Annotated in this window: 54 protein-coding genes (2 of these 54 only partly in view); 31 read left to right on the forward strand and 23 right to left on the reverse strand. The window is 59.1% G+C overall.

Annotated elements, in window-relative coordinates; genetic code table 11:
* Positions 1-290 carry the 3' portion of an Rrf2 family transcriptional regulator gene (locus GWQ29_RS16850; RefSeq protein WP_005319948.1) on the forward strand. 163 nt of this gene lie to the left of the window's left edge, so the window shows 290 of its 453 coding nt (coding positions 164-453); the start codon falls outside the window, past its left edge; its stop codon occupies positions 288-290.
* 103 nt (positions 291-393) lie between these two features.
* On the opposite strand, the gene GWQ29_RS16855 is transcribed toward GWQ29_RS16850, so the two are convergent.
* Positions 394-906 carry a ferredoxin-type protein NapF gene (locus GWQ29_RS16855; RefSeq protein WP_212539962.1) on the reverse strand — a complete coding sequence of 171 codons (513 nt, stop codon included), beginning with the start codon at positions 904-906 and terminating at the stop codon, positions 394-396.
* Between the two features lie 138 nt (positions 907-1,044).
* On the opposite strand from GWQ29_RS16855, the gene GWQ29_RS16860 reads away from it, so the two are divergent.
* On the forward strand, positions 1,045-1,260 hold the full coding sequence (locus tag GWQ29_RS16860; protein WP_005319942.1) for a hypothetical protein: 216 nt from the start codon (positions 1,045-1,047) through the stop codon (positions 1,258-1,260).
* Complete coding sequence (gene rmuC, locus GWQ29_RS16865; RefSeq protein WP_275919898.1) at positions 1,257-2,597, forward strand: DNA recombination protein RmuC; 1,341 nt, start codon at positions 1,257-1,259, stop codon at positions 2,595-2,597. The genes GWQ29_RS16860 and rmuC overlap by 4 nt, the downstream gene beginning before the upstream one ends.
* Before the next feature lie 88 nt (positions 2,598-2,685).
* On the opposite strand, the gene GWQ29_RS16870 is transcribed toward rmuC, so the two are convergent.
* From GWQ29_RS16870 to def, 5 genes are all read right to left on the reverse strand, one after another.
* Positions 2,686-4,128: a TrkH family potassium uptake protein gene (locus tag GWQ29_RS16870; RefSeq protein ID WP_265461559.1), complete on the reverse strand. Its 1,443-nt coding sequence runs from the start codon at positions 4,126-4,128 to the stop codon at positions 2,686-2,688.
* A 96-nt stretch (positions 4,129-4,224) separates the two neighbouring features.
* Positions 4,225-5,601, reverse strand: coding sequence for a Trk system potassium transporter TrkA (gene trkA / locus GWQ29_RS16875; protein ID WP_005319933.1), 1,377 nt, complete (start codon positions 5,599-5,601; stop codon positions 4,225-4,227).
* 157 nt (positions 5,602-5,758) lie between these two features.
* Positions 5,759-7,051 (reverse strand): 16S rRNA (cytosine(967)-C(5))-methyltransferase RsmB, encoded by a 1,293-nt coding sequence (gene rsmB / locus GWQ29_RS16880; protein ID WP_058395604.1) that lies wholly within the window; start codon positions 7,049-7,051, stop codon positions 5,759-5,761.
* A 45-nt stretch (positions 7,052-7,096) separates the two neighbouring features.
* Entirely contained in the window at positions 7,097-8,041 is a 945-nt protein-coding gene (gene fmt, locus GWQ29_RS16885; RefSeq protein WP_275919899.1) for a methionyl-tRNA formyltransferase, read from the reverse strand.
* Between the two features lie 12 nt (positions 8,042-8,053).
* Positions 8,054-8,566 (reverse strand): peptide deformylase, encoded by a 513-nt coding sequence (gene def, locus GWQ29_RS16890; RefSeq protein WP_005319924.1) that lies wholly within the window; start codon positions 8,564-8,566, stop codon positions 8,054-8,056.
* Between the two features lie 108 nt (positions 8,567-8,674).
* On the opposite strand from def, the gene GWQ29_RS16895 reads away from it, so the two are divergent.
* The 9 genes from GWQ29_RS16895 (at position 8,675) to GWQ29_RS16935 (ending at position 15,394) form a co-directional block, all read left to right on the forward strand.
* Complete coding sequence (locus tag GWQ29_RS16895) at positions 8,675-9,763, forward strand: LysM peptidoglycan-binding domain-containing protein (RefSeq protein ID WP_265422401.1); 1,089 nt, start codon at positions 8,675-8,677, stop codon at positions 9,761-9,763.
* 1 nt (position 9,764) lies between these two features.
* The gene (gene dprA, locus GWQ29_RS16900; RefSeq protein WP_275919900.1) at positions 9,765-10,880 is read left to right on the forward strand and encodes a DNA-processing protein DprA; all 1,116 of its coding nucleotides are present in this window, start codon (positions 9,765-9,767) and stop codon (positions 10,878-10,880) included.
* Complete coding sequence (locus GWQ29_RS16905) at positions 10,873-11,346, forward strand: DUF494 family protein (protein WP_005319913.1); 474 nt, start codon at positions 10,873-10,875, stop codon at positions 11,344-11,346. Before dprA ends, GWQ29_RS16905 begins: the two co-directional genes overlap by 8 nt.
* A gap of 55 nt (positions 11,347-11,401) precedes the next feature.
* Positions 11,402-11,959, forward strand: coding sequence for a topoisomerase DNA-binding C4 zinc finger domain-containing protein (locus GWQ29_RS16910; RefSeq protein WP_275909674.1), 558 nt, complete (start codon positions 11,402-11,404; stop codon positions 11,957-11,959).
* 74 nt (positions 11,960-12,033) lie between these two features.
* Entirely contained in the window at positions 12,034-12,537 is a 504-nt protein-coding gene (gene purE / locus GWQ29_RS16915; RefSeq protein WP_265422403.1) for a 5-(carboxyamino)imidazole ribonucleotide mutase, read from the forward strand.
* 99 nt (positions 12,538-12,636) lie between these two features.
* Positions 12,637-13,197: a Sua5/YciO/YrdC/YwlC family protein gene (locus tag GWQ29_RS16920; protein ID WP_275919901.1), complete on the forward strand. Its 561-nt coding sequence runs from the start codon at positions 12,637-12,639 to the stop codon at positions 13,195-13,197.
* 106 nt (positions 13,198-13,303) lie between these two features.
* Positions 13,304-14,212: an oxygen-dependent coproporphyrinogen oxidase gene (gene hemF, locus GWQ29_RS16925; RefSeq protein WP_265422405.1), complete on the forward strand. Its 909-nt coding sequence runs from the start codon at positions 13,304-13,306 to the stop codon at positions 14,210-14,212.
* A gap of 103 nt (positions 14,213-14,315) precedes the next feature.
* Positions 14,316-15,137, forward strand: a complete 822-nt coding sequence (gene aroE, locus GWQ29_RS16930) for a shikimate dehydrogenase (protein WP_275919902.1) — start codon at positions 14,316-14,318, stop codon at positions 15,135-15,137.
* Entirely contained in the window at positions 15,134-15,394 is a 261-nt protein-coding gene (locus GWQ29_RS16935; protein WP_275919903.1) for a DUF1488 domain-containing protein, read from the forward strand. The genes aroE and GWQ29_RS16935 overlap by 4 nt, the downstream gene beginning before the upstream one ends.
* A gap of 813 nt (positions 15,395-16,207) precedes the next feature.
* On the opposite strand, the gene yihA is transcribed toward GWQ29_RS16935, so the two are convergent.
* Positions 16,208-16,861, reverse strand: a complete 654-nt coding sequence (gene yihA, locus GWQ29_RS16940) for a ribosome biogenesis GTP-binding protein YihA/YsxC (RefSeq protein WP_005319896.1) — start codon at positions 16,859-16,861, stop codon at positions 16,208-16,210.
* Positions 16,862-17,003: 142 nt separating this feature from the next.
* On the opposite strand from yihA, the gene GWQ29_RS16945 reads away from it, so the two are divergent.
* The 4 genes from GWQ29_RS16945 (at position 17,004) to hemN (ending at position 20,889) form a co-directional block, all read left to right on the forward strand.
* Complete coding sequence (locus GWQ29_RS16945; RefSeq protein ID WP_021138654.1) at positions 17,004-17,621, forward strand: c-type cytochrome; 618 nt, start codon at positions 17,004-17,006, stop codon at positions 17,619-17,621.
* Positions 17,622-18,451: 830 nt separating this feature from the next.
* A complete protein-coding gene (gene yihI / locus GWQ29_RS16950; protein ID WP_005319890.1) occupies positions 18,452-19,033 on the forward strand; it encodes a Der GTPase-activating protein YihI in 582 nt (193 codons plus the stop codon).
* Positions 19,034-19,044: 11 nt separating this feature from the next.
* On the forward strand, positions 19,045-19,485 hold the full coding sequence (locus GWQ29_RS16955) for a DUF2489 domain-containing protein (RefSeq protein WP_034523570.1): 441 nt from the start codon (positions 19,045-19,047) through the stop codon (positions 19,483-19,485).
* 30 nt (positions 19,486-19,515) lie between these two features.
* Positions 19,516-20,889, forward strand: coding sequence for an oxygen-independent coproporphyrinogen III oxidase (hemN, locus tag GWQ29_RS16960; RefSeq protein WP_275919904.1), 1,374 nt, complete (start codon positions 19,516-19,518; stop codon positions 20,887-20,889).
* Positions 20,890-20,963: 74 nt separating this feature from the next.
* Here hemN and add read toward each other — a convergent pair whose 3' ends face one another.
* From add to glnA, 5 genes are all read right to left on the reverse strand, one after another.
* Entirely contained in the window at positions 20,964-21,965 is a 1,002-nt protein-coding gene (gene add / locus GWQ29_RS16965) for an adenosine deaminase (protein WP_275919905.1), read from the reverse strand.
* A gap of 141 nt (positions 21,966-22,106) precedes the next feature.
* Entirely contained in the window at positions 22,107-23,525 is a 1,419-nt protein-coding gene (gene glnG / locus GWQ29_RS16970; protein WP_005319876.1) for a nitrogen regulation protein NR(I), read from the reverse strand.
* A gap of 9 nt (positions 23,526-23,534) precedes the next feature.
* A complete protein-coding gene (gene glnL / locus GWQ29_RS16975) occupies positions 23,535-24,590 on the reverse strand; it encodes a nitrogen regulation protein NR(II) (RefSeq protein WP_275919906.1) in 1,056 nt (351 codons plus the stop codon).
* A gap of 80 nt (positions 24,591-24,670) precedes the next feature.
* Positions 24,671-25,252, reverse strand: a complete 582-nt coding sequence (locus GWQ29_RS16980; protein ID WP_021138648.1) for a DUF4124 domain-containing protein — start codon at positions 25,250-25,252, stop codon at positions 24,671-24,673.
* Positions 25,253-25,343: 91 nt separating this feature from the next.
* Positions 25,344-26,753 (reverse strand): glutamate--ammonia ligase, encoded by a 1,410-nt coding sequence (gene glnA, locus GWQ29_RS16985; RefSeq protein ID WP_021138647.1) that lies wholly within the window; start codon positions 26,751-26,753, stop codon positions 25,344-25,346.
* A 351-nt stretch (positions 26,754-27,104) separates the two neighbouring features.
* Here glnA and typA point away from each other — a divergent pair, with 351 nt between their 5' ends.
* The 3 genes from typA to dtd all read left to right on the forward strand — a co-directional run bounded on the left by typA (position 27,105) and on the right by dtd (position 30,484).
* Complete coding sequence (gene typA, locus GWQ29_RS16990) at positions 27,105-28,916, forward strand: translational GTPase TypA (RefSeq protein WP_169047209.1); 1,812 nt, start codon at positions 27,105-27,107, stop codon at positions 28,914-28,916.
* 173 nt (positions 28,917-29,089) lie between these two features.
* Entirely contained in the window at positions 29,090-29,962 is an 873-nt protein-coding gene (locus GWQ29_RS16995) for a virulence factor BrkB family protein (protein ID WP_021138645.1), read from the forward strand.
* A gap of 84 nt (positions 29,963-30,046) precedes the next feature.
* Positions 30,047-30,484, forward strand: coding sequence for a D-aminoacyl-tRNA deacylase (gene dtd, locus GWQ29_RS17000; RefSeq protein WP_099991396.1), 438 nt, complete (start codon positions 30,047-30,049; stop codon positions 30,482-30,484).
* Between the two features lie 87 nt (positions 30,485-30,571).
* Here the strand turns inward: dtd and GWQ29_RS17005 are convergent, their stop codons facing one another.
* Positions 30,572-31,237, reverse strand: a complete 666-nt coding sequence (locus GWQ29_RS17005) for an SAM-dependent methyltransferase (RefSeq protein ID WP_275919920.1) — start codon at positions 31,235-31,237, stop codon at positions 30,572-30,574.
* A gap of 417 nt (positions 31,238-31,654) precedes the next feature.
* Between GWQ29_RS17005 and GWQ29_RS17010 the strand changes: the two genes are divergently transcribed.
* Complete coding sequence (locus tag GWQ29_RS17010; RefSeq protein ID WP_275919907.1) at positions 31,655-32,575, forward strand: bifunctional GNAT family N-acetyltransferase/hotdog fold thioesterase; 921 nt, start codon at positions 31,655-31,657, stop codon at positions 32,573-32,575.
* 46 nt (positions 32,576-32,621) lie between these two features.
* Here the strand turns inward: GWQ29_RS17010 and GWQ29_RS17015 are convergent, their stop codons facing one another.
* The 4 genes from GWQ29_RS17015 to gntU all read right to left on the reverse strand — a co-directional run bounded on the left by GWQ29_RS17015 (position 32,622) and on the right by gntU (position 39,889).
* A complete protein-coding gene (locus GWQ29_RS17015; protein WP_275919908.1) occupies positions 32,622-34,691 on the reverse strand; it encodes an AsmA-like C-terminal region-containing protein in 2,070 nt (689 codons plus the stop codon).
* Between the two features lie 88 nt (positions 34,692-34,779).
* Entirely contained in the window at positions 34,780-36,849 is a 2,070-nt protein-coding gene (recG, locus tag GWQ29_RS17020; RefSeq protein ID WP_275919909.1) for an ATP-dependent DNA helicase RecG, read from the reverse strand.
* 203 nt (positions 36,850-37,052) lie between these two features.
* Complete coding sequence (pssA, locus tag GWQ29_RS17025) at positions 37,053-38,402, reverse strand: CDP-diacylglycerol--serine O-phosphatidyltransferase (protein ID WP_275919910.1); 1,350 nt, start codon at positions 38,400-38,402, stop codon at positions 37,053-37,055.
* A gap of 146 nt (positions 38,403-38,548) precedes the next feature.
* Positions 38,549-39,889, reverse strand: coding sequence for a gluconate transporter (gene gntU / locus GWQ29_RS17030; RefSeq protein WP_275919911.1), 1,341 nt, complete (start codon positions 39,887-39,889; stop codon positions 38,549-38,551).
* 245 nt (positions 39,890-40,134) lie between these two features.
* Here gntU and GWQ29_RS17035 point away from each other — a divergent pair, with 245 nt between their 5' ends.
* Genes GWQ29_RS17035 through GWQ29_RS17045 form a run of 3 tightly spaced genes read left to right on the forward strand, consistent with a single transcriptional unit; the run spans position 40,135 to position 43,088 of the window.
* Entirely contained in the window at positions 40,135-40,644 is a 510-nt protein-coding gene (locus GWQ29_RS17035) for a gluconokinase (RefSeq protein ID WP_275919912.1), read from the forward strand.
* Positions 40,641-42,437 (forward strand): phosphogluconate dehydratase, encoded by a 1,797-nt coding sequence (edd, locus tag GWQ29_RS17040; protein ID WP_275919913.1) that lies wholly within the window; start codon positions 40,641-40,643, stop codon positions 42,435-42,437. Before GWQ29_RS17035 ends, edd begins: the two co-directional genes overlap by 4 nt.
* Positions 42,438-42,446: 9 nt before the next feature.
* Complete coding sequence (locus tag GWQ29_RS17045) at positions 42,447-43,088, forward strand: bifunctional 4-hydroxy-2-oxoglutarate aldolase/2-dehydro-3-deoxy-phosphogluconate aldolase (RefSeq protein ID WP_275919914.1); 642 nt, start codon at positions 42,447-42,449, stop codon at positions 43,086-43,088.
* A 149-nt stretch (positions 43,089-43,237) separates the two neighbouring features.
* On the opposite strand, the gene GWQ29_RS17050 is transcribed toward GWQ29_RS17045, so the two are convergent.
* Positions 43,238-44,245, reverse strand: coding sequence for a substrate-binding domain-containing protein (locus GWQ29_RS17050; RefSeq protein ID WP_058395582.1), 1,008 nt, complete (start codon positions 44,243-44,245; stop codon positions 43,238-43,240).
* An 89-nt stretch (positions 44,246-44,334) separates the two neighbouring features.
* Here GWQ29_RS17050 and GWQ29_RS17055 point away from each other — a divergent pair, with 89 nt between their 5' ends.
* Positions 44,335-44,985 carry a Qnr family pentapeptide repeat protein gene (locus GWQ29_RS17055; protein ID WP_005319819.1) on the forward strand — a complete coding sequence of 217 codons (651 nt, stop codon included), beginning with the start codon at positions 44,335-44,337 and terminating at the stop codon, positions 44,983-44,985.
* 170 nt (positions 44,986-45,155) lie between these two features.
* Here GWQ29_RS17055 and GWQ29_RS17060 read toward each other — a convergent pair whose 3' ends face one another.
* Positions 45,156-46,562, reverse strand: a complete 1,407-nt coding sequence (locus GWQ29_RS17060; RefSeq protein ID WP_275919915.1) for a peptidoglycan DD-metalloendopeptidase family protein — start codon at positions 46,560-46,562, stop codon at positions 45,156-45,158.
* 9 nt (positions 46,563-46,571) lie between these two features.
* Entirely contained in the window at positions 46,572-48,101 is a 1,530-nt protein-coding gene (gpmM, locus tag GWQ29_RS17065) for a 2,3-bisphosphoglycerate-independent phosphoglycerate mutase (protein ID WP_021141093.1), read from the reverse strand.
* A 325-nt stretch (positions 48,102-48,426) separates the two neighbouring features.
* Here gpmM and GWQ29_RS17070 point away from each other — a divergent pair, with 325 nt between their 5' ends.
* From GWQ29_RS17070 to gpsA, 3 genes are read left to right on the forward strand one after another with little or no spacing between them, the layout of a single operon-like run.
* Positions 48,427-48,858 (forward strand): rhodanese-like domain-containing protein, encoded by a 432-nt coding sequence (locus GWQ29_RS17070; protein WP_005319811.1) that lies wholly within the window; start codon positions 48,427-48,429, stop codon positions 48,856-48,858.
* 47 nt (positions 48,859-48,905) lie between these two features.
* Positions 48,906-49,376 (forward strand): protein-export chaperone SecB, encoded by a 471-nt coding sequence (gene secB, locus GWQ29_RS17075; protein ID WP_005319808.1) that lies wholly within the window; start codon positions 48,906-48,908, stop codon positions 49,374-49,376.
* 2 nt (positions 49,377-49,378) lie between these two features.
* Positions 49,379-50,383, forward strand: coding sequence for an NAD(P)H-dependent glycerol-3-phosphate dehydrogenase (gene gpsA / locus GWQ29_RS17080; RefSeq protein WP_212540632.1), 1,005 nt, complete (start codon positions 49,379-49,381; stop codon positions 50,381-50,383).
* 248 nt (positions 50,384-50,631) lie between these two features.
* On the opposite strand, the gene nfuA is transcribed toward gpsA, so the two are convergent.
* Both nfuA and GWQ29_RS17090 read right to left on the reverse strand, forming a co-directional pair.
* On the reverse strand, positions 50,632-51,210 hold the full coding sequence (nfuA, locus tag GWQ29_RS17085) for a Fe-S biogenesis protein NfuA (RefSeq protein WP_017411920.1): 579 nt from the start codon (positions 51,208-51,210) through the stop codon (positions 50,632-50,634).
* Positions 51,211-51,359: 149 nt separating this feature from the next.
* Positions 51,360-52,088 carry a ComF family protein gene (locus GWQ29_RS17090; protein ID WP_275919916.1) on the reverse strand — a complete coding sequence of 243 codons (729 nt, stop codon included), beginning with the start codon at positions 52,086-52,088 and terminating at the stop codon, positions 51,360-51,362.
* Positions 52,089-52,126: 38 nt separating this feature from the next.
* Here GWQ29_RS17090 and bioH point away from each other — a divergent pair, with 38 nt between their 5' ends.
* The 4 genes from bioH (at position 52,127) to GWQ29_RS17110 (ending at position 54,367) form a co-directional block, all read left to right on the forward strand.
* Complete coding sequence (gene bioH, locus GWQ29_RS17095) at positions 52,127-52,891, forward strand: pimeloyl-ACP methyl ester esterase BioH (protein WP_096119946.1); 765 nt, start codon at positions 52,127-52,129, stop codon at positions 52,889-52,891.
* 71 nt (positions 52,892-52,962) lie between these two features.
* Entirely contained in the window at positions 52,963-53,196 is a 234-nt protein-coding gene (locus tag GWQ29_RS17100; protein ID WP_005319796.1) for a hypothetical protein, read from the forward strand.
* A gap of 1 nt (position 53,197) precedes the next feature.
* Positions 53,198-53,998 (forward strand): putative metalloprotease CJM1_0395 family protein, encoded by an 801-nt coding sequence (locus GWQ29_RS17105; RefSeq protein WP_275919917.1) that lies wholly within the window; start codon positions 53,198-53,200, stop codon positions 53,996-53,998.
* Positions 53,999-54,088: 90 nt separating this feature from the next.
* Positions 54,089-54,367 carry a hypothetical protein gene (locus tag GWQ29_RS17110; protein WP_005319791.1) on the forward strand — a complete coding sequence of 93 codons (279 nt, stop codon included), beginning with the start codon at positions 54,089-54,091 and terminating at the stop codon, positions 54,365-54,367.
* Positions 54,368-54,404: 37 nt separating this feature from the next.
* On the opposite strand, the gene GWQ29_RS17115 is transcribed toward GWQ29_RS17110, so the two are convergent.
* Positions 54,405-56,284, reverse strand: partial view of a Tex family protein gene (locus GWQ29_RS17115; protein ID WP_275919918.1) — the 3' portion only. The gene runs 433 nt beyond the window's last position; the window shows 1,880 of its 2,313 coding nt (coding positions 434-2,313); its start codon lies off the right edge, out of view — the gene reads right to left on this strand; it ends in the stop codon at positions 54,405-54,407.

The following is a 56,284-nucleotide window of genomic DNA, read 5'->3' on the forward strand; positions in this document are numbered from 1 at the left end:
TAGAGACGGTACGCGGCAAGCATGGCGGCATCCGCCTCGGTCGCTCCGCCGTCTCCATCAACCTGCGTGATGTGGTGATGGACATGGAACACGTGCTCTGCCCTGTGGATTGCAAGCGCGAGAACTGCCGCCTCTCCGGTGGCTGTCGTATACAGGGTATTCTGCGCCGCGCCATGAACGCCTTCCTCGAGGTGCTGGGCGAATACACATTGGCCGATGCAGTGCGGGATCCCACTCGTCTCTGCCACCTGCTCGGCATTGAGCACGACTCCATTCTGGCCATGGCATAGAACCAGCGTCAGACCATGAGGGGCCCACGGGCCCCTTTGTGCTTTCTGGCGTCTGGTAGCAGTGGAATATGGCTTCAGTGCTGAAGACGGGGTCCTGGGGGAGTCAAAGCTGGGGGATCAGGGTGATGGCGCCGTGCAGGCAGGCGAGACCGCAGGCACCGCAGCCATCGCACGCCGCCATGTTGACGCTCACCCCATCGCTGGTGGCCTTGATCGCCTGCTGGGGACAGGCATCTTCACACAGCAGGCAGTAGAAGCCCTGCTTGGCCTGACAGCTCGCTTCAATCTGAACCCGGGTCTGCACCTGGCGCCCCCATTGCAGATCGAGAGCGCCGGTCGGGCAGGCTCTGGCACAGCTGCCACAATAGCTGCACTGGCCGCAGGCGAGATCCAGCACAGGGGTGCCGGCGATGGCGGTACCCTCGTATTCGGGTTGACTGGCCGGTTTGAGCAGGCCGTTGGGGCAGGCCTTGAAGCACTCGCCGCAACGGGTGCAGAGGGAGAGGTACTGGGACTCTTCGATGGCCCATGGCGGGCGAGCTTCATGGCAAACCACGGGGGCGGGGCGAGAAGCTTGCCAACCTTGCGTCAGCCAACGGAGGAAATAATGAGTCATGCTCACCCCTGATACCTATTAGGGGTTAATTTTATCCAAGTTTCTGCTGGCAAGCCAGAGAATAGCGGCGGGCAGGATCGCAAGCCGGGTTGCCCTTGTGTAAGCTAGGCGAGTCTTTTTGCGGGATTGAATGAACTCATGTGGTTATTTTTGTGGCGTGCTTCTCTGTTGTATATCTTCCCTCTGCTGATGTGGGCTTACTGTCGCATCAAGGGGATCGAATTCGCCGAGCTCGATACCGGGGTAAACAGTCACAAGTGGGTGGTGCTGGCCGCCTACCTCCTCTATGTGCTGCTCTGGCTGCTGCTCAACCGTTACCTTGAGCTCTTCCTGCGTCAGCGGAGCCGCAAATGATCGCGCTGGCGACCTGGGGGCCGGCGCTGCTGGCCGCCCTGCTCGCCCTCTGTGTCGGCTGGTTGGCAGGGCGCCGCTTTGCCAGCGCCCAGGAGCAGGAGTTGCTGCTGACTCAGGAGCGCCATCAGGCGCTGCAGGATCGCTTCGACGAATTGCAGGATGAGCGGATGCAGGGACAGCAGAAGCTGGATCAGCAGCAGACCCTGCTCATCAAGCTCACTGCCCGCCTCAAGGATGCCGAAGCCACCCTGCGCAGCGAGCGACTGGCCGCCGCCGAGAAGCTGCAACTGCAGCGGGATGGGGAACAGCGTCTCAGCCAGCAGTTTGAAAACCTCGCCAATCGTATTTTCGAGCAGAACTCCGGTAACTTTCGCGACCTGAACCAGAACAGTCTGGATCTGCTGCTGACTCCGCTCAAAGAGCAGCTGGAAGGCTTCCGTCGCCAGGTGGGAGAAACCCATGCCCAGGAGACGGCCCAGCGTCACAGCCTCAAGTTCGAACTGGAGCGTCTGGCCGAGCTCAATGCCCGCATGACCGAAGAGGCGGCGGCCCTGACCCGCGCCCTCAAGGGGGACAGCAAGCAGCAGGGTAACTGGGGCGAGGTGGTACTGGCCCGCATCCTCAGTGAATGCGGTCTGCGTGAGGGCCACGAGTACCACACCCAGGTCAATATCGAGCTGGACAAGGGCAAGCGCTATCAGCCCGACGTCATCGTCCACCTGCCGCAAGAGAAAGACATCATCATCGACGCCAAGGTGTCGCTGACCGCCTACGAGCGCTGGTACAACGCCGATGACGCGCTGGAAAAAGCGGTAGCCCTCAAGGAGCACGTCGCCTCGGTGCGCAACCATATCCGCGAGCTGGGCCGCAAGGATTACCAGCAGCTGCCCGGGGTGCGCACCCTCGACTATGTGCTGATGTTTGTGGCGGTGGAGCCTGCCTTCCTCACCGCGCTGGAGGCCGACCCTTCCCTGGTACGCTACGGGCTCGACAACAACATCTTGCTGGTGAGCCCCACCAACCTGATGGTGGCGCTGCGCACCATCGAGAACCTGTGGCGCTACGAGCGACAGAACCAGAATGCCCGCCAGATCGCCGAGCGGGCCGGTCGCCTCTACGAGAAGCTGCGGCTGTTCGTGGAGGAGATGCAGCAGCTGGGCGGCAGTCTGCACCGGGCGCAGGAGAGCTATGACAAGGCGATGGGGCGGCTGGTCAACGGCCGTGGCAACCTGATCGCCCAGGTCGAGCGTTTCCGCGAGCTGGGAGTGGAGGTGACCAAACCCCTGCCCGAGGCGCTGGTCAACCGCGCGCTGGAACGGGAAGACCCGACCGAATAGCGGCGAGTCTTGTCAGCGTCATGAGATGGAGAAGGGCAGCCGCAGGGCTGCCCTTCTGTTTTCTGTGTTCTCGCTATCCTGGCAGGAATTACTGCTTCCAGAACGAGGGGAAGAAGATCACGGCCACTGTCAGGATCTCGAGGCGCCCCAGCAGCATGCCGAACGACAATATCCACTTGGCCGAGTCCGGCAGGGTGGAAAAGTTGGCACTGGGGCCTATGACGGGGCCCATGCCCGGGCCCACGTTTGCCACCGCTGTGATGGAGCCCGAGATGGCGGTCAGGGGGTCCAGACCTATGGTGGCGAGCAGGGCGGCGATCAGCAATATGATGGCGAAGTAGGCCAGCACGAAGGAGATCATGGAGCGAATGATGGCGTCGTTGACCTGGCGGCCATTGTACTTCTGCGGGAAGACGGCGGAGGGATGCATCAGCTGGCGCATCTGCTTTCTGAACAGGGCGAACGCCACCTGTACCCGGAAGATCTTGAGGCCGCCGGAGGTGGAGCCGGAGCAGGCACCGAGCAGCATGATAAAGATAAACAGCACGCTGGTTAGCGGTCCCCAGGTGCCGAAATCGCCGAGGCCATAGCCGGTGGTGGTGATCACGGAGACGATATTGAAGCTGCTGATGCGCAGGGCATCCATGAAGCCGTAAATGTCTCTGATCCACAGATAGAAGGTGACGACGACTGTGATCCAGACCACCAGCCAGAAGAAGCCCTGTACCTGGGCATCCTTGAGCAGGCTGTGGTCACGTCGGCTCAGGCTCTGCACATAGAGCAGGAAGGGCAGCCCCCCCAGAAACATGAAGAGGGTACCGATCCAGTGTGCCGAGTTGGAGAAGTGGGACATGGATTGGTCCGAGGTGGAATACCCGCCTGTACTGAGCGTGGTCATGGCGTGGTTGACCGCCTCGAACAGTGTCATGCCGCTCACCCAGTAGGCGAGGAAGCAGCACATGGAGAGCACCAGATAGACCACCACTATGTTGTTGGCCACTGTCTTGGCGCGGGGGGCACTCTTGTCAGACCAATCCGAGCTCTCGGTCTGGAACAGCTTCATGCCGCCCACGTTGAGGTAAGGCAGTACCGCTACCGCCATCACGATAAAGCCAACGCCACCCAGCCACTGCAGGGTGGAGCGCCACAACAGTATGCTGTGAGCCATGCCATCCAGCCCCGACAGCACTGTGGATCCCGTGGTGGTCACTCCTGACATTGTCTCAAAATAGGCATCGACAAAGCCGATGTGGGTGATGAAGAGGAAGGGCAGGGCCCCGAAGATGCAGGCAACCAGCCAGACAGAGGTGGTGAGCAGAAACATCTCCCGCACCCCGAGGTGAAATTCTGCCTTGCGGCCGTAGTGGAGGCAGAGCAGAGCGGCGCCGTGGGTGATCAGCACGGATTGAAGAAACTCAACAAATCCCTCCGAGCCGGTGAACAGGGCCAGCAGGGTTGGCAACCACATGAACAGAGCCAGCTTGGAGAGCACCAGCCCTTGAGTGAAGATGATAGGACGCAGCTTGATCATGCAGAATAACCTGGTCGTTGAGTGACGAGAGATCCGGACATCCCCTTCGGGAGGCGACGCCGGATCTGGGTTGTGCTGACTTGAGGCATGGGTCGGTTACAGGAAGAAAGGGCTTGGCTGGAACAGCCGTTCCACTTCCGGTATGTACTTCTTGTCCACCAGGAACATCACCACATGGTCATCCTGCTGGATCTGGGTGCGATCGTGGGCGATCAGCACTTCATCACCACGAACAACTGCACCTATGGTGGTGCCGGGCGGCAGCTTGAGCTCGCCCACCGTCTTGCCCACCACCTTGGAGGTGTTCTCGTCACCGTGGGCGATGGCTTCTATGGCTTCGGCCGCCCCGCGGCGCAGGCTGTAGACGTTGGCGATATCGGCCCGGCGCACGTGGGTCAGCAGGGCCGAAATGGTGGCCTGCTGTGGCGAGATGGCGATATCGATGGAGCCGCCCTGCACCAGATCCACGTAGGCGCTGCGCTGGATAAGCACCATTGTCTTCTTGGCACCCATCTTCTTGGCAAGCAGGGCCGACATTATGTTGGCCTCATCCTCGTTGGTGACCGCGATGAAGACATCGATCTGATCGATGTGCTCCTCGGCCAGCAACTCCTGATCCGCTGCATCACCACAGAAGACGATGGTGTTCTCCAGCTGTTCCGAGAGTTGCTCGGCCCGCTTCTGGTTGCGCTCTATGAGCTTGACGCTGTAGCGCTTCTCCAGTTGACGGGCGAGACCGGCGCCTATGTTGCCACCCCCGACTATCATGATGCGGCGATAAGGGCTCTCGAGCCGCTGCAGCTCCGACATGACGGCCCGGATATGACCGGCGGCAGCTACGAAGAACACTTCGTCATCCGCTTCGATTATGGTGGTGCCTTGCGGACGGATGGAGCGCCCCTGGCGGAAGATGGCCGCTACCCGTGTCTCTATGTTGGGCATGTGATCCCGCAGAGTGGAGAGAGCATTGCCCACCAGGGGGCCACCATAGTAGGCCTTGACCGCCACCAGACCCACCTTGCCACCGGCAAAGTCCACCACTTGCAAGGCGCCGGGATATTCGATCAGTCGGCGAACATAGTCGGTGACCAGCTGTTCTGGCGCTATCAGGTGATCCACCGGCACGGATTCCGGTAAAAACAGCCGGTCCCGCTCGGTCAGATAAGCCGGGGAGCGAATGCGCGCCACCTTGTTCGGGGTATTGAACAGGGAGTAGGCCACCTGGCAGGCGATCATGTTGGTTTCGTCGCTGTTGGTGACCGCCACCAGCATGTCCGCATCCTGTGCACCCGCCTCGCGCAGTACCCTGGGGTGGGCGCCGTGACCATTCACCACCCGCAGGTCGAACTTGTCCTGCAGCTCCCGCAGACGGTCGCTGTCGGTATCGACTATGGTGATGTCGTTGTTCTCTCCGGCCAGGTTCTCGGCCAGGGTGCCACCGACCTGACCTGCGCCCAGAATGATGATCTTCATTGGGACCCCTCTTGGGACGAGGATGGGTTGTTACCGCTGACAATATGGCAGGGATCAGTCATCAACATGGTGATTTTCATAGGGAAAACGTGCTCGATGTTGCGCAGTAATGGGGGCTGTCAGCCAGCACCCCTCATGATCATGGTCACTGCTCTGCCTATCGCTTGATCAGCTTGGCGTAGTAGAAGCCATCCATCTCGGCTTCCCCTGGCAGGAACTGGCGGCCCGGACAATCTGGTGTGTCCTGCGCGTGCAGCGGCACCAGGGTTGCATCCGGCGTGGCGGCCAGGAAGGCGCGGATCTGTTCGCGGTTCTCTTCCGGCAGCACTGAGCAGGTAGCGTAGAGCAGAGTACCGCCGCTTTTCAGTTTCGACCAGAGGGCGATCAGAATACGGCGCTGCAACTCGGCCAGCTCGCGGATGTCCTGATCCCGGCGCAACCACTTGATGTCGGGGTGACGACGGATGACACCGGTGGCGGAGCAGGGGGCGTCCAGCAGGATGCGATCGAACTGGCCTTGTGGCCACCACAGCTCAGGGGTGCTGGCATCGCCATGGATCACCCGGGCCTGGAGGCCGATACGATCCAGGTTTTCCTGCACCCGCTTGAGGCGGTTCTCGTCGGCATCCACAGCCACTACGCCAGCCAGTGCGGGTTGACGCTCAAGCAGGTGAGCCGTCTTGCCACCGGGAGCGGCACAGGCATCCAGCACCCACTCACCCGGCTGAGGATCGAGCAGTCGGGCGGCCTGTTGGGCAGCACCGTCTTGCACCGAGCAGTCACCTGTCTCGAAACCGGGCAGCTTGGTCACGTCGCAGGGGCGTTCCAGCAGAATGCAATCTTCGCCCTCCTGACCGGCAACCGCATTGATGCCAACTTCGGCCATGCGAGCCAGCATCTGCTCGCGGCCCTGGCGCTGGCTATTGTTGCGGATCCACATGGGGGGGCGCTGATTGTTGGCCTCCATGATGAATTCCCAATCTTCGGGATAGGCCTGACGCAAGCGCTTGGTGAGCCACTCCGGGTGACCGAGGCGAATGCTGGGAACGCGGTCGATGCGCAGCAATATGACTTCGGCACTGCGCTGGAAGTTGCGCAGCACACCGTTGATGAGGCCGCGCAAGGAGGTACCCTTGAGCAGCTTGACGGCGTTGACTGTCTCGGCCACGGCAGCGTGGGCCGGAATGCGGGTGTAGATGAGCTGATAGAGGCCGACCAGGATCAGATAGTGGAAGATGCGGCTCTTGTTCTTGAGCGGCTTGTCCATCATCTCGCCCACCGCAGCGTCGAGGCGTGGCAGCCAGCGCAGGGTGCCATAGCAGAGTTCTTGCAGGAGGGCGCGATCGCGGGGCGCAACCTTCTCCTGGGCAGCAGGCAGAACAGCGGAGAGGGATTGGCCCTGATCCAGCACCTGTTGAATAACGAGAGCGGCCTGTGCACGTGTTTTCATAGTGTTACCTTAGATGCGCAAGTCGGGGCTTGGGCCCCGCTTGTTTCAATTCAATTGCGTGCCGGGTTCAAACCAGTCGCGGCGAGAGTTGAGCAGATCCGAAACGGACATGGCCTTCTTGCCGGGTGGTTGCAGGGTCAGCAGGCGCAGGACACCCAGGCCGGTAGCTATGTCGATCCCCTGCTTGTCGGCCTTGAGCAGGGTGCCAGCGGGTTGACTGTACTCACTATCCACCACTTCGGCTTGCCACACCTTGATAGTCTGTCCCGCCACCTCAAACCAGCTGATGGGCCAGGGATTGAAGGCGCGGATGCAGCGCTCTATGGCGACGGCTTCCATCGACCAGTCGATGCGAGCCTCCTCTTTGGAGAGCTTCTCGGCATAGTTGGCCAGCGCATCGTCTTGCGCCTCGGCGGCGGTTTCACCGGTGGCCATGGCATTGAGAGTTTCGACCAGTGCCTGCGGGCCCAGCTCGGCCAGCTTGTCATACAGGCTGGTGGAGGTTTCGTTGGCGGCGATAGGACAGGTCACTTTTCTGATCATGGCGCCAGTATCCAGCCCCACATCCATCTGCATGATGGTCACGCCGGTTTCGGTATCACCCGCCCAGATGGAGCGCTGGATCGGGGCTGCACCGCGCCAGCGCGGCAGCAGAGATCCATGCACGTTGATACAGCCCAGACGCGGGGTATCGAGCACCACCTTGGGCAGGATCAAGCCGTAGGCCACTACCACCATCAAGTCGGCGTCCAGAGATGCCAGCTCGGCTTGCGCCTCTTCCTTGCGCAGGGAAGCTGGTTGGTAAACCGGCAGATTGTGGGTCAGAGCCAGCTCCTTGACCGGGCTGGCGGTGAGCTTCTGACCACGGCCAGCAGGCTTGTCCGGCTGGGTATAAACGGCAACGACCTCGTGGTCGGAAGACAACAACGCCGCCAGGTGACGGGCGGCGAAGTCGGGAGTACCGGCAAAAATCAGTTTCAGCTTATTCAATGGGGCAGATCCTCAGAGGGCTTTGCGATCTTCACGGGCCATCTTTTCCAGTTTCTGGCGAATGCGCTGGCGCTTGAGCGGAGACAAGTAATCCACAAACAGCTTGCCGATCAGATGATCCATCTCATGCTGTATGCAGATAGCGAGCAGATCGTCCGCTTCCAGCTCGAACGGCTGGCCGTTGCGATCCAGCGCACGTACCTTGACCCACTCGGCGCGTGGCACCAGAGCTCTGTGGTCGGGCACCGAGAGGCAGCCCTCTTCGATGCCTGTGCTGCCCGCTTGCTCGAGGATCTCGGGGTTGATCAATACCAGAGGATCTTCACGGTTCTCAGAGACATCGATCACTATGATGCGCTGATGAATGTCGACCTGAGTGGCGGCCAGGCCTATGCCTTCCTCCGCGTACATGGTTTCGAACATATCATCTACAATGTGTTGTAACTCGGGTGTAAAGGTCTCGACAGGGGCTGCAACTGTGCGCAGACGTTCATCGGGAAAACGCAATACATCTAGAATGGCCATAGTTTTTTCTTTAGTTTCGTATAAATGCAGTCAATATTGGCGTAATTCTAGTCATTTACGCCGACAAAAAACAGCAACACTTTGCGCGCAGAAGTAACAGGGAGTGTTATGTATCTGAAGCAAACCATCCTCGCTTGCCTGCTGGCCACTCTGAGCCAGGCTGCCATGGCCGACCAGTTGACACTGAAAGCGGGTTATCCCGAGCGCTATGTCGTGCAAAAGGGTGACACCCTCTGGGATATTTCAGGCCGGTATCTGGCACAACCCTGGCTTTGGCCCCGTCTCTGGAACATCAATCCCCAGATTGCCAACCCGCACTGGATCTATCCCGGTGACGTGCTGCATCTGAGCTGGGTCAATGGCGAGCCTCGCCTCGGCAAAGCGATGCAGGGGGGCAAGCCGGTGGTTCACCTCTCTCCCAAGAGCCGTTACGAGAACAAGGCCAATCCGATCCCGACGTTGCCGCTTAGCGAGATAGGTCCCTTCCTGCGTACCGACCATATCCTGGCCGACAGCCAGCAGGCGAAACAGCTGCCTTATGTGCTCGGCAACGATGAGGCGCATATCGGCATGCTGGAGGGAGATACCCTGTATGTACAGGGATCGCTGACCCCGGGTCAGGACTACGGCATCTACCACCCGGGGAGCTTGTACAAGGACAAGGAGACAGGTGAGTTGCTGGGGCAGGAAGCTGTGTTTGTCGGCACTGCCAGAGCAGAGGAGCGGCTGGCGAATGATCGCACCCGAGTCACGCTCAGCCACAGCCAGCGGGAGGTATACCAGGGAGACAAGCTGATGCCCTTCCCGCCGCAAGAGAGTCTCTTCGCCGTCTTCACTCCTAAAGCCGCGCCCGTTATTTCGCCGGGTTACATCATAGATCTGCCGAGCAAGGCTCGTGGTGGCGGCAAGTTTGACGTTGTGCTCATCAATAAGGGGCTGCGCGATCAGGTTTCCCCCGGCGATGTGCTGGAGGTGCGGCGACCTGGCGCCCAGCTGGTGAGCAAGAACGGCAAGGTATCTTACAAAGAGTACTCTTCCGTCTATGACAAGGCGTTCTATTCTGCCGGCAAGCCCTCCCTGCCGTCGGAGGCGGTGGCGCGCGTCATGCTGTTCAAGGTGTACGACAAGCTGAGCTACGGCCTCATCATGCAGAGCCAGGGCATGGTCAGCTCCGGCTATCAGGTCAGTAACTTCTAACGTGTCATTTCCATCCGGGCGGCTTTCACTGTGGCTGACGCTGGATGCCGTTACTGGCATAGGCCCGGTCACTGCCTCACGCCTGCTGGCCCGCTTCGATGGTGACATAAAAGCCCTGTTTGAGTGCGATGATGGCGGTTTGCGGGCGCTGGGTCTCCACTCGTCCCAGATACGGCAGCTCAGATGGCCGCTGCCGGTGGTAGAGCTGGGGCTGAACTGGGCTGCCATGCCTGGCAATTACTTGGTTTGTCCCGATGATCCCGCCTATCCCGACCTGCTGAAAGAGATCCCTGCCGCCCCCTTGCTGCTCTATTGTCGCGGAAATGTCGCAGCCTTGTCGTTGCCGCAATTGGCTATGGTAGGGACGCGTCATCCCACCTATGCCGGCAAGGACAATGCCGCGCGTTTGTGTAGCGAGCTGGTAGGGTGTGGACTGGCGATTACCTCGGGGCTGGCGCTCGGCATAGATGGTGTCTGCCATCAGCAGGCGCTGGCGGCGGGCGGTATCACGCTTGCTGTGTTGGGCTCCGGCCTGGATTGTCTCTACCCCAAGCGCCATCATGGGCTGGCTGGCCAGATCCTGGAGAGCGGTGGCTTGATCATCTCCGAATTGGCGCCGGACAAGGGGCCGCTGGCCGAACATTTTCCCCGTCGCAACCGCATCATCAGTGGCCTGTCGCTGGGAACCCTGGTGGTGGAGGCTGCCGAGCAGAGCGGGTCACTCATCACGGCGCGTTACGCACTGGAACAGGGGCGCGAAGTGTTTGCCGTGCCGGGAGCGCCACAAAATGGGCAGGCGCTGGGTTGCAATAAATTAATCCAGCAGGGGGCCAAACTTGTGTTGAGTGCGGCCGATATAGTGGAAGAGCTTCCCGGATTGGCCAGTCTGGTGCGCAAAGAGGCTGGATTGCTTGAGCAAGAGCATAATAGCGAATTGCCTTATGCCGATTTGTTGGATAACGTAGATTATGAGACCACGAGCGTGGATACCGTCGCCGAACGGTCCCAGCTTCCTGTCGAAGTGGTATTGGGCAGGTTGGTAGAGCTGGAACTGGCAGGCGCAGTGATAGCGGTAGCCGGTGGATACGTCAGAGCGAGGAGGGCGAATCATGTTTGATGTACTGATGTACCTTTTCGAGACCTACATCCACAGCGATGCAGATGTGATGGTCGAACAAAATGAACTCACCGACGAACTGAGCCGGGCTGGTTTCGACAAGGACGAGATCGAGAAGGCGCTCAACTGGCTGGAAAGGCTGGCCAATCTGCATGATAGCGAGCGGGAGGTGTATGTCGCCGCCAGCGCGCAAGGCTCGATGCGTATCTATGCCCCGCAGGAGCTGGCCCGCCTTGGCACCGAGTGCCGCGGCTTCCTGCTCTTTCTGGAACAAGCCCAGGTGCTGAATGCCGAAACCCGCGAAATCTGTATCGAGCGACTGCTCGAGCTGGATAAACCGGATATCGAGCTGGATGACCTGAAGTGGGTTGTCATGATGGTGCTGTTCAATGTGCCGGGCAGTGAAAATGCCTACCAGCAGATGGAAGAGCTGGTGTTTGATGAGTCCGATGGCGTCATTCACTGACAGTCTGGTGTCGCGCTGGTAGAATTCAGGCCATCTGGATTTCAAGGCGCGGCACATGTCAAAAATCGATCATCATCTCTTTTCTGCCCACGAGCATGGGTTTGAGCGAGAGCCGTGCCCGCAGTGTGGTGCCGAGCTGTTGATCCGCCAGGGCAAGCATGGCCCTTTTCTTGGCTGCTCCGCCTACCCCTCCTGTGATTACATCCGTTCTCTGACACCGTCCGGTCGTGACATCGAGAAAGTGCTTGAGGGGTCAGCTTGCCCGGATTGTGGCCAGCCGCTGGCAATCAAGAAAGGTCGTTACGGTTTGTTTGTAGGGTGTACCCAGTATCCGGCCTGCCAGCATATCGAGTCTCTGCAGGAGAGCGATGATACCCAGATCCTCTGCCCCGAGTGCGGCAAGGGTCATCTGGTGAGCCGTACCTCCCGCTACGGCAAGCAGTTTTACTCCTGTGATGGGTATCCCCATTGTAAATATGTAGTGAATGACAAGCCGATCCCCATGCCTTGTCCCGAGTGTGGCTGGGGCATCATGGTGGAGAAGAAAGTGAGGGGCAATCTGAAGTGGATCTGCCCGCAAAAGAAATGCGGCCATCAAAGTGAGCAGGTATAATCCCGCCGCCGTAACCAAATTGAAACGTTTTCGGCGCACTTCAACCCCCCACTTGGAGTAAGGAAATTCCCACCATGAATAAACCTTTTGTTGCCGTATTGATGGGCTCTGACTCTGATTTTCCCGTGATGCAATCCACCCTTGAGATCCTCAAGTCGTTTGATATCGCAGTGGAAGTGAAAGTAACCTCTGCGCACCGTACTCCGGCTGCGACCCATCAGTATGTGACCGATGCCGAGTCCCGTGGTTGCAAGGTCTTTATCTGTGCTGCCGGTTTGGCGGCTCACCTGGCGGGTGCCGTTGCCGGCATCACCACCCGTCCCGTGATTGGGGTGCCCATCGATGGTGGTCCGCTCAAGGGACTGGATGCACTGCTCTCCACCGTGCAGATGCCGGGTGGCGTGCCGGTGGCAACCGTGGCGATCGGCAAGGCCGGTGCCAAGAACGCAGGTTACCTGGCAGCCCAGATGCTGGCGGTGGCTGATGATGAACTGGCAGCCAAGGTTCTGGCCGAACGCCAGAAGAATGCCGAAGAGGTGATGGCCAAGGATGCTGCCCTGCAGGCTCAACTCAAGTAAGTGATGAGGTGACAGCCCGCTGTATATGGTGCGGTTGTCGCCTTGCAGGCTTAACTCAACCAAGTAATGAGGTGGCAGCCAGGCTGCCGCATTTTTCCTATGTCTACTGAATTTGAACAAGCGGTTGCCGCCCTTCACGGCGAAGGGGTGATCGCGTATGCAACCGAGGCCGTGTTTGGTCTGGGTTGTGATCCTGACTCCGAGCTGGCGGTGCAGCGCCTGCTGGCCATCAAGCAGCGTCCGGTGGAGAAGGGCCTGATCCTGATTGCCGCCGATCTGGTGCAGTTGCAGGATTATATCGATCTGAGCCAGCTTAGCGGTGAGCAGCTGGCTCGGGTTGAAGCCAGCTGGCCCGGTCCCTTCACCTGGGTCATGCCGGCTCGCGCCACGACACCCACCTGGCTAACCGGGCAGTTCGAGACCCTCGCTGTGCGAGTCACCGCACACCCACAGGTGCAGGCCTTGTGCCGCGCCTTCGGCAAGCCGCTGGTTTCCACCAGTGCCAATCTGACCGGTGAAGAGCCCGCCCGTCGGGTGGCCGATATCGGTGAGCTGCTGGCAAGCAAGCTTGCCTATATCCTGCCCGGTGAAGTGGGTGGGCAAGCTAACCCATCCGAGATCAAGGACGCCCGTACCGGCGCCGTCATTCGTCCCTCCTGAGCGGACAGACTCTTTTTTGCAGTAATGCCGATGGGCGTGGAGCTCATGGCGTGACATCACAATAAAATGGACAGGGCGTTCAAGATCCTGCCTGACTGGAGACAAGATGAGCAAACCGGATGTGGCCCAGGTCAAGGCCTTCCTGTTGCAGTTGCAGGACGAGATCTGCCGAAGCCTGGAGCAGGCCGACGGCGTTGGGCGCTTTGTTGAGGATGTCTGGGCCCGTGAGGGCGGTGGCGGTGGTCGAACCCGCGTAATGCGCCACGGCGACATGATTGAGCAGGGTGGGGTCAACTTTTCCCATGTCTATGGTGATGCCATGCCAGCCTCGGCGACGGCTCATAGGCCCGAGCTGGCCGGTCGCAAGTTTGAGGCCATGGGGGTGTCGCTGGTGATCCATTCGCACAATCCCTATGTGCCGACCAGCCATGCCAATGTCCGTTTTTTCATCGCCGAGAAAGAGGGCGAGGAGCCCATCTGGTGGTTCGGTGGTGGTTTCGATCTGACGCCGTTTTATCCCTTTGCCGAGGATGTGCAGCACTGGCATCGAGTGTCACGCGATCTCTGCCAACCCTTTGGCGAAGATATTTACCCCGAGTTCAAATCTTGGTGCGATCGCTACTTCTTCCTCAAGCATCGCAACGAGACGCGGGGGGTGGGTGGCCTCTTCTTCGACGACCTGAATCGTTGGCCCTTTGCTGACTGCTTCGCCTTTATGCAGGCGGTAGGCCGGGGTTATCTCGATGCCTATCTGCCGATCATCGAGCGACGCAAGGCGCAGCCCTATGGCGAGCGGGAGCGGGAGTTCCAGCTCTATCGCCGCGGTCGTTATGTCGAGTTCAATCTGGTGTACGACCGGGGCACCCTGTTCGGGTTGCAGACCGGTGGACGTACCGAGTCGATTCTGATGTCGATGCCGCCACTGGCACGTTGGGAGTATGACTGGCAGCCGGAAGCGGGCAGCCCGGAGGCCTTGCTCTACACAGACTACCTCACGCCGCGAGAGTGGCTGTGACCCGAGGGGCCATGACGGCCCCTTTTTATTGGCCGATATTCGGCTTGTTCCCGAGTGCGAAAACCCGTTAAATCGGAATATTGCCTTCTGATGGAACTCTTTGATGGATCGTTATCTGGTTTTTGGCCACCCGGTGCGCCACAGCAAGTCCCCCTTCATTCATACCCTGTTTGCCAGACAAACTCAGCAAGAGCTGGAGTATGGTCTGGCTGAACCTGCCGTCGACGAGTTTGCTACGACCCTGCTAGCCTTCTTTGCCCAAGGGGGCAAGGGGTGCAATGTCACAGTACCGTTCAAGGAGCAGGCGTTTGCGTTGGTTGACAGCTTGAGCTCCCGAGCCAAACGGGCGGGCGCCGTCAACACCATCAAGCTGACCGATGACGGTGTACTGCTTGGAGACAATACCGATGGTGCTGGTCTGGTGGCGGACCTGAAGTCTCATGGTGTGACCTTGGCCGGGAGCCGGATCTTGCTGCTGGGTGCCGGGGGAGCCGCCCGTGGTGTTTTGGCTCCGCTGCTGGCCGAGCATCCGACAGAACTGGTGATTGCCAACCGCACCCACGCCAAGGCGGAGCAACTGGCGGCCGAGTTTCATGATCTGGGGGTTGTAACAGCTCTGACCTACGAGCAACTGGGGGGGACGTTTGATCTCATCATCAACTCCACCTCCGCCAGCCTGCAAGGGGAGCTGCCGCCCCTCTCCCCTGCACTGATCCACGCGAATATTGCCATCTACGACATGATGTATGGATCCATGGATACCCCTTTCATCAGCTGGGCCAAACAGTACGGTGCCCGTCAGGCCATGGATGGGCTGGGTATGCTGGTTGAACAGGCGGCTGAAGCATTCACCGTGTGGCGAGGAATCCGCCCAGGAACTAAACAGGTATTGAGAGAGCTGAAACGAAATCTGGGGACTCTATGAATCAAGGCATCCTGTTTCCCGAACTGGCGGCTTGGCAGCCGGATGAACAGAGGATACATTTTCCAGCCCAGCAGATGGGGGCATTGATCAATTGCCACATCAGTCGTCGGCGCCTGGAAAAAATGACCGGACTCTCCCTCGTCAAGGAGGAGGACATACTGCGTGCTTTCGAGAGCGTTCGTTTTGACATTGAAGATATTGCTGAGAAACTCATTGAAGAACAAGAGTTTGCAGAGGATGGATCCATCTACCTCTGAGTGTCCCAAGTTTTTTCTCAAAGCGGCGGAACTTGTGAGAAATACCGCTGACTAACTAGATAGTTGAGGAAGTGCTAGCTAGTCACCTTTATAACTCCCCGGTATTCGTACTGGGGATTTTTTTATCTGTATGAAAAATAAGTGGTTTTTACCAAATCTTCTTTCATGAAACTTAATTACATAAATTACTTTCACTTTTTGCTGCTTTGCTATACAGTTAGCGACGTAGGGTACAGAGGTAAGATGTTCTATCTTTCAGACCTTTTATTTCACGTAATTGAATGTGGCTGAATAGCTGCCCCGATGAGTATTCGTCGGGGTGTTTTTTTATGCACCAAATTTAGAGTAAATGCTTTAGTTTTGGCAAGTATTTGCTAGAATGAAAGGGCTTCTTGAGGAAAACCAGTCGTCTTTGTTCTCAAGATTTAGCTTCTTCCCAATTTTTGAACTGATTGTTTCAGGCCGGTACTGCACCAGTGGTACTGGCTTCATTTTTATCCCTTCTTTATCCCTTCTTTATCCCTTCCATACCTCGAAGTGTAATTAAATTTCATTTTGGTTCTTCTTGCGTGATGTGCTTGCCGTTTAATAGCAAAAATATGAAACCGTTATCATGTGGATATGAAGTTAATTATTAATTGAAATTAACTTCATATCCTATTGATTGATAATGATTTTACTAGGATTGCTAGAAGGGCATATCGGTGGGGATTGAGCGTTGGCAGGAAGCAGTTGAACTGAAAGTCTTTCAATCAGCGGAGGGTCAGCTCCGCTAATTGCAAGAGAGAAGCAGCAGGAAGATGGAGGAATGTATTATTCCTCAACCTGTTCTTGCTCATCGTTATCGGCAATTTCATCGGCACCCGCCAAGTACCAGCCAGACAGAGTCTGGGCCAATTTTTCCACCCCTATGTTGTTAAGGGAGGAGAAGGCTTCCACCTGGATCTGTGGGCCCAGGTCGGCAATGGCCTGACGTACCTTGATGACCTGATTGTTGCGGGGACCAGGGCTCAGCTTGTCAGCCTTGGTCAGCAGCAGCATGACCGGCAATTCACGGTGTGAGCTCCACTCCAGCATGTTCATGTCGGTATCTTTGAGCGGGTGGCGGATGTCCATCAGGATCACCAGGCCTTTCAATGACTCGCGGCGCTGCAGGTACTCTGCCAGTGACTTTTGCCACTTGAGCTTCATTTCTAGCGGAACTTGCGCATAACCATAGCCCGGCAAATCGACCAGACGCTTGCCCGGCTCCAGTTCAAACAGGTTGATCAACTGGGTGCGACCCGGTGTTTTACTGGTGCGAGCCAGGTTCTTGTGTTTCGTTAAGGTGTTCAATGCAGATGACTTACCGGCATTGGAACGGCCGGCAAACGCAATCTCGACACCCCCATCATTTGGCAGGTGGCGGATGTCGGGTGCGCTGGTCACAAAATGCACCTTATTGAAATTCAGAGTTTGTGTATCCAACGTAAATTCCCCATAGAGATAGAGGGTTATAGAGTTACTTTTTTGTGAAATCGTGTAAAATGACGTCGCTTAAACGCGTTTATTTTAACATGCCTTCAGCGGCATGGGATCTGGAAGCCTAATAACGAGAAGTTGGAACGCCATGAAGAACCTAGTCATTACTCTTGCTCTGATGGTTGGCGTAACGGGGATGGCACAAGCCAAGGGCGATGCCGCTGCGGGACAATCCAAGGCTGCCGTGTGTGCGGCTTGTCATGGACCGGACGGAAACAGCCTTGTTGATATGTATCCCAAGATTGCTGGTCAGCACGCATCATATATCAAAAAGCAATTAGTTGAACTGAAGGCTGCAGCTTCTGGCCAAATTGGTCGAGTCGCACCTATCATGGGGCCTATGGCTCTCCCCTTGTCTGAACAGGACATGGAAGACCTTGCTGCCTACTTCTCCAGCCAGAAGGTAACACCGATAGCGGTGCCTGATGATGCTGTAGCAGCGGGTAAAGCGCTCTATATGGGGGGGGACATGAGCCGTGGTCTGGCTGCCTGCACTGCCTGTCATGGTCCGCGTGGGTCAGGTATAGAACAGGCGAAATATCCAAGTCTGTCCGGCCAGCATCCTGCTTATATCAAGGCTCAGCTCACCGCCTTTCGTGCGGCTGCCCGTGATAATGATCCGAATGGCATGATGCAGGATGTTGCCAAGAAGCTGACTGATCAGGACATCGAAGCGCTTTCCAAATATGTGGCCGGTTTGCACTGATCATGTCTGATGATGTACCCCATTGATATGAACGAGGAGCCACTGGCTCCTCGTTTCTTTTTGACCTTTAACTCCATTTGGCCAGTTTTTCTCGCATTGCTGTAAGAGATCCCCCATTCATCGGCCTGGCCAAGGCTTAAACATTTTTCAAATTATGTTTAATAATTCATTAATTTCAATATGTTAAATGAGAGTGATAGGTTTATCTCCGTTTGAAAACGTTATCGGTGGATTGAGCCGCTTTATTAAGTTGATACAGTGGATATATGGAGCGGCCCACAGGGCCATTCACGACCGGGATGTTGTGAAGACAGGATGTCGATTTGGCTGGATGCCACAGAACCACGCAAATGACAGGCAAAGGATTGAAATACCAGGATGGTGACTGCTCAGGAAGAGCCGGGCTGCAGGATGCAACCACCCCAGAGTGATGACCGGATGTCGTCCCCATGGGTCAAAGCAAGCACACGCACATTCAGGATCGACCAATTAAGGTCAGGATGACCACATACAAAGATATGATGCGCAGAGGTATCACCACGGACAGGGTGATTTGCAGCCAGGGATGGGACTCGCATAAACATATCAAGGCAGCTTCGGCTGCCTTTTTTCTTTTGGGTCATTAACCCGATTAGCCATTCTGTGTCAAAATACCAGCAACATGCCCAGAGGATACCGATCCTGCGGTGTTCAGAGGCCAGCAATGGCCGGATTGGTGCGGGATCCCACTCTTGTTTCTAATCCACTGTTCCCCGTGTCTGTATCTTCCCCGGATGATTCTCATCCCGGGTGCGGGCTTCAATCCAGTTATTTGTCGGAGTCAGTCATTCATGTCGGCTAAACAACCCAATCGCAAGCCTACCGGTAAGCGCAAAGAATCAGATGCCAGTGCCCTGGACGGCCGTGAGCGCAAACGCGCTGCCAAGCGTAAGGGCTTGAAGGCGGGTTCCCGCCAGCAGGCAGAGCAATCCAGCAAGAACAACAATGGCAAGCAGGCCAAGGATCCACGTATCGGTTCCCGCAAGCCGGTCGCCTTGATCGTAGACGAGAAAGGTGCAAAGCCAGTTGCGCCCAAGCCTGCGAAAGAGAAGAAGCTGGTGATGACGCCGGAGCAGGAGCTGGCTGCCATCGAGAATGATGATCGCCTGAATGACCTGCTGGATCGCCTCGATGCTGGCGAGACCCTGGAAGCGACCGAGCAGGCCTGGGTTGACCAGCGTGTCGATCGTTATCAGGAATTGATGGATGAGCTTGGCATCATAGACAACGATGATGACGAAGAAGACGACGGCTCATTCGACGATGCCAGTTATGAGGCGCCGACCCAGCCCGCCTCCGAAGAGGAGTTGTGGGATCGTTTCACTCAGGTCGACTATCAGCCTGAGCCCAAGCCAGAGCCGAAGAAAAAGTGATGAATGGATGGATGCTGGCCGCCTCGTTGGGCGGCCTGATTTTGCTGGGGCTGGCGGTGTATGCAGGTACCCTGCTGGCTCGTCTCAAGCGCCAGCGCGATATGCAGCAGCAGGCCATAGCTGCGCGCAATGAACGCATTCTCGACAGCGTACGGGTGATCGCCCATGCGGTGCGGGATGGTCAGTGCGACTATTCCGAAGGTGCCATTCGGCTGACCAATTTGTTGGATGCCTTGCAGATCAAGGAAGGGCGCGTTTTTGCCAGCGAATTTCCGGGTCTGTACAGTCTCTATGAGAAGGTGAAAGAGATGCCGACTCATGAGGCGAGACGTGCCCTCAAGCGCAATGAAGTGATGAAGATGGATCTCGAACGCAGTGGCTATGAGGCCGAGCTGGAGGCACAGATCCTCAAGGATGTGGCCCAACTGAAGGATTTTCAGTTAAGCCGCTGAGCCCTGGATAACAAAAAAGAGGAAGCAAGCGTGCAAGCAGAACAGATTGTGTGGGATCAAGCCCTGATCGAAAAATATAACTACAGCGGCCCGCGCTACACCTCCTATCCCACCGCGCTGGAGTTCAACGAAAGCTTCGGCTATCCGGACCTGGTCCGCGCCGCAGGCCAGTACCCGGCGCGCAACCTGTCGCTTTACGTACACATCCCCTTCTGTCACAAGCTCTGCTATTACTGCGGCTGCAACAAGGTGATCACACGTCACCAGCACAAGGCCGATCAATACCTCGACTACCTCGAACAGGAGATCAAGGCGCAGGCGCCCCTGTTCAAGCATCGGCTGGTGACCCAGCTGCATTGGGGTGGTGGTACACCTACCTATCTGAACGAAGCCCAGACCCGTCGCCTGATGGCCATGTTGCGCGAGCACTTCCAGTTTGCAGAGGAAGGGGAGATCAGCATAGAGGTGGACCCGCGTGAAATCGAACTCAGCATGCTGGATGTGCTGCGAGAGGTGGGGTTCAACCGCATCAGTCTCGGCGTGCAGGACTTCAACAAGGCGGTCCAGGTTGCGGTCAACCGCGAGCAGGATAACGACTTCATCCGCGCCATGCTGGAGCGCGCCCGCGCACTGGGCTTTCGCTCCACCAATCTCGATCTTATTTACGGCCTGCCGCACCAGAACAGGGAGAGCTTCCACCACACCCTGGAGGAAGTGCTCAAGACGGATCCGGCCCGCCTCTCCATATTCAACTACGCTCATCTGCCGAGCCGCTTTGCCGCCCAGCACAAGCTGAAAGAGGAAGACATGCCGGCCCCCAGGGAGAAGCTGGCCATGTTGCAAGACACCATCGCCTTCCTCACCGGTCAGGGCTACCAGTTCATCGGTATGGATCACTTCGCCAAACCTGATGACGAGCTGGCGGTGGCGCAGCGCGAGGGCAAGTTGCACCGCAACTTCCAGGGCTACACCACCCAGGGGGATTGTGATCTGCTGGGGCTGGGGGTCTCCTCTATCAGCATGATTGGCGATGCCTATTCCCAGAACCAAAAAGAGCTCAAAGCTTACTACGCCCAGGTTGAAGAGCTGGGGCATGCCCAGTGGAAGGGGTGCTCCCTCAATCAGGACGACCTGATCCGCCGCGAGGTGATCAAACGTCTCATCTGCGATTTCAGCCTGAACTTCGCCGCCATCGAGCAGGCTTATGGTCTGGTCTTCAAGGCGTATTTTGCCGATGATCTCAAGCTGTTGCAGACCTTTATCGACGACGGACTGGTGCGCATGACCGACGATAGGCTGGAAGTGGTCTCCACCGGTCAGTTGCTTATTCGCAATATCTGCATGTGTTTCGATGTCTACCTGCGCAACAAGGCGCGCCAGCAGCAGTTCTCCCGGGTGATCTGAACAGGTAGCCCTGCACCGAAGATAAAAAAACCGCCTCGGCGGTTTTTTTATCGGGTCAGCAAACTGTTCAAGGTTTAGCGGCTGGCGGCGCGGGCGCTCAGCTCGGCTTTCTCGCCATCGCTCAGGAAAGCGAGGGTCAGGCCGTTTTGCTGGGCGGTGCGGATCTCGCTGGCGGTCATGCCAGCGGCCGGGGCAGCCACGTCATATTCGTGGGGCAGGTCTACGCCTTCTACCGCAGGATCGTCGGTGTTGAGACAGGCCAGCACACCGGCAGCCAGGAACTGGCGGATTGGGTGCTCGGTCAGGTTCGTGACCGTGGTGGTCTGCAGGTTGGAGGTGAGGCAGGATTCGATGCCGATGCGGTGCTCCGCCAGATAGGCCATCAGGGCAGGATCCGCAATCGCCTTGACGCCGTGGCCGATGCGCTCGGCGCCGAGATCGCGAATGGCTTGCCACATGCTTTCGGGGCCCGCCGCTTCGCCTGCGTGTACTGTGACGCGCATGCCCGCATCACGGACCTTGCGAAAATGCTCGGTGAACAGCTTGCCCGGGAAGCCCAGTTCGTCACCGGCCAGATCGACGGCAACCAGTTTGTCGCGATGGGCCAGACAGGCGTCCAGCTCCTTGCGGCACTGTTCGGTGCCGAAGGTGCGGCTCATGATGCCGATGAGGTTGGTCTTGATGCCAAAGTCGCGGCTGCCAGCTGCAACGCCGTCAATGATGGCTTCCACCACACCTTGTGGATGCAGTTTGTGGGTCATGGCCATGTAGGCGGGACTGAAGCGCAGCTCGGCATAGTCGATACCGGCACGCAGCAGATCCTCCACGTTCTCGTAAGCAACACGGCGGCAGGCATCGTAATCGGCCAGCACGGCCACGCCCCAGTCCAGTTTCTTCAGGAAGGCGACCAGACTCGGCTCATTCTCGACGATCTGCACGTGGGGGCGCAGTGCTTCCAGCTCAAAGGCTGGCAACTGGATATTGTGCTGACGGCCCAGCTCGAGGATGGTCTGCGCGCGGATATTACCGTCCAGATGGCGGTGCAGGTCGGTCAGGGGGAGAGATCTGTCAATCATGGTGGCGCCTTCTTCGAGTCGGGTTTGAAAGCCTGCCATTCTAGGCAGGGCTCTCAAAAAAGATACCCCGTTTGAAATCAAACGGGGTCTTATTGGTCAGGGATTTGCCAAGGCGTGATGGGAATCGTTTTTCCAGAGGGCTCAGGATAGGTCGAGCTCCTTGAGCTTGCGAGTCAGGGTGTTGCGACCCCAGCCAAGCAGGCGGGCAGCCTCCTGTTTGTGACCATGGGTGTGATCCAGTGCCGTCTCCAGCATGATCCGCTCAAATTGGGGCAGGGCATCGGCCAGGATGTCGGTCTCCCCCAGTGCCAGCTTACTGGCGACCCAGTCCTGCAACTGCTGCTGCCAGCAGCCGGGCAGGGCAGGTTGGCCGGGCTCGGCCGTGTTGGTGATGGGGGTCAGCAGTTCGGCGGGCAGATCCCCTACCAGCACCTCCTGACCCGAGGCCATGACCGTCAGCCAGCGGCAGACGTTCTCCAGCTGGCGCACGTTGCCCGGCCAGGCGAGACGGCTGATGTAGGCCTGGGTATCAGGGTGCAGGCTCTTGGCCTCCACGTTCAGCTCCTTGGCGGCGCGCAGCAGGAAGTGCTGGGCCAGCTGGGGTATATCCTCGCGGCGCTCCTTGAGGGCCGGAATATGAATGCGGATGACGTTGAGGCGGTGGAACAGATCTTCCCGGAATTCACCGTCTGCCACCCGTTTCTCCAGATTCTGGTGGGTAGCGGCGATGATCCTCACATCTACCTGCACCGGCTGATGACCGCCGACCCGGTAGAACTGGCCATCGGCCAGCACCCGCAGCAGGCGGGTCTGCACATCCAGCGGCATGTCGCCGATTTCATCGAGAAACAGGGTGCCGCCATCGGCCTGCTCGAAGCGGCCGTGGCGAATGTTGTTGGCACCGGTAAAGGCGCCTTTTTCATGACCGAACAGCTCGGATTCGATGAGATCTTTGGGGATGGCGGCCATGTTGAGGGCGATGAAGTTCTTGTGGGCGCGCGGGCTGTGCTTGTGCAGCGCGTGGGCGACCAGCTCCTTGCCGGTACCGCTCTGACCGTTGATCAGCACTGAGATGCTGGAGCGCGACAGCCGGCCGATGGCGCGAAACACTTCCTGCATGGCCGGCGCTTCGCCGATGATTTCAGGTGTGGTGGCCGTCTCCTGCTGGCGTGCCTTGCGCTTGGTGCGCTGTTCTTTCAGGTGATTCTCGGCACGGCGCACCAGGGTGACCGCCTCGTCGATGTCGAACGGCTTGGGCAGATACTCGAAGGCACCCCGCTGATAGGCGTTGACCGCGCTGTCCAGATCCGAGTGGGCCGTCATTATGATGATGGGCAGATCGGCCTGGCGGCGGTGGATCTGCTCCAGCAGGCTGAGGCCATCAATGCCGGGCATGCGGATATCGGAGAGGATCACATCGGGCGAACGTATCTCCAGCGAGCTCAGCAGTGCCTCGCCATCGGCAAAACTCTCGCACTCGAAGCCTTCACTGCCGAGGGTGCGTTCCAGTACCCAGCGGATAGAACTGTCGTCATCGACGATCCACACTTTTGCTGTCATGACGTTCCCTTATTTGCGAAGCGGTAGAAAAATGGTGAATTCGGTGTGGCCAGGCCAGCTGATGCAGTCGATGCGCCCCTTGTGCTGATCAATCAGGTTCTGGGCGATGGAGAGGCCGAGTCCGGTTCCCCCCTCCTTGCCGGTGATCATGGGGTAGAAGAGGGTATCGCGGATGGCATCGGGAATGCCGGGGCCGTTGTCGATGATCTTGATCTCGGCCGCCAGCCGGTAGCGCTGACCGTGGATGGTGATCTGGAAGGCGGTGCGGGTCTTGATGCGAATCAGCCCCGTCTGTTCACCTATGGCTTCGGCGGCGTTGCGCACCATGTTGAGAAAGGCTTGCTGCAGCTGATCCGGCTCCATCTCGAACTCGGGAATGCTGGGATCGTAATCCCGCTCTATGCGAACAGTAGGTGGCAGCTCCAGTTCCACCAGACGGCGCACCTGCTCCAGTACGGAGTGGACATTGTGCATCTGGTGGCGACCCGGACGCTGGGGACCGAGCAGGCGATCGACCAGCACCCTCAGCCGGTCGGCCTGCTCTATGATGATGCCCGTGTATTCGCGCAAGGCCGGGTCCGGCAGCTCTTTTTGCAGCAGCTGAGCCGCGCCGCGCAGGCCGCCCAGCGGGTTTTTGATCTCGTGGGCCAGCCCGCGCACCAATTCCTTGGCCGCCTGTTGCTGGGCATGTTGTTGCAGCTCCTGGCTGATCTTCTTCTGCTGATCAATTTTGCGCAGCTCTACCACCATCAACCGCTGTTCATGGTCGGCGAGCGGGCTCACGCTCATCTCCACCAGCCTGGGTTCACCTTCTACCACCAGGGTCACCTCACTGTCGGTGAAGCCCTGCCCAGATGTGAGGCACTGCTTGAGGCGCTGCACATCGAGAGAGATATGTTCCAGCAGGTGGGGCAGCTCGATCCCGATCAGCCGGCGCTGGCTGAGGGAGAGCAGTTGTTCGGCCGCCGGGTTGACGAACTGGATGCAGAGCCGCTCATCCATCAGGATGACGGCGGTCAGCAAGTTATCGAGCAGTATCTTGGCTTGATCCGGGCGGGTTGGCACAGGTTTCTCCCTAAAACGGTGCTATACACCAGTAATGCACCAACGTGGTGCATTTAGTCTACCCGTATCGATGCACAGGATCACCCCTTGTTGGGGAGCGGAGTCACTTTAGGTGCCGGATTGATACTGGCTCGGTGCAGGTAGAAGGTGACTACCCTTGATTTAGCAAGGATCGTACCGTCTTTGGCGAGTAGTTCGAGTTGTGCCTCATGTGCGCCGCGATCCAGGTTTTCGACCCGAATAGCCAAGCCGTTGCTGACGATGGGGGCAGCCTTGCCATCCAGGGTCAGGCGCACGTCGTACTGGGTCGGCGGTTTGGGGCTTATCTGCCCCTGGAACACCACATTGCCCGTGTTGTCGCGCAGTGTGCTGCCCTGTTCCGGGGAGAGCAGTTCGATTGCCAGCTTGGCTGCTTCCTCCTCTTTCTTGGCATCAACGCCGGTCAGGCTGTTGAAGTTGTCCACCTGCACCGAGCGGGGGGCACCACCAATGAGAGGGGCAACACGCAGATCCACTTCTTTGGCCTGCTGGCCGGGAGGGGGGGCATCCGTGTAGTGAACGACGCCCTTGCTGTCTGTCCAGGAGTAGATCTTGGTGGCCTGGGCGGCGGTGCTCGTCAACAGCACAAGTCCCAGAGCCCATAAGGGGCATGCGTTTTTCATCCATCTCTCCTTGACGGGATTTTGCTTAATCCTATCAGAGAAAAAACCCGCCTGTTGGCGGGTTTGGTCAAGTTCAGAGCTGTGGTCCGGATTAAACGGAGTAGTACAGTTCAAACTCCAGCGGGTGCGGGGTCATGCGCACACGGTCAACATCATGCTGTTTCAGTTCCAGATAGGAATTGATGAAGTCATCGCTGAACACGCCACCGCGGGTCAGGAACTCGCGATCGCTGTCCAGTGCGGCCAGTGCTTCGTCCAGAGAGCCGGCAACGGTCGGCACTTCTGCGGCTTCTTCCGGCGGCAGGTCATACAAGTTCTTGTCCATGGCATCGCCCGGATGGATCTTGTTGATGATACCGTCCAGACCGGCCATCAGCTGAGCTGCAAAAGCCAGGTACGGGTTGGCTGCCGGATCCGGGAAACGTACTTCGATACGACGCGCTTTCGGGCTCGGTACGACCGGGATACGAATGGAAGCAGAGCGGTTGCGGGCGGAGTAAGCCAGCATGACAGGTGCTTCATAACCCGGAACCAGACGCTTGTAGGAGTTGGTGGTCGGGTTGGCGAAGGCGTTGATGGCCTTGGCGTGCTTGATGATACCGCCGATGTAGTGCAGTGCCATCTCGGACAGACCGCCGTACAGGTCGCCAGCGAACAGGTTGACACCGTTCTTGGCCAGGGACTGGTGGCAGTGCATGCCGGAGCCGTTGTCACCGAACATGGGTTTCGGCATGAAGGTGACAGTCTTGTTGTAAGCGTGGGCCACGTTGTGGATCACGTACTTCAGAACCTGCACTTCATCCGCTTTCAGGGTGAGGGTGTTGAAACGGGTGGCGATCTCGTTCTGACCGGCGGTTGCCACTTCGTGGTGGTGCGCTTCAACGACCTGGCCCATCTCTTCCAGCACCAGACACATGGCGGCGCGGATATCCTGGGAGGAGTCAACCGGTGCAACAGGGAAGTAGCCACCCTTGACGAAAGGACGGTGACCCTTGTTGCCGTGCTCATAGGCGGTGCCGGAGTTCCAGGCGGCTTCTTCAGATTCGATTTTCACGAAGCTGTGGCCCATGGTGTTCGAGAAGGTGATGTTGTCGAACATGAAGAATTCTGGCTCAGGCCCGAACAGTACAGTGTCAGCGATGCCGCTGGACTTCAGGAACTCTTCGGCACGTTTGGCGATGGAGCGCGGGTCGCGGTCATAGCCTTGCATGGTGGCCGGTTCCAGAATGTCACAGACGATGTTCAGGGTGGTCTCTTCGGTGAATGGGTCCAGCTTGGCGGAGGCCGCATCCGGCATCAGCACCATGTCAGACTCGTTGATGCCCTTCCAGCCGCCGATGGAGGAGCCATCGAACATCTTGCCATCTTCGAAGAAATCTTCGTCAATCTGATGGGAAGGGATGGATACGTGCTGCTCTTTACCCTTGGTGTCGGTAAAGCGCAGGTCAACAAACTTGACTTCGTGTTCCTGGATCAGGGCCATTACATTCTGGGCTGACATGCTAAGTAACCTCCGGTGTTAAAACTCTTAGGGTGAATGCGTCATCACATTCACATAAGCCAGTATCGTGCCAAGTTTGTGACAGCTTGATTTCAGGGCGTTTGCGGCTATAAGCCTGCCCCAAGACTTGCTGTCCCAGCGCGTTACGCCTCAAAGTAGTGCAACTGTGGATCGTTTTGGTGCACTAAAATGGTGCGCAGTATACGGTCAGCCCCCATCTAAACAGGCTTTGATCGGAAGGTCTATGATCCTGATCCCCTGTTATGCGTGATTGCACTGCAATTATGCTAGGCAGATCACAAAGGCGAGAGTACAATTAGCGCCCAATTTTACCCGGTGATTGAGGCGAGAATGTTAGAGAATTTACGCAATATTGCGATTATTGCGCACGTAGACCACGGCAAAACTACCCTGGTTGATAAGCTGCTGCAGCAGTCTGGAACCCTGGACCGTACCACTGATGGTCAAGAGCGTCTGATGGATTCCAACGACCTGGAAAAGGAACGTGGTATTACCATTCTCGCCAAGAACACCGCGATCCGCTGGAAAGACTACCGTATCAACATCGTTGATACCCCGGGTCACGCCGACTTCGGTGGTGAAGTAGAGCGCGTTATGTCCATGGTCGACTCAGTGCTGCTGCTGGTTGATGCTGTTGACGGCCCTATGCCGCAGACTCGTTTCGTGACCCAGAAGGCATTCGCCCAGGGTCTGAAGCCGATCGTGGTCATCAACAAGATCGACCGTCCGGGTGCTCGTCCTGACTGGGTTATGGATCAGGTGTTCGACCTGTTTGACAACCTGGGTGCGACCGATGAGCAACTGGACTTCAAAGTTGTTTACGCTTCAGCACTGAACGGTTGGGCCACCATGGACCAAAGCGTTGAATCCGACAACATGGAACCCCTGTTTCAGGCCATCGTCGACAACGTCGAGCAGCCGAAGGGTGACCCTGCCGGTGCTTTCCAGATGCAAATCTCCCAGCTGGACTACAACTCCTACGTCGGTGTTATCGGTATCGGCCGTATCAGCCGTGGTCGCGTCAAGACCAACCAGCAAGTCACTGTCGTCGGTGCCGATGGCAAAACCCGTACTGGTAAGGTCGGTCAGGTGCTTGGCTACCTGGGTCTGTCCCGTACCGAAGTTGTTGACGCGCAAGCGGGCGACATCATCGCCATCACAGGTCTGGGCGAGCTGAAAATCTCCGACACCATCTGTGACAACGGTGCTGTTGAAGCCCTGCCGCCGCTCTCCGTTGACGAGCCGACCGTGAACATGACCTTCCAGGTCAACACCTCACCGTTCGCTGGTAAAGAAGGCAAGTTCGTGACTTCCCGCAACATCCTGGAGCGTCTGAATCAGGAGCTGGTCCACAACGTGGCCCTGCGTGTGGAAGAGACCGAAGATCCGGACAAGTTCCGCGTATCCGGTCGTGGTGAACTGCACCTCTCCATCCTGATCGAAAACATGCGTCGCGAGGGTTACGAGCTGGCAGTATCCCGTCCGGAAGTTATCCTGCGCACCGTGGATGGCGTTCTGCACGAACCGTTCGAAACTGTGACTGTCGACGTGGAAGAGATCCACCAGGGTTCTGTGATGGAGCAACTCGGCCTGCGTAAGGGTGAGATGACCAACATGACCCCGGATGGCAAGGGCCGTGTCCGTCTTGACTTCATGATCCCGAGTCGTGGCCTGATCGGCTTCCAGACCGAGTTCCTGACCATGACTTCCGGTACCGGTCTGTTGTACCACACCTTCGACCATTACGGTCCGCACAAGGGTGGCAGCATCGGCGAGCGTCAGAATGGCGTGCTGATCTCCAACGCTACCGGCAAGGCGCTGACCTTCGCCCTGTTCGGTCTGCAAGACCGCGGTCGTCTGTTTATCGGTCACGCTACCGAAGTGTACGAAGGCCAGGTGATCGGTATTCACTCCCGTTCCAATGACCTGACTGTAAACTGCCTGAAGGGCAAGCAGCTGACCAACATGCGTGCCTCCGGTACCGACGAAGCCCAGGTGCTGACTCCGCCGATCCGCATGACCCTGGAACAGGCTCTCGAGTTCATCGATAACGATGAGTTGGTAGAGATCACTCCCAAGGCCATCCGTGTGCGCAAGAAACTGCTGACTGAAATGGATCGCAAGCGCGCCGGTCGTGCTTGATATCTGTTTATCGACAGACAGAGAGAGGCCTGCGGGCCTCTTTTTTTATGCCCCTTTGACGGTGGATCACCAGCCAGTATGCTCGGGCTGGTCGTACCGATCCGGTCCATGGGTGGTCAAATGACCATGCTATCTGACACAATGTCTGCATGATGAAGACGTTGAGAATCACAATGCAGCAGAAATTTGGTGGCCGTCTTGGCCATGCTCTCTCCTTTTTACGCCACGATGGCGGCCATTTCGCCCAGTTTGTCTGGAGCCGTTTCCAGCACGACAGGTTGACCGTCACCGCCGGTTATCTGGCCTATGTCACCTTGCTCTCTCTGGTCCCCATGATTGCCGTGGTATTTGGCATGATGTCCGCCTTCCCTGTGTTCCAAACCCTGAAACAGGCGATGGAGCAGTTCGTCTATCACAACTTCGTGCCGACCGCGGGTGAGATGCTCAAGGAGTACATAGATGGCTTCGTGGCGAATGCCACCAACACCACTGCCGTGGGTATCGGTGCCCTGATAGTGGTGGCGCTGATGCTGATCTCGGCCATCGACAAGAACCTGAACTACATCTGGCGCTCGACCCAGGGCCGGCCGCTGGCGCAGGCGTTTGCCATGTACTGGATGATACTGACACTGGGCCCTGTGCTTATCGGTGGCAGCATTGCCATCTCCTCTTACATCTTCTCGCTGCGGTTGTTCGGGGCCGAGAGTCTGTTCGGCATCGGCTATCTGTTGTTGCGCAGCTTGCCGTTCCTCTTCTCGGTGCTCACCTTCCTGCTGGTCTATACGGTTGTGCCCAACTGCAAGGTGAGGCTGGTTCATGCCTTCATCGGTGCCTTGGTGGCCGCTACCCTGTTCGAGCTGGCCAAGCGCGGGTTTGCCATTTACATCACCAACTTCCCCTCCTATCAGGCCATCTATGGCGCTCTGGCGACCATTCCGATCCTGTTTGTCTGGGTTTATCTCAGCTGGTTGGTGGTATTGCTTGGCGCCGAGACCACGGCTTGTCTCGGCGAATATGAAAAACCGGTGAGCGAGGAGTTGGCCTGATCCATCGCTTTGCCCGTCGTTTTCTTGGTAGCATCGACGACCGCCCCTGTGAGGGCGGTCGTTCTGTTTTGAGAGGAGAGGGATGTGATTGCATTGATCCAGCGGGTCTCAGAGGCCAGCGTGACAGTGGAAGGCGAAGTAACGGGTGCCATTGCCAATGGCCTGCTGGTGTTGCTCGGGGTGGAGCAGGGGGATGACGAGGCCAGGGCGGACAAGTTGCTGCACAAGGTGAGCGGCTACCGCATCTTCTCCGATGAAGAGGGCAAAATGAACCTCAATGTGAGTCAGGCCGGCGGCAGCCTGCTGGTCGTCTCCCAGTTCACCCTGGCGGCGGATACCAAAAAAGGCATGAGACCCAGCTTCTCTGGCGGCGCCCATCCGACCGACGCCGAGCGGCTCTACGACTATTTTGTAGTGCAGGCAAAGGCCAGTGGCATACCGACCGAGACAGGCCGTTTTGCTGCCGACATGAAGGTGGCGCTGCTCAACGATGGCCCCGTCACCTTCTGGCTGCAGGTGTAGGCGTCATGGCTGGGATCCCGCTCCGGCTTACCGGCCTTCATCTGCGGACGTGCAGACAGGGCCAGCCGTGGCATCCCATAACAGGAGCTAGGGGATCAGATTGGTGGCGTGCAGTATGACGTTGCGATAGCCGGGCACCCCGTGGGTGCTGGTGAGGCCAATCCACTCCTCCGCCAGCCGCCTGGCCTGCGCCAGTTCGAGATGTGTTCGTGGCAGCAGGTTGACGATGAGGGTGCCGCGGAGGCATTTGGCCAGCACCTGATAGAGCGGAGCCTGAAACAGCAGCAGGGGATTGCCATCCTGACTGAACAGGTCGAGCAGCACGAAGTCATAGGTGTCGTCGTGGGCCAGCAGGAAGGCGAGGGCATCGGCGTGGTGCAGGTGCAACGCCCGGTCAACGGATTCCGCCGGGTGGCGGAAGAAGGTCTGAAACAGGGTCAGTACCTCTTCATCCAGATCGACGCAGTCGTGCCGTGCCTCTGGCCAGCGCACTCCCAGATGACGGGTGAGATCGCCACCGCCCAATCCCAGTTCCAGCACCCGGCTTGCGGTGGCGGGCAGCAGGTCTGCGATGCACTGCTGATGGGGCAGGCAGAGGGCGGCAGGTTCGGCAAGGGACATGGCCGATTGCACTACACCGTCTATCTCCAGCCAGCGGTGCTGGTCATTTTCCTGTACCGTGAGGCGGCGCTGGGGTTTGACGCTGAGGTGCAACAAGTGATCGGCTTGGTACGCTTGCAGATTGAAGTCCATGAATTTGCACGGCAAGATGGTTTCCGGCCAGTGTAACTCAAGGATAGAACTATGTACCGGGTGGTCACTCCCCAGACGGCAGCCGAATTGGATGCCTATTACTAGCTGCGCTGGGAGGCATGGGTGCGCAAGCCCTCCAATCTGTCCGTCGGCGCTAACTCAAGGATCGCTTTATGTACCGGGTAGTCACTCCTCAAACGGCAGCCGAGCTGGACGCTTACTATCAGCTGCGCTGGGAGGCATGGGTGCGCAAGCCCTTCAATCTGTCCGTCGGCGCTAACTCAAGGATCGCTTTATGTACCGGGTAGTCACTCCTCAAACGGCAGCCGAGTTGGATTCTTACTACCAGCTGCGCTGGGAGGCATGGGGGCGCAAGCTCTTCAATCTGTCCGTCGGCGCTAACTCAAGGATCGCTTTATGTACCGGGTAGTCACTCCTCAAACGGCCACCGAACTGGACGCTTACTACCAGCTGCGCTGGGAACTGCTGCGTAAACCCTTCAATCTGCCCATTGGTTCCGAGCGAGACGAATACGATACCGTCGCCATTCATCGCATGATGATGGCGCCGGATGGCACTCCCATTGCCGTTGGTCGACTGTTTATCGGGGGTGACGAGGCCCAGATCCGCTTTATGGCGCTGCACCCCGAGTATCGTAGCCAGGGATTGGGGGCTCGCATGGTGGAAGATCTCGAACAGCTCGCCTGCCAGGAAAAAGTGAAGCGGCTGGTGATGAATGCCCGTCAGGAAGCGGTGGAGTTCTATCGCAGGTGCGGCTTCCTCGAAGTGGGGGAAGGGCCGGTCAGCTTTGGCCGCATTCCCCATCGTCAGATGATCAAATCCTTGAGCCCCTTGCAGACCATCCAGTATCGCCCCGAGTGGTGCCAGGATCTCACCACTCGCTGGTCGCAAGGCATCCCCATCAGTGAGAAGATGGGGGTACACATCACCCACTATGACGGCCAGACTTTTCATCTCAAGGCCAATCTGGCGGCCAATCTCAACGTGCATGACACCATGTTTGCCGGCAGCATCTACAGTCAGTGCGTGCTGGCGGGCTGGGGTCTCATCTGGTTGCAGCTGAAAGAGGCGGGTCTGGTGGGGGATACGGTACTGGCGGAGGGCAACATCAAGTATTACCGCCCGGTCAACGAGGAGCCCGAGGCGCGGGTTGCCAGGGAGGGGATGCCGGCCGTGCTGGCTCCGCTCAAGGCGGGGGAGTCGGCCAAATTCAGCCTCATGGTCAAGTTGTTCAGCGGCGACAAGCTGGCGGTGGAATTCATCGGCCAGTATGTGGTGCAACCGGTCAAACGGCGAGGCCAGTCCCCCGTTCTGTAAAAGCTACCTGAAACAAACAAGGCCTCGTGATGAGGCCTTGTTTGTTTCACTGAACGCTGGTCGACGCGGGTGCTTTGGGCTGTGGTACTGGCCGCCAGAGCGGGCTGTTGCGCCCCTGTGCAGGATAAGGCACCCCCACCTCCCAGCCACAGGAGGCCTGCCTGGCCGGAAACTCCCAGCTCAAGACGGGTGCATCAAGCGGGCCGCGCCAGTGGCTCAGCAGCTCGGCACAGCGCTGGCCATTCAGGACACCGAGATCCAGCTGCCACTGCTCCTTGACCAGATCCATGCCCCCTTGCAGGGCGAGCAGGTGAGTGATGGTGGAGGCACCAGCCTGTTCCACCTGCAGCTGGCCATGCTCGATCTTGCCTTGCAACTTGATGCGGTAGAAGGGGGTATCTCCTTCCTGCATCGCCTGCCACAGGCTTTCCGGCGTCAGATCAGGTGGCGTGGCGCCTTTGAACCACTCATCCAGCAGTGGATCTATCTTCACCTTGTCCCAGAAGGGATCAACCGCATCGAGGGCGAAGCTGCCCTGCAGGGTACTGCGCCACTCTCCTGCTGTCTTGCCATGCACGGCTTGCAGATCGGCACTCAGATCGGCTTTGCCGGCGAAGGAGATGGGGGAGTGCAGTATCTTGCTCCACTGCACCAGATCCAGCTTCTCCCCCTTCAACTGCAGGCGGCTGCTTTGGCCGGGCTCCTTGCCCCACTGGCCGCTCAGGCTGAGTGAGCCCTCATCCGGCAGCGAGCTGGTCAGCTTGTTGAGCTGCCAGGAGCTGGGGGTCAGCTCACCATCCAGTTCGCCGTTTCGGGCACTGAGGCCGTCCCACACCAGCTCGAACCACTTGCTCTCGACCTTTGCCCGGCCGAGCAAGGGGGTTGGCTGCTCGCCCCGCAGGGAGAGATCGCTTAGATAGAACTGCCAGCCCGTCAGCGACAGGGGCAGGGTATCGTCGAAGGAGAGTACCTTGAGTTTGTCGAACGCCAGCTTGCGGATATCGATCTGTTGTGGCCGCCAGCTTTGCCAATCCTGCCACCACCCCTCTGGCAGGCTGATCTCCATGCCGCTCAGCGTCATGTCTTTGAGGGTCAGCTTCTGCTGCTGGGTATCGAGGGCCAGATCCAGATTGAATTCACCTTCATAGGCGTTGCCCTGCACCTCGGCATCGATCTGCTGTGGCGAGAAAGAGACTCGTCCCTTGAGATCTTCCAGCTGGAACAGGCCGCGGCCGAGATCGCCGAGGCTACCCGTAAAGTAACCGGTCGGCGTACTGCCAGCCTGCCAGCTGAAGGCGGTGAGCTGGCCGTTGAAGTTGTTGAGGGAGATCTCCTGGGTGATGGCGTTGATGCTCACATCGCGCACTTGGCCCGTGTCCAGGCTGATGTGGCGCAAGGGCAGTTCAGGCTGGCCCATTTCTCCCCACTCGACCCGCATGCCTTGTGCCTTCAGATTGTGCAGTCGCAGGTTGCGGGCGGGCCAGTCCAGGGTCATGCCGGTTTCCAGCAGGCCATCGAACAGGTTGGCGGTCAGCCGATCCGTACTCAGCACCTGGCCTTCCAGTCGTCCCTTCAGATTGAGGCGGGAGAGGGCAAAGGCCGGGGTTTCCAGCTCATTGATGTTGAGGCTCAGGTTGGCCTGGGGCGGCCGCACCGGATTGAGCAGCTGCCAGTCGTTGAGGGTGGCGTTGAGGCCGCTCAGGGTCAGCTCGTCACTGTGCAGACTGAGGCGATCGATAGTGCTGTCGCTGATGGTGAGGGAGTGAACCGGCAGGGTCGGCAAGGTGTTGGGCAGCGGCAGCTTGATGACGGGGCGAATGAGGTCGAGGTGGGCGATGCGCACGTCCCGGTTCAGCCAGTCGATGCTCTCTATTTCCAGATAGAGCTTGTCGAGGGCGATGGCGTCGCCATAGCTCACCTGCTCGGCCAGCAGGGTATAGGGATGGAGCGGGTTGAACACCAACCGCCCTATGGTGACCGGCACGCCGGTTTGCTGGCTGATCCAGCTGGCGATGGGGCCCCTGGCCCGTTCGGCGTCGAACAGACCGAGCGCGACCCAGACAAACAGCAGCAGGAAGGCAAATGTGTAGAGCAGGGCGCGAAGCCAGGAATTCATCGGTGCTTTCCTCCAGGGTCTGAGTGTTGTGGCAACACATCTATTGGGAGCCTGAGTGTCACGTTAGTTCTTTCTTGTTCTGCTCTACTCAGGCGTTGGAGTAGTGATCCCGCAGACCCAGCCAGCGCCGGATGAGCGGTTCGACATGGGCGGGATGCCTGTCCATCAGGAAGCGCGCCATCTTCTGTACCTGAGGGATGAGTGGCTGGTCGCGCACCAGATCGGCAATTTTGAGATCGGCCAGCCCGGTCTGGCGGGTACCGAGCAGTTCCCCCGGGCCGCGCAGCTCGAGATCGCGCTGGGCGATCAGGAAGCCGTCGTTGGTCTCCCGCAATACCCCGAGTCGGCTCTGGGCCGTCTTGGACAAGGGAGCATGATAGAGCAGCACGCAATGAGAGGCCACAGAACCGCGACCGACCCGGCCGCGCAGCTGGTGCAACTGGGCCAGCCCGAGCCGCTCCGGGTTTTCGATGATCATCAGGCTGGCGTTGGGTACATCCACCCCCACTTCTATGACTGTGGTGGCGACCAGCAGCTGCAGTATGCCCGCCTTGAACTCCTCCATCACCCGCTGCTTTTCGATGGGGCGCATCCGGCCGTGTACCAGCCCGATATGCAGGCCGGGAAGCTGGTTTTGCAGCTCGGCGGCGGTATCCTCGGCGGCCTGGCACTCCAGCGCCTCGGACTCTTCGATCAGGGTACAGACCCAGTAGGCCTGCTTGCCCTCTTCACAGGCCAGCTTGACCCGCTCGATCACATCCGGGCGACGGCTGTCCGGCAGGGCGACCGTGGTGATGGGGGTGCGGCCCGGTGGCAGCTCGTCGATGACGGAGGTGTCGAGATCGGCATAGGCGGTCATCGCCAGGGTGCGGGGTATGGGAGTGGCAGTCATGATGAGCTGATGGGGATGGACTCCCTCCCGCTCCCCTTTTTCCCGTAGCGCGAGGCGCTGATGCACCCCGAATCTGTGCTGTTCATCGATGATGACCAGGGCGAGGCATTGGAACACCACCTGCTCCTGGAAGATGGCGTGGGTGCCCACCACCATCTTGACGCTGCCATCGGCGATCGCGGCGAGCTGGGTTTCCCGCGCCTTCCCTTTCTGTTTGCCCGCCAGCCAGCCGACTCCGATACCGAGCGGCTCCAGCCAGTTGGCGAAGTTGATGGCATGTTGTTCGGCCAGCAACTCGGTCGGTGCCATCAGCCCCACCTGGCAGCCGTTGCCAATGGCCTGGAGGGCTGCCAGCGCCGCAACCAGCGTCTTGCCGGAGCCCACGTCCCCCTGCACCAGCCGCATCATGGGGTAGCTGCGTTGCAGGTCCTGGTTGATCTCGGCTACCACCCGATTCTGGGCACCGGTCGGTTTGAACGGCAGCGCCCCCAGCAGTTGCTTGACGAGGGCAGGTGCCGGCTTGAGGGCGCGTGCCAGCTGGGTTTGCGCCTGGGCACGCACTTTGAGCACCGACAGGTTATGAGCCAGCAGCTCTTCCAGCACCAGTCGTTGCTGGGCCGGGTGCTGGCCGCTCTCCAGCAAGGCCAGCGCCACCGAGGGGGGCGGGCGATGGAGCAGGCGCAGGGCGGCGGCCAGATCGATCTGCTGGGGATAGAGGCCTGCAGGCAGCAGCTCCTCCACTCCGTACAGGTCGAGTTGAGCCAGCGCCTGATCGGTGAGGCTACGCAGGGTGAGCTGGCGTAGCCCTTCCGTGGTGGGGTAGACGGGGGTGAGTGCCTCTTCGGTCTGACCGGCTTGTTCTTCACCGAGCAGCTTGTACTCGGGGTGGGCCATCTCGAGCCCGTATTTGCCGGGGCGCACCTCGCCGAAGCAGCGGATCAACCTGCCCTGCCCCAGGCTGTTCTTCTGGGCGGCGGTGAAGTTGAAGAAGCGAAGGGTCAGAGTACCGGTGCCGTCACTGATGCGGCAGACCAGCATGCGGCGGCGCCCCATCACCAATTGAGTGTCCTGGATTTCGCCCTCGACGGCGCCGTGCAGCCCGGGCGGCAGATCGCCGATGGGCCACACCTGGGTACGATCCTCATAGCGAAGGGGGAGGTGGAACAGCAGATCCTGTACCGTGGCCAGCCCCAGTCGCTCGAGTTTCTCCTGCATCTTGCTGCCGACGCCCTTGAGGCTGTCGAGGGAGATTTTATCCAATTTCATCAATTAGATGCCCGAAAACACTGTAAATATGTCCAGATGATAGGGGTTATTGACGTCTCGGTGCAAGCCGCGTTGCAGTGACACCCGGCGCCAGGCCAGGGGCGGGATGCTGACCATGGCAGATCCTGACAAAAAGGCCTGCCGAAAACGGCAGGCCTTTGCACAGGTATCAACGAGTGAGGACGGGCAGCGTGTACCCCGGGTCAGATGATGCGCTTGAGCAGTATATGGGCCCTGACCCTGTGGATCCGGGCCAGCAGCTTGCGTACCTGTTCCGGGTAGTCCTTGATCTGCTCTATCTGATCGAAGTGGCTGATCCGCTTGGTGTTGGCGAGTATGTTCTCCCGCTCCCCGTTGAACTGGGCGCGCAGGTGATGGCGACGATCGTACACCAGCAGGCCGTTCTCCAGATCCAGCGCCCAGGCGCGGGGGTTCAGGTTGTTGCCGGTGAGCAGTGCCCACTCGTCATCCACGAAGATCCCCTTGAGGTGGTAGGAGTTGCGCTCGCAGCACCACAACATCAGGTTGAGACGGCCGGCATCGATGTGATGCTGATTGCGCTCGGCAAACTTGCGCAGATTGGTCTCGTACAGATAGGGCAGGCCACCTATGGTGGTGAACTTCTCTTCCGGCGGGATGAAGAAGTCGTTGGCCGTCTTGTCGCCCACCACTATGGTCACCTTGCAGCCGCGCTTGAGCAGGGCTTCGATGTCCTTGTTCAACTCCTTGGGCGGGTTGAAATAGGGGGTGCAGATGAAGATCTCCCGCTCGGTGGCGCGCACCAGGGTACGGATCATCTTGTTGAGCTGATTGCCCCGCTTGCCCAGCCCCGTCATCGGAGTGATGGCGATCTCCTGGCTGTTGACCGGCATGCTCTCGAAGCGGTACTGGCCCAGGCGCAGGCTGTGCTTGAAGCGGCGGATCGGCCCCTTCAACTGCTTGGCGGTGGGAATGTCGCTGCGATCGAGTCGCTGCACCGCTTCGCTCTTGAGGAAGAGATCGTCCATATAGTTGACCATGCAGCGGGTCAGCTCGGGGCTGGTGATCTGGTGATAACGGTCGAAGCGGTAGCGATCCTGCTGATGCAGGTAGATATCGTTGAGGCTGGCACCGGAGTAGAGCAGGGTGTCATCGAAGATGAAGCCCTTGAGGTGCAGCACCCCGAGCAGCTCTCGTCCCTTGACCGGCACGCCGTAGATGGCGATCTGGTGTTCATGGCGGGCGGCCATTTCCTGATACATCAGGTGGTTGCCACCCTGCTTGCCTTTGCCGATCAGGCCGCGCTGGGCACGGTGAAAATCCACGAACAACTTGATGTCGAGGGCCGGGTTGCGCTGTTTGGCGGCGTAGAGGGCAGACAGAATTTCCCGTCCCGCCTCGTCATCTTGCAGATAGAGCGCCACCAGATAGATGCGCCGAGTCGCGCTGGCGATAAGCGAAAGGATCCGGCTCTTGAAGTCCTTGGCGCTGTTGAGCACCTGAAACTGATCTGCGGCGACAGCGATCTGGGGCAGACGAGCCAACAGTTGTCGATAATGTGCCGATGAATGCATAGAGAAACCTGAAATCACTGCGTTAAGCGTTCCACTCGGAGCGATGGATAGGCGATTCTAGCAACCTCAACCTGTTAGCCAAAGAAAGAATCGTCATAAAGATGAAAAAGGCCTCACATCGGAGGCCTTTTTGACAGCGGTTATGTTCAAAGGAAGCTGTAGATGATCATCGCCATGACGCCACCCGTGGTGCCTATGATGGTCTCCATCACTGTCCAGGTTTGCAGGGTCTGCTTCTCGGAGAGGCCCAGGTAGCGATTGGCCAGCCAGAAACCCGAGTCGTTGACGTGGGAGAGCACTATGGCCCCGCCGCCGATGGCGATGGTCACGGCCGCCAGCTGGGCTCCGTTCAGACCGAGCGGTTCCAGCATGGGCAGCAGCAGGCCGCAGGCGGTCAGCATGGCGACGGTGGCAGAACCCTGAATGACCCGCACGGCCGCCGCCAGGATAAAGGCCAGCGCGACTATGGGCAGGCCGGAGTCCGCCAGCATGTTGCCAAGGGCGGCGCCCACGCCGGAATCCACCAGTACCTGCTTGAAAACGCCACCGGCACCGGTCACCAGTATGATGACGCCGGCAGGCTGGATGGCGCTGTTGCAGACGTTCATCACCTCGTCACGGGACATGCCGCGGCGCACCCCCAGCAGATAGAAGGCGGCCAAACAGGCGACCATGATGGCGGTGAAGGGGTGGCCGACGAACTCCAGCCAGTTATGCAGGGTGGATCCTGCCTCGACGAAGCGGCCGACTATGGTCTTGAGGCCAATCATCAGCAGCGGCAGACCGATCAGGCCCATGGCCAGTCCGAAGGAGGGGAGAGTCTTGCTATCGTCATGGGCGCTGCTCTGGGCATCGGCTGGGAGCGGCACATCCACCACCTTGCTGATCAGGTCGCCGAACAGTGGGCCCGCCAGGATCAGGGCCGGCACGGCGGCGATCAGACCGAACAGTATCATGTAGCCAAAATCGGCCCCCAGCTGGGACGCCACCAGAATGGGGCCTGGCGCGGGGATGAGGAAGGCCTGGCAGGTGGCGATGCCCGCCAGCAGCGCTATGCCTATCTTCACCACGCTGCCGCCGCCACGGCGGACAATGGCAAAGGCCACCCCGATCAGCAGCACTACGGCGACGTCGAAGAAGAGCGGCAGAGCGCAGACGAAGCCAGTCAGTGACATGGCCCAGTTGGCGCGCTTGACGCCGAAGGTACCGAGCAGGGTATGAGCTACCCGGTCGAGAGCGCCGGTGACTTCCATCACCTTGCCAAACATGGCGCCCAGTGCCACCACAACGGCGACGAAGCCCAGGGTGCCGCCCATCCCTTTCTGGATGGTGTTGGCGATCTCGGCCGGGTTCATGCCGGCGGCGAGGCCGGCCACCATGGAGACCAGAATGAGGGAGACGACCGCGTGCAGGCGGGCCTTCATCACCAGAAAGAGCAGCAGCACTATGGAGCCCGCGGCCGTCATGATCAGGGAGAGGTCAGACATTGTTGTGCGTTCCTTGTTCCAAGTTCAGTATCGACACCCTGCTGATCCGTCAGCAGACCATATCTTTATGATTTATTTAGATTTATGGCCAGGGCTCAAGGTCGATTGCCCAGGTGACTGTGAGTTCGCTCAGTCTGTGGCAGACTTCACATTTCTTGTTGTTACCGGTAACATGTTACCGGTAACGTGCTAAGTTAGAACCCATCAGCAGCACGATTTTTGAAAAATGGGATAGAGGTCAAACAATGGCGGGCAAGAGCATTATCGTGATGGGTGTGTGTGGTAGCGGCAAGTCCAGTGTCGGCCTCAAGGTGGCCCAGGCGCTGGGTGCCAAGTTCATCGATGGTGATGATCTGCACCCCAGAGCCAATATTCAGAAGATGGCGGGTGGCAACCCCCTCAACGATGAGGATCGTGCTCCCTGGCTGGAGCGGATCCGTGATGCGGCTTACAGCCTGGAACAGAAGAACGAGGTGGGCGTGATCGTCTGCTCGGCCCTCAAGAAGCAGTACCGCGACCAGATCCGCGAGGGCAATGACTCAGTGCATTTCCTGTTTCTGGACGGTGATCAGCAGCTGATCCTCGAACGGATGCGGGCACGCAAGGGCCATTTCATGCGGGAAAGCATGGTACAAAGTCAGTTCGATACGCTGGAACGTCCGGATGGCGAGGCCGGGGTATTCCATATCGATATAGATGGCACCTTCGAACAGGTAGTCGACCGCGCCGTCTCAGCGTTGGAGCAAGCCGTATGACACACATTGTTATTTCCGAGGTTACTGCGCGCATTCGTGAGCGCAGTGTCGCCCGTCGCCAGGCTTTCCTAGCCCGTATTCAGCGCCAGGCCGTACAGGGCAAGACCCGCGCCGCCCTGGCCTGCGGCAACCTGGCCCACGCCGTAGCCGCCTGCAGCAGTGACGAGAAGGGTCGCATTCTCGACATGACCCGCGCCAACGTCGGCATAGTCACCGCCTACAACGACATGCTGAGCGCCCATCAGCCCTATCAGGGCTACCCAGATATCATCAAGGCCGCGCTGGCCGAACTGGGTCACAGCGCCCAGGTGGCGGGTGGCGTACCGGCCATGTGCGACGGCGTGACTCAGGGTCAGCCGGGGATGGACATGTCCCTGTTTTCCCGCGATCTCATCGCCCAGGCGACCGCGCTGTCACTCTCCCACAACACCTTCGACGCCACCCTGCTGCTCGGTATCTGCGACAAGATAGCCCCGGGCCAGATCATGGGGGCGCTCTCCCACGCGCACCTGCCCACCGCCTTCGTGCCGGCCGGCCCCATGGCCAGCGGCATCAGCAATGACGACAAGGTGAAGGTGCGCCAGCAGTACGCCGCCGGTGAACTGGGCCGCGATGCCCTGCTGGAGATGGAGTGCGGCGCCTATCATGCGCCAGGTACCTGCACCTTCTACGGCACAGCCAACACCAACCAGCTGGTGTTCGAGGCCATGGGCCTGATGCTGCCGGGCTCCGCCTTCGTCCATCCTCACAGCGAGTTGCGCCACGCGCTCACTGAAGAAGCCGCCCGTCGCATCAGCGCCATGATCCCTGGCTCTCCTGCCTACCGCCCCTTGAGCGAGGTGCTGGATGAGCGCTCCCTGGTCAATGGTCTGGTGGCCCTGCTCGCCTCCGGCGGCAGCACCAACCACAGCATCCACATGGTGGCGCTGGCGCGGGCCGCCGGCCTGCACCTGACCTGGGACGACATCAGCGATCTCTCCGATGTGGTGCCGCTCTTGGTACGCATGTACCCGAACGGCCCGGCTGATGTGAATGCCTTCGAACAGGCGGGCGGCGTGCCCGGCCTGATGCATCGTCTGGCGCAAGAGGGGCTGATCCACATGGATGCCACCCCTGTGTTTGGCGAGATGCAGGATTACCTCAGCCGTCCCGCTCTGGTGGATGGCGAGCTGGTGTGGCAGCCGGTGGGTGAAAGCACGGATCCGAGCGTGCTGTCGCCGACCGGCTCCGTATTCCAGGCCACCGGCGGCACCAAGCTGCTGGCGGGCAATCTGGGCCGCGCCGTGGTCAAGGTCTCCGCCGTGGCGCCCGAGTATCGCGTTATCGAAGCGCCCGCCCGAGTTTTCTCCTCCCAGCACGCTGTGGAGGCGGCCTACAAGGCTGGCAGCCTCAATCAGGATGCCGTTATCGTGGTGCGCCACAACGGCCCGGCGGCCAACGGCATGCCTGAGCTGCACAAGTTGATGCCTGTGCTCGGCAACCTGCAGAAGGCGGGCCACAAGGTGGCGTTGGTTACCGATGGCCGTCTCTCAGGCGCCTCCGGCAAGATCCCGGCGGCCATCCATGTCACCCCGGAAGCGCTGCACGGCGGCGCCATCGGCCTGTTGAAGGATGGCGATCTGCTGCGGGTGGACGCGGTAAACGGTCGCCTCGATTGCCTGACCGATTTGAGTGGCCGTACCCAGGCCGAGATTGACCTCACTCTGGAACAAGAGGGGTGGGGCCGTGAACTGTTCAGCGTGATGCGTCGCGCGGTATCGAGCGCCGAGTGCGGCGCCACCATCTTTGATTAAGGAAGCGTTATGCAAAACTGGAAAGTGACCCCCGCCGAGGTGTTTGCCGCCTCCCCGCTGGTTCCTGTTATGGTCATCAACGAGCTGGAGCAGGCCCTGCCGATGGCCAAGGCGCTGCAGGGTGGCGGCATCTCGGTATTCGAGATCACCCTGCGCACCCCGGTGGCGCTCGATGCCATCGCCCTCATCGCCAAGGCGATGCCGGATGCCATGGTCGGTGCAGGCACAGTGCTCAACTGCGCGCAGTTTGACGCAGCCGTGGCCGCCGGTGCCCGCTTCGTCATCTCCCCAGGGATGACACCGGCGCTGCTGGCTCATGCGGCCAACAGCACGGCGCCGCTGATCCCGGGCGTTGCCACCGCCTCCGAGGTAATGCAGGCGCTGGAAGCAGGCTACGACCACCTGAAGTTCTTCCCGGCCGAAGCGAACGGCGGCACCAAGGCGCTGGCTGCCATTGCAGCACCGCTTCCCCAGATCAAATTCTGCCCCACCGGTGGCATAGGCCCGAAAAACGTGGCCGACTATCTGGCGCTGAAATGCGTCGCCACCGTCGGCGGTTCCTGGATGCTGCCGGCCGATGCGGTCAAGAGCGGCAACTGGGAGGAGGTGACTCGCCTCTCTCGCGAAGCGGTCGAGCTGGTTACACGCTAAGCGCGCGTTCTTTATAAAAAAGAGCAGGCCACCCCGGGGTGGCCTGCTCTTTTTTTGCCTTTGAATCAGGAGGATAAATCGGCTGGCGTCTCGGATCAGACTGCTTCGCGTGCGTACCATCAGGCTTTGACCCTCCCTTCGCGCAAGCGTCAGCCCAGGCTCTCCCCGACATAGAGGGAGAAGCCCATATCCTTGCGGGTGTCGGGCAGTGGCTGGCCGCTGAGTCGGGCCAGCAGCATGGTCGCCGCCTCACGGCCTATCTCCTTGCGTGGTGTGACGATACTGGCCAGCTTGGGGGTCATGGCATGGCCTATGTCGAGGGCGTTGCTGCCGGCGATGGCGATCTGCTGGGGCACCGGGATCCACTTTGCCTGACACTGCAGCAGGGCGCCAACCGCCAAGTCGTCATTGGTACAGAAGAGGCCATCGAGGTCGGGATAGCGCACCAGCGCCTGATCCAGCAGTTGACCACCCAGGGTGAAGCTGGAGGATTGCTCGGTCAGCAGGTGCTGACCTGTCAGGCCGAAATCGGCCATCGCCTGGTAGTAACCCTCCATCCGCAGCTGGGTGCGCACGTCGAGCCGCGCCCCCAGGTAAACCAGCTTGCGTCGGCCCCTGCGCAGCATCTCTGTTACCATGGCCCGGGCGGCAGCCCTGTGATCCATCCCCACTACCATGTCGATGGGGGCTTGCGGCAGATCCATGGTTTCCACCACGGGAATGCCGGCGGTAGCGATCATCTTGCGGGTGCGCTCCGTGTGCTGGCTGTCGGAGAGGATCAGGCCGTCCACGTGATAGGAGAGCAGGGAGGCCACCTGCTCCTCTTCCCGCTCCGGACTGTAGCCGTAGTGGGCGAGCAGGGTCTGGTAGCCGGCGGGCCGGGTCACCGACTCTATGCCATGCACCACGGCGGAAAACACCTGGTTGGAGAGGGAGGGGATCAGTATGCCGATCGCCTTGCTGGTGGCGTTGGAGAGAATGTCCGGTGCCCGGTTGGGGATATAGCCCAGCTCTTCCACTGCGGCGGCGATCCGCTCACGGGTGCCCTCGGCCACTGCGTGGGGATCGCGCAGATAGCGGCTGACGGTCATCTTGGTGACCCCGGTCAGGTCGGCTATGTCCTGCAGGGTAGGGCGGCGTTTGCGGGTGTCGTTCATCTGGGGATCCGGCAGGAATGTTACACGTAACATTACCGTTTTTGTTTAACAAAGTCAGCATATGACGCCATCAGTAGAGGATGACTCGGATGATCAAGGGCAAGTGCTTCGAGGGGAAGCGTTTCGAACAGCAGGATGTGGAAGAGGAACAGTTTGATGGTTGCCGCTTTGTCGACTGCAACTTCTCCTGGCTGGACTTGAGCGAGAGCCGCTTCGTTGACTGCACCTTCTATGAGCGGGAGCGCGAGCTGGGCTGTCAGTTGCAGGGTTGCGACCTGCGGGAGGCGAGCTTTCTGCGCTGCGATCTGACTCTGGCAGATCTCAGCCGCAGTCAGTGCCTGGGGCTGGAGATGCGCGACTGTCAGGCCATGGGCATCAATTTCGCCCACGCCAGCTTCGCCAACCAGATCACCGTCAAGAGCTACTTCTGCGAGGCCCATCTTACGGGCAACAATTTCAGCTACGCCAACTTCGATGGCTGCCTGCTGGAGCGATGCGAGCTCAGTGGCAACCGCTGGCAGGGGGCCAGCCTGCTGGGGGCCTCGTTGGCGGGATCTGATCTGAGTGGCTCCGAGTTTGGCCAGATAGACTGGGCCAGCTTCAACCTGCAGGGCTGTGATCTGCGTCAGTGCGATCTCCCCGGGCTGGATCTGCGCCGGATCAACCTGGACGGCGTGCAGATCAATGAAGAGCAGCAACAGGATTTGCTGGAGCAGATAGGTCTGGTGGTGTTTCCTTGAATGTTTCGGAAAAGAGGTAAATTTCCACCATCTGGCACTGAGCTGCGGTGAATGCTGCGATCAAAAAAGCCTGCGTAATGCAGGCTTTTTGTCATTTTGGCTGACCAGTGATCAGTCGGCTCTTGGTCAATCCCCTTTGAGGGGATCAATGCATTATCCGGCATATCTGATCAGCCCTTGGCCAACCATTTTGTCGGGTTGATGGCCTCACCCTGATAGCGGATCTCGAAGTAGAGGCCGGGTCTGTCCTGGCCGCCACTGTCACCGACCAGAGCCACAGGTTCGCCCTGTTCCACATTCTGGCCAACCTGGCGCAGCAGCGACTGATTGTGACCATAGAGGCTCATATAGCCACGGCCATGGTCGATCACCAGCAACATGCCGAAACCGTCCAGCCAGTCGGCGTAGACTATCTGGCCCGGTGCGACCGCCTTGACCTGGGTACCTTCGCTGGCACCGATCAGAGTGCCCTTCCACTTGAGCTGGGCGGTGCGCGGCGAGCCATAGGAGATGAGGATGGGCCCCTGCACCGGCCAGCGCAGGCTGCCGTTGGTCTTGAGACCGCCGTAGCCGCCACTGCTTGCCTTGGCGCTACTGCTGCGCGCAGCGGCTTGCTGATCAGCCACCCTGTCTTGTTGTTCGGCGACTCTCTGCTGCTCGGCGGCGAGTCGTTGCTGCTCGCCGACCTTCTGTTGTTGAGCCGCGATCCGCTGTTGTTCTGCAATCCGTTTCTGTTCGGCGGCCAGTCGTTGGGCCTCCAGACGGCGCTGGCGTTCCTGCTCGGCTTCCAGCTTGGCCAGCCGTTCCCGCTCTGCCCGCTCGCGACGCTCCTGCTCTTCCCGCTGGCGGCGAAGCTCTTCCAGCCTGGCTTTCAGGGCTTTTTCCGCCTTGACCAGCTTGGTCAGCTTTAGCTCGTCGTTTTGCACCGATTGTTGCAACTGGTTGCGCACCTTGGCACGGCTCTGCTGGCTGGCCAACAGGCTCTGGTGATGCTGTTGCTGTTCGCTCAGCAAGGATTGCAGCTTGCTCTCGGTCTCTTTGGTGGCCTGCTGGTTTTTGGCCAGCTTGGTGCGGGTCGCGCGCAGGGCTTCGATGGCCTCGATGCGGGCCTTGTTGAGATAGTCGTAGTAGTCGAGAGAGCGGCTCAGTTTGGCCGGATCCTGCTGGTTGAGCAGTAGTTTGAGGTAATCGTGGTTGCCCGCCTGGAAGGCGCTTTCCGCCTGCTTGGCCAGCAACTGCTTCTGATGCTTTGCCTGTTGTTCCAGATCCAGCTTGTCCTGTTGCAGGCTTACCAGCTTTTGCTGGTTTTTTTTCAGCTGTTGCCTGGTCTGCTCGAGCTTGGCCGCTGCGGCCGAAATGGCCTGCTCGTCAGCCTTGAGCTGAGTATTGAGTTTGGTCAGCTCTTGCTTGCTGAGCTTGATGGTTTTCTGCTGTTCCTTTATCTGGGACTGCATGTTGCCGAGCTGCTGGTTGGCAGCCAGGGCCTTGCCCGCGATAAACGACAGGCAAAAAAACAGCGCGCCGGCCAACAGGCCGACGCGACTGGTTTTGTTTGAAATAACTTCGCATCCCCGCATGGGGAAGGATTATTTCAGAATCATCAGGGGCTTGCCAGTCATTTCCGGCGGCACAGGAAGACCCATAAGGGTCAACATGGTCGGGGCCAGATCGGACAGTTTGCCACCTTCAAGCACCTCGGCCTTGCGACCGAAATAGATGAGGGGAACCGGCAGGTTGGTGTGGGCTGTGTGAGCCTGACCGGTCTCTTCGTCCAGCATCTTCTCGGCGTTGCCGTGGTCGGCTGTGATCAGGCATTCGCCGCCTACTTCGGCCAGGGCCTCGGTGACGCGACCGACGCAGTGGTCAACGGCTTCACAGGCTTTGACGGCCGCATCGAATACGCCGGTGTGGCCGACCATGTCGCCGTTCGGGTAGTTGCAGATGATGGTGTCGTACTTGCCGCTCTTGATGGCGGCGACCAGCTTGTCGGTCAGCTCTTCGGAGCTCATTTCCGGCTGCAGGTCATAAGTCGCCACTTTCGGGCTGGCAACGATCTCGCGGTCTTCACCGGTGAAACAGGACTCTTCGCCACCGTTGAAGAAGAAGGTGACGTGGGCGTACTTCTCGGTTTCGGAGATGCGCAGCTGGGTCTTGCCCTGCTTGGCCAGCCACTCACCCAGAGTGTTCACCAGGGCAGTCGGCGGGTAGGCACAGGCAGTTTTGATGTCGGCCGCGTATTCGGTCAGCATCACGAAGTTCAGCGCAGGGGTGGCGGCACGGGCAAAGCCGGTGAAGTCACTGTCAACGAAGGCGCGGGTGATTTCACGGGCGCGGTCGGCACGGAAGTTCATGAAGATCAGGGCATCGCCATCCTGCATGGGGGCGGCAGCACCGATGCGGGTGGCCTTGACGAACTCGTCGTTTTCGTCGCGGGCATAGGCAGCGGCCAGGGCTTCGCTGGCGCTGTCGGCGGTGAACTCGCCCTTGCCCTGAGTCATCAGGTCATAGGCTTGCTGCACGCGATCCCAGCGGTTGTCACGATCCATGGCGAAGTAGCGGCCGATCATGGAGGCGAAACGACCCTTGCCCAGACGGGCAAACAGGGCATCGAACTGTTCGATGGAGGACTGGGCGGAGCGCGGCGGAACGTCGCGGCCATCCAGGAAGGCGTGGAAGTAGATCTGCTCGGCGCCACGCTTGGCGGCCATCTCGATCATGCCCATGATGTGCTCTTCGTGGCTGTGTACGCCACCCGGGGACATCAGACCCATGATGTGAACGGCTTTGCCCTTGGTCACGGCAGAATCGACAGCCTTGGCCAGTTCGACGTTCTGGAAGAAGTCGCCGTCCTTGATCTCTTTGGAGATGCGGGTCAGCTCTTGATAGACGATGCGACCGGCACCTATGTTGACGTGGCCCACTTCGGAGTTACCCATCTGACCATCCGGCAGACCCACATCCAGGCCGGAGCCGGAGATCAGGGTGCTGGTGTAGTCACGGGCGAGACGGTCGAGGTTGGGAGTCTTGGCGGCAGCGACGGCGTTGTGCTCTTGCTTGGTGCTGTAGCCCCAACCGTCCATGATGACCAGAACCAAAGGTTTCTTAGCTGTTGACATAAGGCTATGTCCTCTCGGATAGGAATGAATTGCGGGAAGTGAAACTAGCGTAATATTACTACATCTGCCGAAATAGTCACCTGATAGCCAAGCCCTTGCCAACACCCGCCGCGGACTGTTGCCAGCCTGTTTCCCCTTTGTCGCCGGCTTGTCCCCTCACTCGACGAATCCTCGCCCCAAGAGACTGGATGCCACTTTTTATTCCGATCCGTTATGGGGGTCCCGTCTGATGGGAGCCCGCTCCCGCTTTGCCGCCAAGATGGCTGATCTTGGTGGGGTCACCATGTATACTCGGGCCCTTGTCTTGGTCCCTGGATAGTAGAAGATGCAAGAGTATTTGGATTTTGCGGCCCGTAACCCGCTGCTGACCGCAGCCTGGTTCGGCCTGGCAGGCACTCTGGTTTACACCAGCGTGCGTGCTCGTTTTTCTCCGGTGAAGACGGTGAACAACCACACGGCTACCCTGCTGATCAACCGTGAAAATGCCACAGTGGTGGATATTCGCAGTCAGGAAGAGTTTGCCAAGGGTCATCTGGCCGGTGCCCAGCACCTGCTGCTCAGCCAGATCCAGAGCAATAATCTGGGGCCGGTTGAAAAGCATAAAGATGCCCCCATCATAGTGGTGTGCGAGTCGGGGATGACCGCTGGTGGCGCGGGTCGCCAACTGAGCAAGGCCGGTTTCAAGCAGGTGTATGTGCTCAGCGGTGGCATGGCCCAGTGGCGTGCAGATAATCTGCCGGTGACCAAAAAACGCTGATTTAAGGGCCTGCGCCCACTCATTATCTTAAAAAGGAATCAAACGAAATGGCTGACGAAATCAACAACCAGGAAGTGCAACCGGAATTCCACATCCAGCGTGTCTACACCAAGGATGTCTCTTTCGAAGCCCCGAATACCCCGCACATCTTCCAGAAAGAGTGGCAGCCGGACGTCAAGCTGGACATGGACACCAAGACCAACATCCTGGCTGATGGCGTGTACGAGGTTGTACTGACCCTGACCGTGACCTGCAAGCTGGAAACCGAGACCGCTTTCCTGTGTGAAGTGCAGCAAGCCGGTATCTTCACCATAGGCAACCTGCCGGAGCCGCAACTGGCTCACTGCCTGGCAGCCTTCTGCCCGAACATACTGTTCCCGTATGCCCGCGAAGCCGTGGCCAACATGGTGAGCAAGGGGTCCTTCCCGCAGCTGAACCTGGCACCGGTCAACTTCGATGCCCTGTTTGCCCAGCACATGGCGCAAGCACAGGCCCAGCAGGCGACTGCGGAAGCCTGATAATGGCTGACCAGATCGCTATCTCGGTCTTGGGGGCGGGGTCTTATGGCTCCGCCCTTGCCATTTCTCTGGCGCGCAACGGTCATCCGACCCTGCTGTGGGGTCACGACCCTGCCCATGTCGCCGAGCTGGAACACGACCGCTGCAACAAGGCCTTTTTGCCTGATGTCCCTTTTCCTGCGGATCTGCAACTGACCGCCGATTTGCAACGGGTGGTACAAGCCGCTCCCGTACTGCTGCTGGTGGTGCCGAGCCATGTGTTCGGCCAGGTGCTGAGCCAGGTCAAACCCTTCTTGCGCCCCGATACCCGTATCGCCTGGGCCACCAAGGGACTTGAACCTGACAGTGGCCGTCTGCTGCAGGATGTGGCCCGTGATGTGCTGGGGGAGACTATTCCGCTGGCCGTGATCTCGGGCCCCACCTTTGCCAAGGAGCTGGCCGCAGGCCTGCCGACCGCCATCTCGGTGGCGTCGACTCACGACGACTTTGCCGATGAGCTCTCCCATCTGCTGCACTGCGGCCGTTCGTTCCGGGTTTATACCAATCCGGATTTCGTCGGCCTGCAACTGGGTGGTGCGGTCAAGAACGTCATCGCCATCGGTGCCGGTCTCTCTGATGGTCTGGGCTTTGGCGCCAACGCCAGAACCGCGCTCATCACCCGGGGCTTGGTGGAGATGCAGCGTCTCGGTGCGGCGCTGGGTGCCGACGCCAAAACCTTCATGGGGATGGCGGGGCTAGGGGATCTGGTGCTGACCTGTACCGACAACCAGTCCCGCAACCGTCGCTTCGGTCTGGCCCTCGGAGCTGGCAAGGCGGTAGAGACTGCCATGGCCGAGATAGGCCAAGTGGTGGAAGGCTATCGCAACACCAAGGAGGTGCATCTGCTGGCGGCCCGTTGTGGCGTCGAGATGCCCATCTGCGAGCAGATCTTCCAGGTGCTCTACCAGGGCAAGAACCCGAAAGAAGCCGCGATTGCTCTGCTAAGCCGGGACAAACGCGATGAATAAGAGCAAATCCCATTAGGCTGTTTTATTAGCCATGTTGAACCTGGGCAGTGCTCGAAATCTTCACGTATGCCTATACGCTCAGGTTTCTGCGCGCTGTCCGTGTTCAAACTGCCGTCAACAACGACGCCTACTGAGATAGGCTCATTCGGTTCGTCGGATAGCAAAAGGCCCTGCCAGATTGGCGGGGCCTTTTCATGTGTGGTGTCAAAGGGGATCAACCTTGATGGATGATCGCCACTGGCACGGGATCAATAGTAGGAGTGATCGCCGCGCTGGTGCTCGGTGGCATCTTTGACGCCGTTGAGCTCGCCAGGGAATTTTTCCAGCAGCTGCTTCTCGATCCCCTCTTTCAGGGTGTAATCGACCATGGAGCAACCGTTGCAACCGCCGCCAAACTGCAGGATGGCCAGCTTGTCTTCGGTCAGCTCGACCAGAGTTACCTTGCCACCGTGACCGGCCAGCATGGGGTTGACCTCGGACATCAGCACATATTCAATGCGGTCGATCAGCGGTGCATCGTCGGCCACTTTGCGCATCTTGGCGTTGGGGGCTTTGAGGGTGAGCTGGGAGCCCATCTGATCGGTGACGAAGTCGATGGTGGCATCTACCAGGTAAGGGGCGCTCAGAGGATCAACCAGGCAGTCGAATCCGCTGAAAGGCAGGTGTTGATCTTCCGGATCCACCGCGTCGGGCGGGCAATATGATACGCCGCACTCGGCATTCTGGGTTCCCGGATTGACCACAAACACCCGGATATTGGTGCCATCAGGCTGTTTTTCCAGCAGTTTACGGAAATGGGCCTGGGCGGTGTCGGAAATGCTGATCATCACTATCCTCATAAACCTGAGTGTACGACTAGGGTATTCATGATAACTCGCTTGGCAGTGCTTGGGTAGCATGCAGACGGCGCTTAACATATGTCAAATATACCTATGGTAGCCTGATGTGGCTGAGCCTGCGGTATACATACCTAGGGTCATTTGAGATGTTTGAGCGTACGGCAAATGGCCCACACTTCTACTTTTTCGATGCCGCTCTCGTGCAGCAAGCGGGTGAGCTGGCCCGCCGTCGCCCCCGTGGTTACCACATCGTCGAGCAGGGCCACATGCCGATAGTGATGGGGGCGAACGTGAAAAGCGCCCCGCAGATTCCGCCGCCGCTGACCGGCACTGAGCCGGGTCTGCTGAGGGGTTGCCTTGGTGCGACTCAGCAACTGCTTATCACAAGGAATACCGGTGATCTCGCTGAGGGTGATGGCTATCTCCTCAGCCTGATTGAAGCCGCGCCACCACTGCCGCCACCAGTGCAGGGGAACAGGGATGATGACTTCTGGGGGCTCGTCGCTGTTTAGATGATCGGCCAGCAGGCGTGCGAGCAGTGGCGCCAGCAGGATCTGGCCGGCGTATTTCAGCTGGGGAATGAGCATGGGGTAGGGTGCCTGATAGTCGCCAATGACCTGCAACCGCTCCCAGGGTGGTGGCCTGCGCTGGCAGCGGCCACAGATCTGCTCCTTATCTCCCATGTATTCCGGCAAGGGGGCCGCGCACAATGTGCATCTGGGGTAGGACTGGTACAGGGCTTGTCGACACCAGCTACAAAGCAGTGGCTGGCTATCACAAGCTTGCTGGCAGAGCAGACAGCTGCCCTGCCAGTCGGCTTGGCTGCCAAGGATCGGACTTGCTTTGGCTAGCAGCCGCTTTAACATGCTGACCCCAAGAGAATGAACAGGGATCTTGAGTCTAGATGAGCGTATCGGTAGAGCGATTTGGTCAGGGACCCGATCTGGTGCTGTTGCACGGATGGGGCATGAATGGCGCAGTCTGGCATGGTATTGCCCAGCAGTTGGCGGCACATTATCGGCTGCATCTGGTGGACTTGCCCGGGTTTGGCAACAGTCCGCTGCGCGAGGGGAGTGATTATTCATTGCCCTGGCTGACAGAGCAGATTGCCACAGTCTTGCCGCAGAAGTGCCATCTGCTCGGCTGGTCCCTCGGTGGTCTGGTAGCAAGTCAGCTGGCCTTGACCCAGCCTGAGCGACTTCATTCGCTTATCACTGTGGCCAGCTCTCCCTGTTTCATGGCCCGGGATGAGTGGCCAGGTATAGCCCCCAAGGTGCTGACCGGTTTCAATCAGATGTTGGCGGGAGACTTCAGACAGACCATAGAACGCTTTCTGGCGATCCAGGCCATGGGCAGCGAGCATGCTCGTGATGATATCCGTCAGCTGCGCCACTGGCTGGCGGAACGCCCCGCCCCTCAGTTTGCTGCGCTGGAGGCCGGACTCGGTTTGCTGGCAGATGTGGACCTGCGCGATGAGCTGGTACCACTGAGCCTGCCCTGGCTGCGCGTCTATGGCCGGCTGGATTCTTTGGTGCCTAAAGCCTCCATTGCGCTGCTGGATGAGCGCTACCCAGCCAGCCACAGCGTGGTGCTGGAAAAGGCCTCACACGCACCCTTTATTTCCCATCCCCAACAGTTCGTTGAAATCGTTCGACATTTTGTTGGTTGAAAAACAGACGATTTACTTCATTAATCCTCTGGCGTGACGGATAATTAATCCAACGTCAGAGGAGAGTTGTCATGCGCATAGATTCTGCATTGAACAGCGGAGTACAAGGGTTTCAGCGAGCGGAGCAGATTGCCGACAAGGCATCCAGCCAGATTGCCCGGCTTAACACGCCGAGTGGCGATCAGGTGCAGTTGCCTGACGAGCTGGTCAACCTCAAGGTAGCCGAGGTGCAGGCTGGTGCCTCTGCCAAAGTGATCCAGACTGCCAGTGACATGATGGGTACCCTGATCGATATCCGGGTCTGACATGAACATCAATGTCAGTCTGCCGACCCTTATTCCTAATCAGCTGCAACCGCAGACGGAATCGGCACGCACTGACAATCGCCGTGCAGCACTCATCCCCCAGACTCGTCAGAGCGAGGCATTCAATGCCGAGCCTGAAGTCGGCTCGCAGAAAGACAAGTCCAAGGCCAGCCAGGCCAATGCCACCCAGACCTCTCAGCAGACGCGGGAAGGGTCACAGACCAGCAACCCGCAAACGCCCGTGGATAACCGCTTTGTTGAAGCCACGGGTGAGGATGGCCAGCGTAACAAGCAACAGCAGGATCCCAAGCAACAGGAGCAGCAACAAAAGCAGGAGCTGCAGATCAAGGAGCTGGTGGACAGGGATCAGGAGGTTCGCACCCACGAGCAGGCTCATCAGGCTGCAGGCGGCCAGTTTGCCAGTAGCCCTACTTATCAATTTTCGATGGGACCGGACGGCAAGCGTTATGCCACTGGTGGTGAGGTGTCCATCGATATCGGGACTATCCCTGGTGATCTTGAAGCCACCATTGCCAAGATGCAGCAGGTACGGGCAGCCGCTCTGGCGCCTGCCGAGCCTTCCGCACAGGATCTGAGTGTGGCCAGAAGTGCCGCAGCCAAGGAAGCCCAAGCCCGCAAGGCAATGATGACATCCAGCTCCCAGTCAGGCGCTACGTCTGCTGATGGTGCACGGACCGGCGTGCTGAACACCTATATGGAACAACGTAATCAGGTCATCGCCCAGCGATATCAACAGGCGGTCAGGCCCGCGGCGCAGCAGGGTCTCAGCCTAAGCGTCTAGGCACACTACTTTTCCCCGATTTTTCTATCCCGCCCCGGGTTTTTGCAACTAATCTGAGGGGTAATCCCATTCATCCTCACAGGAGTCGCCATGCACTTTGATGAAGTCAAACCGGAAGATTTTGCCACCTTCTCCCGTGTTCCCCCTCCTCACCTTCAGATGGAACAGTTCTTGATGCAACTCGGTGGCGGCGGGACTGAAGGGACCCATTTCAAGAAGAAGGTCATGCTGGCGGCCGGTTGGAGCCACACTGGCGTCGTTTCTTATGGCAAGTACCCACAGGAAGCCTGCAAGGCATTCAATCGGCTGCGGGAGGTGCTGGTACAGCATCAGGATCCGGAAGGTATTCTGGCTACCCTCAGTCAGTAAGCCAGGCCTTGTAAAAAAGCCCCTCGCGGGGCTTTTTTCATTTCTTGGTTTTGGAGAGAGCTGCAGCGAACGCACTGCCCATGGCGCCACCCATGGGCGCTGCCTGACGGGGCTCGCTTCTTGGTTTGGCACTGCCAGCGCCAGCGTTGCGTGGCTCGGCAGGTTTGCGTGCCGGTTGTCCGGCTTTTTCGTCCAGCCTCATGGTCAGGCTGATCCGCTTGCGCGGGGCATCGACTTCCAGCACCTTGACCCTCACTATGTCCCCCGCCTTGACCACCTCGCGAGGGTCCTTCACGAAGCGATCGGTCAGGGAGGAGATGTGGACCAGCCCATCCTGATGGACACCGATATCGACGAAGGCGCCGAAGTTGGTGACGTTGGTGACCACGCCTTCCAATATCATCTCTGGCACCAGGTCGCTTATCTTCTCGACCCCATCCTTGAAGGTGGCGGTTTTGAACTCGGGGCGCGGGTCGCGGCCAGGCTTGTCCAGCTCGCCTATGATGTCGGTGACAGTGGGCACGCCGAACTGCTCATCCGTGTAGTCAGCCGGCTTCAGGCTGCGCAGCAGGCTGCCGTTGCCGAGCAGGCTTTCTACTTGCTGCTGGAGTTGCGCCAGGATCCTTTCAACCACAGGGTAGGATTCCGGGTGTACCGCCGAGCTGTCGAGAGGATTGCTGCCCCCACGAATACGCAGAAAACCGGCACACTGCTCGAATGCCTTGGGACCTAGCCGGCTCACCTTCAGTAACTGCTGGCGGCTCTGGAAGGCGCCGTGCTCGTCCCGATAGGCGACGATATTCTGGGCTAGTGTCTGGGAGAGACCGGAGACCCGATTCAACAGGGCGACCGAGGCTGTGTTCACATCCACCCCGACTGCGTTCACGCAATCTTCGACCACGGCATCCAGCCGCCGTGCCAGCTGGCTCTGGCCTACGTCGTGCTGGTACTGGCCCACACCGATACTCTTGGGATCGATCTTGACCAGCTCGGCCAGGGGATCCTGCAGGCGGCGGGCGATGGATACGGCGCCACGGATAGAGACATCCAGATCCGGGAACTCCTGGGAGGCAAGCTCGGAGGCGGAGTAGACAGAGGCGCCCGCCTCGCTGACCACGACCTTTTGCGCCTTGGCGGCGGGGTAGCGCTCGAATAGTTCGCTCACCAGCCGATCTGTTTCCCGCGAGGCGGTGCCGTTGCCGATGCTGATGAGCTCTACCTTGTGCTTCTGGCACAGCTCGCTAAGGGTTTTGAGGCTCTGATCGACCTGTTTCTTTGGCTCGAACGGGTAGATGGTGGCGTGATCGACCAGCTTGCCGGTGGCGTCGACCACGGCCACCTTGACCCCGGTACGGATGCCCGGATCCAGCCCCATGGTGCAACGCATGCCCGCCGGGGCTGCCATCAGCAGATCCTGGAGGTTCATGGCGAATACCTTGATCGCCTCCTCTTCTGCCGATTCGCGGATCCGGCCGATCAGCTCGGTCTCCATTTGCAGCGACAGCTTGATCTTCCATGTCCAGCTCACGACACCTTGCAGCCACTTGTCGGCCGGACGGCTTTGCAGATTGAGTTTGAGGTGGTGGGCTATGATGCCTTCACAGGGGCTGGCGCCCTCGTCTTCACCTGTGACCAGCGCCAGATTGAGTACTCCCTCATTGCGCCCGCGCAGCATGGCCAGTACCCGGTGGGAGGGAGCCTTGTGCAGCGGCTCATCATGTTCGAAGTAGTCCTTGAACTTGGCCCCTTCCTGTTCCTTGCCTGCCACCACGCGAGCGCGCAGGGTGGCGTTGTGCCACAGATAGTCCCGCAGTTTCTCCAGCAGGTCTGCCTGCTCGGCGAAGCGCTCCATCAGTATGTAGCGGGCTCCATCAAGGGCTGTCTTGCTGTCGGTGATGCCTTGCTCGGAATTGAAGA

The sequence above is a fragment of the Aeromonas sp. 2HA2 genome (assembly GCF_029237345.1).
GTDB lineage: Bacteria > Pseudomonadota > Gammaproteobacteria > Enterobacterales > Aeromonadaceae > Aeromonas > Aeromonas salmonicida.

Excerpts from the sequence above, each read along its gene's own strand:
- pssA (WP_275919910.1), bottom strand. The coding sequence starts at position 38,402 with ATGCATTCATCGGCACATTATCGACAACTGTTGGCTCGTCTGCCCCAG.
- GWQ29_RS17035 (WP_275919912.1), top strand. The coding sequence starts at position 40,135 with ATGGCGGGCAAGAGCATTATCGTGATGGGTGTGTGTGGTAGCGGCAAG.
- add (WP_275919905.1), bottom strand. The coding sequence starts at position 21,965 with ATGATTGACAGATCTCTCCCCCTGACCGACCTGCACCGCCATCTGGAC.
- GWQ29_RS16955 (WP_034523570.1), top strand. The coding sequence starts at position 19,045 with ATGCTGGCCGCCTCGTTGGGCGGCCTGATTTTGCTGGGGCTGGCGGTG.
- edd (WP_275919913.1), top strand. The coding sequence starts at position 40,641 with ATGACACACATTGTTATTTCCGAGGTTACTGCGCGCATTCGTGAGCGC.
- GWQ29_RS16995 (WP_021138645.1), top strand. The coding sequence starts at position 29,090 with ATGCAGCAGAAATTTGGTGGCCGTCTTGGCCATGCTCTCTCCTTTTTA.
- GWQ29_RS16910 (WP_275909674.1), top strand. The coding sequence starts at position 11,402 with ATGTCAAAAATCGATCATCATCTCTTTTCTGCCCACGAGCATGGGTTT.
- GWQ29_RS16935 (WP_275919903.1), top strand. The coding sequence starts at position 15,134 with ATGAATCAAGGCATCCTGTTTCCCGAACTGGCGGCTTGGCAGCCGGAT.
- GWQ29_RS16855 (WP_212539962.1), bottom strand. The coding sequence starts at position 906 with ATGACTCATTATTTCCTCCGTTGGCTGACGCAAGGTTGGCAAGCTTCT.
- rmuC (WP_275919898.1), top strand. The coding sequence starts at position 1,257 with ATGATCGCGCTGGCGACCTGGGGGCCGGCGCTGCTGGCCGCCCTGCTC.
- GWQ29_RS17105 (WP_275919917.1), top strand. The coding sequence starts at position 53,198 with ATGAACATCAATGTCAGTCTGCCGACCCTTATTCCTAATCAGCTGCAA.
- purE (WP_265422403.1), top strand. The coding sequence starts at position 12,034 with ATGAATAAACCTTTTGTTGCCGTATTGATGGGCTCTGACTCTGATTTT.
- GWQ29_RS16980 (WP_021138648.1), bottom strand. The coding sequence starts at position 25,252 with ATGAAAAACGCATGCCCCTTATGGGCTCTGGGACTTGTGCTGTTGACG.
- GWQ29_RS17110 (WP_005319791.1), top strand. The coding sequence starts at position 54,089 with ATGCACTTTGATGAAGTCAAACCGGAAGATTTTGCCACCTTCTCCCGT.
- GWQ29_RS17045 (WP_275919914.1), top strand. The coding sequence starts at position 42,447 with ATGCAAAACTGGAAAGTGACCCCCGCCGAGGTGTTTGCCGCCTCCCCG.
- GWQ29_RS17015 (WP_275919908.1), bottom strand. The coding sequence starts at position 34,691 with ATGAATTCCTGGCTTCGCGCCCTGCTCTACACATTTGCCTTCCTGCTG.
- bioH (WP_096119946.1), top strand. The coding sequence starts at position 52,127 with ATGAGCGTATCGGTAGAGCGATTTGGTCAGGGACCCGATCTGGTGCTG.
- hemF (WP_265422405.1), top strand. The coding sequence starts at position 13,304 with ATGAGCAAACCGGATGTGGCCCAGGTCAAGGCCTTCCTGTTGCAGTTG.
- rsmB (WP_058395604.1), bottom strand. The coding sequence starts at position 7,051 with ATGAAAACACGTGCACAGGCCGCTCTCGTTATTCAACAGGTGCTGGAT.
- gpsA (WP_212540632.1), top strand. The coding sequence starts at position 49,379 with ATGGCTGACCAGATCGCTATCTCGGTCTTGGGGGCGGGGTCTTATGGC.
- glnA (WP_021138647.1), bottom strand. The coding sequence starts at position 26,753 with ATGTCAGCCCAGAATGTAATGGCCCTGATCCAGGAACACGAAGTCAAG.
- aroE (WP_275919902.1), top strand. The coding sequence starts at position 14,316 with ATGGATCGTTATCTGGTTTTTGGCCACCCGGTGCGCCACAGCAAGTCC.
- recG (WP_275919909.1), bottom strand. The coding sequence starts at position 36,849 with ATGAAATTGGATAAAATCTCCCTCGACAGCCTCAAGGGCGTCGGCAGC.
- GWQ29_RS17055 (WP_005319819.1), top strand. The coding sequence starts at position 44,335 with ATGATCAAGGGCAAGTGCTTCGAGGGGAAGCGTTTCGAACAGCAGGAT.
- typA (WP_169047209.1), top strand. The coding sequence starts at position 27,105 with ATGTTAGAGAATTTACGCAATATTGCGATTATTGCGCACGTAGACCAC.
- GWQ29_RS16895 (WP_265422401.1), top strand. The coding sequence starts at position 8,675 with ATGTATCTGAAGCAAACCATCCTCGCTTGCCTGCTGGCCACTCTGAGC.
- GWQ29_RS17005 (WP_275919920.1), bottom strand. The coding sequence starts at position 31,237 with ATGGACTTCAATCTGCAAGCGTACCAAGCCGATCACTTGTTGCACCTC.
- GWQ29_RS16905 (WP_005319913.1), top strand. The coding sequence starts at position 10,873 with ATGTTTGATGTACTGATGTACCTTTTCGAGACCTACATCCACAGCGAT.
- GWQ29_RS16870 (WP_265461559.1), bottom strand. The coding sequence starts at position 4,128 with ATGATCAAGCTGCGTCCTATCATCTTCACTCAAGGGCTGGTGCTCTCC.
- GWQ29_RS17070 (WP_005319811.1), top strand. The coding sequence starts at position 48,427 with ATGCAAGAGTATTTGGATTTTGCGGCCCGTAACCCGCTGCTGACCGCA.
- GWQ29_RS17090 (WP_275919916.1), bottom strand. The coding sequence starts at position 52,088 with ATGTTAAAGCGGCTGCTAGCCAAAGCAAGTCCGATCCTTGGCAGCCAA.
- GWQ29_RS16920 (WP_275919901.1), top strand. The coding sequence starts at position 12,637 with ATGTCTACTGAATTTGAACAAGCGGTTGCCGCCCTTCACGGCGAAGGG.
- GWQ29_RS17010 (WP_275919907.1), top strand. The coding sequence starts at position 31,655 with ATGTACCGGGTAGTCACTCCTCAAACGGCCACCGAACTGGACGCTTAC.
- def (WP_005319924.1), bottom strand. The coding sequence starts at position 8,566 with ATGGCCATTCTAGATGTATTGCGTTTTCCCGATGAACGTCTGCGCACA.
- GWQ29_RS16945 (WP_021138654.1), top strand. The coding sequence starts at position 17,004 with ATGAAGAACCTAGTCATTACTCTTGCTCTGATGGTTGGCGTAACGGGG.
- secB (WP_005319808.1), top strand. The coding sequence starts at position 48,906 with ATGGCTGACGAAATCAACAACCAGGAAGTGCAACCGGAATTCCACATC.
- glnG (WP_005319876.1), bottom strand. The coding sequence starts at position 23,525 with ATGACAGCAAAAGTGTGGATCGTCGATGACGACAGTTCTATCCGCTGG.
- GWQ29_RS16860 (WP_005319942.1), top strand. The coding sequence starts at position 1,045 with ATGTGGTTATTTTTGTGGCGTGCTTCTCTGTTGTATATCTTCCCTCTG.
- GWQ29_RS17060 (WP_275919915.1), bottom strand. The coding sequence starts at position 46,562 with ATGCGGGGATGCGAAGTTATTTCAAACAAAACCAGTCGCGTCGGCCTG.
- nfuA (WP_017411920.1), bottom strand. The coding sequence starts at position 51,210 with ATGATCAGCATTTCCGACACCGCCCAGGCCCATTTCCGTAAACTGCTG.
- GWQ29_RS17100 (WP_005319796.1), top strand. The coding sequence starts at position 52,963 with ATGCGCATAGATTCTGCATTGAACAGCGGAGTACAAGGGTTTCAGCGA.
- GWQ29_RS17050 (WP_058395582.1), bottom strand. The coding sequence starts at position 44,245 with ATGAACGACACCCGCAAACGCCGCCCTACCCTGCAGGACATAGCCGAC.
- gpmM (WP_021141093.1), bottom strand. The coding sequence starts at position 48,101 with ATGTCAACAGCTAAGAAACCTTTGGTTCTGGTCATCATGGACGGTTGG.
- gntU (WP_275919911.1), bottom strand. The coding sequence starts at position 39,889 with ATGTCTGACCTCTCCCTGATCATGACGGCCGCGGGCTCCATAGTGCTG.
- yihI (WP_005319890.1), top strand. The coding sequence starts at position 18,452 with ATGTCGGCTAAACAACCCAATCGCAAGCCTACCGGTAAGCGCAAAGAA.
- trkA (WP_005319933.1), bottom strand. The coding sequence starts at position 5,601 with ATGAAGATCATCATTCTGGGCGCAGGTCAGGTCGGTGGCACCCTGGCC.